At 71.0% G+C, this 57,671-nt stretch carries 44 protein-coding genes (2 of these 44 cut by a window edge); 27 read left to right on the top strand and 17 right to left on the bottom strand.

Annotated features, from left to right (window positions below; translation table 11 throughout):
• The 3 genes in view from ACH442_RS23235 to ACH442_RS23225 are tightly spaced (at most 17 nt apart) and all read left to right on the top strand, a layout consistent with a single transcriptional unit that may run on beyond the window.
• A protein-coding gene (locus ACH442_RS23235; RefSeq protein ID WP_396340181.1) for a putative Ig domain-containing protein crosses the window boundary here: on the top strand, nt 1-385 show its end. The gene continues 1,394 nt to the left of window position 1, outside the view; the window shows 385 of its 1,779 coding nt (coding positions 1,395-1,779); its start codon lies beyond the left edge, outside the window; the stop codon is at nt 383-385.
• Nucleotides 386-402: 17 nt separating this feature from the next.
• On the top strand, nt 403-1,107 hold the full coding sequence (locus tag ACH442_RS23230; RefSeq protein ID WP_396340180.1) for a type II secretion system protein J: 705 nt from the start codon (nt 403-405) through the stop codon (nt 1,105-1,107).
• 2 nt (nt 1,108-1,109) lie between these two features.
• The gene (locus tag ACH442_RS23225; protein ID WP_396340179.1) at nt 1,110-2,648 is read left to right on the top strand and encodes a ricin-type beta-trefoil lectin domain protein; all 1,539 of its coding nucleotides are present in this window, start codon (nt 1,110-1,112) and stop codon (nt 2,646-2,648) included.
• Between the two features lie 39 nt (nt 2,649-2,687).
• Here ACH442_RS23225 and ACH442_RS23220 read toward each other — a convergent pair whose 3' ends face one another.
• The 3 genes from ACH442_RS23220 to ACH442_RS23210 form a co-directional block, all read right to left on the bottom strand.
• On the bottom strand, nt 2,688-5,747 hold the full coding sequence (locus ACH442_RS23220) for an efflux RND transporter permease subunit (protein ID WP_396340178.1): 3,060 nt from the start codon (nt 5,745-5,747) through the stop codon (nt 2,688-2,690).
• An 89-nt stretch (nt 5,748-5,836) separates the two neighbouring features.
• On the bottom strand, nt 5,837-6,508 hold the full coding sequence (locus tag ACH442_RS23215) for a response regulator (RefSeq protein WP_396340177.1): 672 nt from the start codon (nt 6,506-6,508) through the stop codon (nt 5,837-5,839).
• Nucleotides 6,505-7,653 (bottom strand): sensor histidine kinase, encoded by a 1,149-nt coding sequence (locus tag ACH442_RS23210; protein ID WP_396340176.1) that lies wholly within the window; start codon nt 7,651-7,653, stop codon nt 6,505-6,507. Before ACH442_RS23210 ends, ACH442_RS23215 begins: the two co-directional genes overlap by 4 nt.
• A 176-nt stretch (nt 7,654-7,829) precedes the next feature.
• Between ACH442_RS23210 and ACH442_RS23205 the strand changes: the two genes are divergently transcribed.
• A complete protein-coding gene (locus ACH442_RS23205; protein ID WP_396340175.1) occupies nt 7,830-10,193 on the top strand; it encodes an ATP-binding cassette domain-containing protein in 2,364 nt (787 codons plus the stop codon).
• Between the two features lie 414 nt (nt 10,194-10,607).
• Nucleotides 10,608-13,118 carry a glycogen/starch/alpha-glucan phosphorylase gene (locus ACH442_RS23200; protein WP_396340174.1) on the top strand — a complete coding sequence of 837 codons (2,511 nt, stop codon included), beginning with the start codon at nt 10,608-10,610 and terminating at the stop codon, nt 13,116-13,118.
• A 90-nt stretch (nt 13,119-13,208) separates the two neighbouring features.
• On the opposite strand, the gene ACH442_RS23195 is transcribed toward ACH442_RS23200, so the two are convergent.
• Together ACH442_RS23195 and ACH442_RS23190 are read right to left on the bottom strand one after the other, a co-directional pair.
• The gene (locus tag ACH442_RS23195; protein ID WP_396340173.1) at nt 13,209-14,063 is read right to left on the bottom strand and encodes a hypothetical protein; all 855 of its coding nucleotides are present in this window, start codon (nt 14,061-14,063) and stop codon (nt 13,209-13,211) included.
• Nucleotides 14,064-14,213: 150 nt separating this feature from the next.
• Nucleotides 14,214-14,717, bottom strand: a complete 504-nt coding sequence (locus ACH442_RS23190; protein ID WP_396340172.1) for a SigE family RNA polymerase sigma factor — start codon at nt 14,715-14,717, stop codon at nt 14,214-14,216.
• Between the two features lie 246 nt (nt 14,718-14,963).
• Here ACH442_RS23190 and ACH442_RS23185 point away from each other — a divergent pair, with 246 nt between their 5' ends.
• Nucleotides 14,964-16,193, top strand: a complete 1,230-nt coding sequence (locus tag ACH442_RS23185; protein ID WP_396340171.1) for a hypothetical protein — start codon at nt 14,964-14,966, stop codon at nt 16,191-16,193.
• On the opposite strand, the gene ACH442_RS23180 is transcribed toward ACH442_RS23185, so the two are convergent.
• Both ACH442_RS23180 and ACH442_RS23175 read right to left on the bottom strand, forming a co-directional pair.
• Nucleotides 16,080-17,561: a hypothetical protein gene (locus ACH442_RS23180; RefSeq protein ID WP_396340170.1), complete on the bottom strand. Its 1,482-nt coding sequence runs from the start codon at nt 17,559-17,561 to the stop codon at nt 16,080-16,082. The genes ACH442_RS23185 and ACH442_RS23180 overlap by 114 nt on opposite strands.
• Nucleotides 17,562-17,824: 263 nt before the next feature.
• The gene (locus tag ACH442_RS23175; RefSeq protein ID WP_396340169.1) at nt 17,825-18,967 is read right to left on the bottom strand and encodes an acyltransferase family protein; all 1,143 of its coding nucleotides are present in this window, start codon (nt 18,965-18,967) and stop codon (nt 17,825-17,827) included.
• Nucleotides 18,968-19,267: 300 nt separating this feature from the next.
• On the opposite strand from ACH442_RS23175, the gene ACH442_RS23170 reads away from it, so the two are divergent.
• Nucleotides 19,268-19,678 carry a hypothetical protein gene (locus ACH442_RS23170; RefSeq protein ID WP_396340168.1) on the top strand — a complete coding sequence of 137 codons (411 nt, stop codon included), beginning with the start codon at nt 19,268-19,270 and terminating at the stop codon, nt 19,676-19,678.
• Between the two features lie 127 nt (nt 19,679-19,805).
• Here ACH442_RS23170 and ACH442_RS23165 read toward each other — a convergent pair whose 3' ends face one another.
• Complete coding sequence (locus ACH442_RS23165) at nt 19,806-20,459, bottom strand: HAD family hydrolase (protein ID WP_396340167.1); 654 nt, start codon at nt 20,457-20,459, stop codon at nt 19,806-19,808.
• A gap of 19 nt (nt 20,460-20,478) precedes the next feature.
• On the opposite strand from ACH442_RS23165, the gene ACH442_RS23160 reads away from it, so the two are divergent.
• From ACH442_RS23160 to ACH442_RS23145, 4 genes are read left to right on the top strand one after another with little or no spacing between them, the layout of a single operon-like run.
• Nucleotides 20,479-20,712 carry an MOSC N-terminal beta barrel domain-containing protein gene (locus ACH442_RS23160; RefSeq protein ID WP_396340166.1) on the top strand — a complete coding sequence of 78 codons (234 nt, stop codon included), beginning with the start codon at nt 20,479-20,481 and terminating at the stop codon, nt 20,710-20,712.
• Between the two features lie 36 nt (nt 20,713-20,748).
• Nucleotides 20,749-21,000, top strand: coding sequence for an MOSC domain-containing protein (locus ACH442_RS23155; protein ID WP_396340278.1), 252 nt, complete (start codon nt 20,749-20,751; stop codon nt 20,998-21,000).
• Nucleotides 20,969-21,949, top strand: a complete 981-nt coding sequence (locus ACH442_RS23150; RefSeq protein ID WP_396340165.1) for a LacI family DNA-binding transcriptional regulator — start codon at nt 20,969-20,971, stop codon at nt 21,947-21,949. The genes ACH442_RS23155 and ACH442_RS23150 overlap by 32 nt, the downstream gene beginning before the upstream one ends.
• 15 nt (nt 21,950-21,964) lie before the next feature.
• Nucleotides 21,965-22,597, top strand: coding sequence for a 4'-phosphopantetheinyl transferase (locus ACH442_RS23145; RefSeq protein WP_396340164.1), 633 nt, complete (start codon nt 21,965-21,967; stop codon nt 22,595-22,597).
• Between the two features lie 267 nt (nt 22,598-22,864).
• On the opposite strand, the gene ACH442_RS23140 is transcribed toward ACH442_RS23145, so the two are convergent.
• From ACH442_RS23140 to ACH442_RS23130, 3 genes are all read right to left on the bottom strand, one after another.
• Complete coding sequence (locus ACH442_RS23140; protein ID WP_396340163.1) at nt 22,865-23,500, bottom strand: isochorismatase family protein; 636 nt, start codon at nt 23,498-23,500, stop codon at nt 22,865-22,867.
• A 170-nt stretch (nt 23,501-23,670) separates the two neighbouring features.
• Nucleotides 23,671-24,441, bottom strand: coding sequence for a 2,3-dihydro-2,3-dihydroxybenzoate dehydrogenase (locus tag ACH442_RS23135; protein ID WP_396340162.1), 771 nt, complete (start codon nt 24,439-24,441; stop codon nt 23,671-23,673).
• A gap of 75 nt (nt 24,442-24,516) precedes the next feature.
• The gene (locus ACH442_RS23130; RefSeq protein ID WP_396340161.1) at nt 24,517-28,713 is read right to left on the bottom strand and encodes an NACHT and WD repeat domain-containing protein; all 4,197 of its coding nucleotides are present in this window, start codon (nt 28,711-28,713) and stop codon (nt 24,517-24,519) included.
• Nucleotides 28,714-28,866: 153 nt separating this feature from the next.
• Between ACH442_RS23130 and ACH442_RS23125 the strand changes: the two genes are divergently transcribed.
• Entirely contained in the window at nt 28,867-30,366 is a 1,500-nt protein-coding gene (locus tag ACH442_RS23125) for a glycosyltransferase family 39 protein (protein WP_396340160.1), read from the top strand.
• A gap of 188 nt (nt 30,367-30,554) precedes the next feature.
• On the opposite strand, the gene ACH442_RS23120 is transcribed toward ACH442_RS23125, so the two are convergent.
• The 5 genes from ACH442_RS23120 to ACH442_RS23100 form a co-directional block, all read right to left on the bottom strand.
• Complete coding sequence (locus tag ACH442_RS23120) at nt 30,555-31,397, bottom strand: LLM class flavin-dependent oxidoreductase (RefSeq protein WP_396340159.1); 843 nt, start codon at nt 31,395-31,397, stop codon at nt 30,555-30,557.
• 616 nt (nt 31,398-32,013) lie between these two features.
• Nucleotides 32,014-33,213, bottom strand: a complete 1,200-nt coding sequence (locus tag ACH442_RS23115) for a CynX/NimT family MFS transporter (protein ID WP_396340158.1) — start codon at nt 33,211-33,213, stop codon at nt 32,014-32,016.
• Nucleotides 33,214-33,707: 494 nt separating this feature from the next.
• Nucleotides 33,708-34,550, bottom strand: a complete 843-nt coding sequence (locus ACH442_RS23110; RefSeq protein ID WP_396340157.1) for a siderophore-interacting protein — start codon at nt 34,548-34,550, stop codon at nt 33,708-33,710.
• A gap of 520 nt (nt 34,551-35,070) precedes the next feature.
• Nucleotides 35,071-36,690 carry a hypothetical protein gene (locus tag ACH442_RS23105; protein ID WP_396340156.1) on the bottom strand — a complete coding sequence of 540 codons (1,620 nt, stop codon included), beginning with the start codon at nt 36,688-36,690 and terminating at the stop codon, nt 35,071-35,073.
• Nucleotides 36,691-36,904: 214 nt separating this feature from the next.
• On the bottom strand, nt 36,905-37,666 hold the full coding sequence (locus tag ACH442_RS23100; RefSeq protein ID WP_396340155.1) for a glycerophosphodiester phosphodiesterase: 762 nt from the start codon (nt 37,664-37,666) through the stop codon (nt 36,905-36,907).
• 51 nt (nt 37,667-37,717) lie between these two features.
• Here ACH442_RS23100 and ACH442_RS23095 point away from each other — a divergent pair, with 51 nt between their 5' ends.
• The 15 genes from ACH442_RS23095 to ACH442_RS23025 all read left to right on the top strand — a co-directional run bounded on the left by ACH442_RS23095 (nt 37,718) and on the right by ACH442_RS23025 (nt 57,385).
• Nucleotides 37,718-39,286 (top strand): GMC family oxidoreductase, encoded by a 1,569-nt coding sequence (locus ACH442_RS23095; RefSeq protein WP_396340154.1) that lies wholly within the window; start codon nt 37,718-37,720, stop codon nt 39,284-39,286.
• Nucleotides 39,283-40,311 (top strand): glycine betaine/L-proline ABC transporter ATP-binding protein, encoded by a 1,029-nt coding sequence (locus ACH442_RS23090; RefSeq protein ID WP_396340153.1) that lies wholly within the window; start codon nt 39,283-39,285, stop codon nt 40,309-40,311. Before ACH442_RS23095 ends, ACH442_RS23090 begins: the two co-directional genes overlap by 4 nt.
• Before the next feature lie 46 nt (nt 40,312-40,357).
• The gene (locus tag ACH442_RS23085; RefSeq protein ID WP_396340152.1) at nt 40,358-42,385 is read left to right on the top strand and encodes an ABC transporter permease; all 2,028 of its coding nucleotides are present in this window, start codon (nt 40,358-40,360) and stop codon (nt 42,383-42,385) included.
• Complete coding sequence (locus ACH442_RS23080) at nt 42,382-43,335, top strand: glycine betaine ABC transporter substrate-binding protein (RefSeq protein WP_396340151.1); 954 nt, start codon at nt 42,382-42,384, stop codon at nt 43,333-43,335. The genes ACH442_RS23085 and ACH442_RS23080 overlap by 4 nt, the downstream gene beginning before the upstream one ends.
• A gap of 79 nt (nt 43,336-43,414) precedes the next feature.
• A complete protein-coding gene (locus ACH442_RS23075) occupies nt 43,415-45,721 on the top strand; it encodes an FAD-dependent oxidoreductase (RefSeq protein WP_396340150.1) in 2,307 nt (768 codons plus the stop codon).
• 1 nt (nt 45,722) lies between these two features.
• Nucleotides 45,723-46,862: an N-methyl-L-tryptophan oxidase gene (solA, locus tag ACH442_RS23070; RefSeq protein WP_396340149.1), complete on the top strand. Its 1,140-nt coding sequence runs from the start codon at nt 45,723-45,725 to the stop codon at nt 46,860-46,862.
• Nucleotides 46,859-47,971: an aromatic ring-hydroxylating dioxygenase subunit alpha gene (locus ACH442_RS23065; protein WP_396340148.1), complete on the top strand. Its 1,113-nt coding sequence runs from the start codon at nt 46,859-46,861 to the stop codon at nt 47,969-47,971. Before solA ends, ACH442_RS23065 begins: the two co-directional genes overlap by 4 nt.
• Nucleotides 47,972-48,055: 84 nt before the next feature.
• Nucleotides 48,056-48,829, top strand: a complete 774-nt coding sequence (locus ACH442_RS23060; RefSeq protein WP_396340147.1) for an L-type lectin-domain containing protein — start codon at nt 48,056-48,058, stop codon at nt 48,827-48,829.
• Nucleotides 48,830-48,956: 127 nt separating this feature from the next.
• A complete protein-coding gene (locus ACH442_RS23055; RefSeq protein ID WP_396340146.1) occupies nt 48,957-49,802 on the top strand; it encodes a glycosyltransferase family 2 protein in 846 nt (281 codons plus the stop codon).
• A complete protein-coding gene (locus ACH442_RS23050) occupies nt 49,799-50,902 on the top strand; it encodes a glycosyltransferase family 4 protein (RefSeq protein WP_396340145.1) in 1,104 nt (367 codons plus the stop codon). Before ACH442_RS23055 ends, ACH442_RS23050 begins: the two co-directional genes overlap by 4 nt.
• Nucleotides 50,903-50,964: 62 nt before the next feature.
• Nucleotides 50,965-52,848: a hypothetical protein gene (locus tag ACH442_RS23045; protein ID WP_396340144.1), complete on the top strand. Its 1,884-nt coding sequence runs from the start codon at nt 50,965-50,967 to the stop codon at nt 52,846-52,848.
• Nucleotides 52,845-53,717 (top strand): hypothetical protein, encoded by an 873-nt coding sequence (locus ACH442_RS23040; RefSeq protein ID WP_396340143.1) that lies wholly within the window; start codon nt 52,845-52,847, stop codon nt 53,715-53,717. Before ACH442_RS23045 ends, ACH442_RS23040 begins: the two co-directional genes overlap by 4 nt.
• On the top strand, nt 53,711-54,976 hold the full coding sequence (locus tag ACH442_RS23035; protein ID WP_396340142.1) for a lipopolysaccharide biosynthesis protein: 1,266 nt from the start codon (nt 53,711-53,713) through the stop codon (nt 54,974-54,976). The genes ACH442_RS23040 and ACH442_RS23035 overlap by 7 nt, the downstream gene beginning before the upstream one ends.
• Nucleotides 54,973-56,211, top strand: a complete 1,239-nt coding sequence (locus tag ACH442_RS23030; protein ID WP_396340141.1) for a glycosyltransferase family 4 protein — start codon at nt 54,973-54,975, stop codon at nt 56,209-56,211. Before ACH442_RS23035 ends, ACH442_RS23030 begins: the two co-directional genes overlap by 4 nt.
• Nucleotides 56,212-56,215: 4 nt before the next feature.
• Nucleotides 56,216-57,385, top strand: coding sequence for a glycosyltransferase (locus ACH442_RS23025; RefSeq protein WP_396340140.1), 1,170 nt, complete (start codon nt 56,216-56,218; stop codon nt 57,383-57,385).
• Here the strand turns inward: ACH442_RS23025 and ACH442_RS23020 are convergent.
• A protein-coding gene (locus ACH442_RS23020) for a cellulase family glycosylhydrolase (RefSeq protein ID WP_396340139.1) crosses the window boundary here: on the bottom strand, nt 57,325-57,671 show its 3' end. Its footprint extends 1,216 nt past the window's final position; the window shows 347 of its 1,563 coding nt (coding positions 1,217-1,563); the start codon falls outside the window, past its right edge — the gene reads right to left on this strand; the stop codon is at nt 57,325-57,327. The two genes, ACH442_RS23025 and ACH442_RS23020, sit on opposite strands and share 61 nt — an antisense overlap.

The raw sequence follows: 57,671 nt of genomic DNA, 5'->3' as shown, positions 1-57,671 counted from the left end.
CGGCGGCCCGATCCTCATCGGGGGCCGGTACCTGCCGACAGTCACGGTGAAGGACGGGAACGGTGCGACGGTGAAAGTCGGCTTTGTCATGCAGGTGGGTTCGCCCACCACCACGCTGCAGTTCACCTCGCCCGGCACCGTGGTGAACTCGGCGACGCTGCAGTCGGTGACGCTGGCGGTCGCCACCAACGCCGACGCCCTCGGTGTCAACGTCAGGAGCATCAGCGCCACCGGCCTGCCGGTCGGCGTCACCCTGAGCGTGCGGGGCGACACGATCAGCGGCAAACCGACCCTGCCCGGCGTCTACTCCGTCACGCTGCAGGCGACCGTCGCCGGCAAGGACTCGCCGACCGCCCAGTACACCTTCGTGTGGACCGTCCTGTGAGCTGGGGAGGAGCCTTGATGCCACCGGGGAAGCGCCGCGACGACCAGGGTTTCTCGCTGATGGAGCTGCTGGTGACGACCGGGATCATGTCGGTCGTGACGCTGGTGGCGGTGACCGCGATCATCCAGATCTACTCCGGCACCAAGCAGATCGAGCAGAACTCGGTCACCGGTGACCAGCTCGACATCAGCTTCAATCGGCTGGACCGGGAGTTGCGCTACGCGACGTACGTGTCCCCCGTGCGCTCTCCCGCGGGCGTCACGACCCGCTACTACCTGGAGTTCGCGACCCCGCCCCGGGTGAAGACGGCCACGGACCTCACCGACCCGCCCGTGCGGTGCCGGCAGCTGTTGTTCGACACCGACAAAAAGATCCTGACGATGCGCAACTGGAACCTGGGCGGCACGCCGGACGCGGCGTCCACCCTCGCCACCGACGTGGCACTGGACGGCACCGCCAAGCCGTTCGAGGTGTATCTGCCGGGTGACGCCCCGTGGAAGACCGCGAGTGCCGGGACCACCGGGGTCGGCACTCAGTTCACCGCGAAGTACCTGATGGTCCGGGTGCACTTCAAAGTCACGTCCGGTGACGTCACGCAGCGGTTCGACAGCGACTTCACGACGCAGAACATCGGCGAGGCGAACGACCTCGACGGCAAGGACGACGACCCCGACAAGATCGATCCGACGCTCCAGCAATGCAGCAACGTAGGGAGGCCGTAGCCATGAAGTCGCACCGCCGTTCCGGCGACGACAGCGGTTCGTTGCCCATCGCGATGATGATCGTGGCTACCGGGCTGGTTCTCTCCGTCGCGGTCCTGCCCATGATCATCCGCCAGTTCACCACCGCACGCACCCTGGCGGACCGCAGCACCGCCCTCGCCGGCGCCCGGATCGGCCTGGACGTGGTGATGGCCCGGATCGCCGCCGCCTCCTACGGCACCACGGGCCTGCTCGAGGACCTGCCGTCGTGCGCCGCCCCCGTCCAGGGTGACGTCGGGGTGGGTGGGGAGAAGATGGAGTACGTCGTCACGATCACGTACTACGACCGGTCCGGCAATGCGCTGTCCTGCCCGCTCAAGACGCCGCCGAAGACCGCGAAGGTGTCCTCGGAGGGGCTCGGCTCGCTCGACCTCGCGCCGGCCGGCAGCACCACACCCGAATACACCTCGCGCACCCTGGACGGGACCTACACCTTCGCGCTCGACAACGACACCCACAAGGCCACCGGTGGCTCGATCCGGATCGACTCGTCCTCGGTCGGCAACCTCTGCATGGACGCCGTGACGAAGACCCCGGCGGCGGGCGCGCCGGTCAAGATGGAGCTCTGCGACGGCGGCAGCACCCAGCAGTTCCGGTACACCGCCGAGCTCTACATCAAGCTGGTCAACTCGGAGACGGACGCCTATCCGGACGGCATGTGCGTGTTCGGCGCCACGGCGCACGCGAACGGTAAGGCCGTCGTGCTGCAACCCTGCCCGAGCAGCACCGGCACCATCGTGCCCGACTTCCAGTGGAGCCTGGACAACGCCAGTAATCTGCGGACGACTAGCCCCAGCAAGGTGGTGGAGAACTACTGCATCAACCTCACCACCGCCAGCACCGTGAACACGCCGCTGATCCTGGGCGGTTGCAGTGGCAGCTCCACCCTCAACGTCTGGCGGTTCGACGCGGCGGTCGGCGCCGGCATGGCCGGTGAGGACACCAATCAGCTGGTCAACTACTCCCAGTTCAGCCGCTGTCTCGACGTCACCAGCCGGCAGGTCACCTCCACCTACATGATCGCGTGGTTCTGCAAACAGGACCCGAACGGCGTCGTCGACTGGAACCAGACCTGGTACCACCCGATGCCGAACGACTCCGCGAAGGAGACCGAGAAGAAGGGCGTCATCTACATCATCACCGGCGGCAAGCGCTACTGCCTGAAGTCGCCGCTGGTGGCGACGTCCAGCAGTTGGGTGACGGTGACGACGACCGGGTGCCCGCAGACCACCGTGACCAGCATCGCCGGGATCTCCTCCGACCTGATCTGGAACGTCAAGCACAACACCGGCAGCTACACCACCAGCTATCGCATCGAGGACAGCAAGGGTCTCTGCCTGCAGCCGACCGATCTGGCCACCGGGGTGAAGAACGTGGACCTGCACTCGGACGGCACCAGCAAGGTCAAGGTGGCCGTGTGCAGCAGCAACGAGCTGCAGAAGTGGAACGCGCCGCCGGACATCAGCAACTCGAGTCCGCTCAGCGACATCATCGAGAACTGAGGGGTGGCGCGGCCAGGAGAGGCCGCGCCACCCCTGGTCTCAGCCGACCGCGACCGGCTCCCGGACCTCGGTGATCTCCACCGCGGGCGTGCGGCGCTTCTCGATCATCGTGTAGAGCGTCGGGATCAGCACCAGTGTCAGCAGCGTCGACGTGACCAGCCCGCCGATCACCACCACCGCGAGGGGCTGGGAGATGAACCCGCCCGACCCGGTGATCCCCAGTGCCATCGGCAGCAGCGCGAAGATCGTCGCCAGCGCGGTCATCAGGATCGGCCGCAGCCGGCGCAGGCCGCCCTCGACCACCGCCTGCGCGACCGGCATGCCGCGCTGCCGGTACTGGTTGATCAGGTCCATCAGCACGATCGCGTTGGTCACCACGATGCCGATCAGCATCAGCAGGCCGATCAGCGCGGCCACGCCCATCGGGGTGTCGGTGATCAGCAGCAGCGCGATCGCGCCGACGAACGCGAACGGGATCGACACCAGCAGGATCAGCGTCTGCCGGATGCTGCCGAAGACCGCCACCAGGATCAGGAAGACCAGGCCGATCGCGACCAGGATGGCCAGGATGAGTTGACTGAAGGCCTCGTTCTGCTGCGAGGTGACCCCACCCATCTCGTACGTCGCCCCGGCCGGGAGTGCGAGACCGTCGAGTGCCGTCCGCACCGCGGTGCTGGCCGCGCCGGTGTCGTCCCCGGCCGGCGTGGCGGTGACCGTGTCGGTGCGGTCGCCGTCGACGCGTACCCGCTGGACCGGGCCGTCGACCTGGGTGACCGTGGCGACCTCGTCCAGTCGCACGGGCCCGGTCGTGGTCATCACGGTCAGCGCCTTGACCTCGGCGAGCGTGTCGGGCGTGGTCGCGCTGGTCCGCACGACCACGTCGTGGGCGGCGCCGTTCAGGGTGACCTGCGTGGCGGTCGTGCCCTGCACCGCGGTGCGCAGCGCGGAGACGATGGTCTGGTCGCTCAGGCCGTACTTCGCGGCCTGTTCGCCCTCGGCGACGATGCTGATCTGCGGGGCGCTCTCGCTCAGGTCGCTGCTCACGTCGGTGACCTGGGTGACCTGGGTGAGGGCCTGCTGGATCTGCTCGGTCGCGGCGGTCAGCGTGGCGTCGTCACCGGCCCGCACCGACACCTCGATGTCGCTGCTGCCGAACCCGCCGCCACCGCCCTCGCCGACAGTGATCTCTCCGGAATCGGCCAGACGCCCGACTTGCGCTGAGATCGAATCCTCGACGGTCGCCGCGTCGGTCCCGTCGGCCAGGTTGATCGTGTACGACACCGAGTTCCCGCCACCGGAACCCCCGAAGAACCCGCCCGACGAACCGACCGTCACCTGATACGAGTCGATCCCGCCGACCGTCGCCAGCACCTTCTCGACCTGCTGCGCCGCCTTGTCCGTGGTGGCCAGGCCGGTGCCGGCGGGAAGCGTCTGGGTGACCCGGACGCTGTCCGAGCCGGAGTCGCCGATGACGCTGGTCTTCAGCGCGCCGGCCATCGCCACCGTGCCGATCAGCAGCACGACCGCCCCGGCCAGCACCGTCTTGCGGCGGCGGACCGACCAGGTGATCACCGGCAGGTAGAGCCGGGGCAGCAGACCGTTGCGTTCCTCGGCCTCGACCCGCTCCCGGTACGCCTCGGCGTCCTCGGTGACGACGGGGGACTTCAGGAACCAGTACGCGAGGGCCGGCACCACGGTCAGCGACACGAACAGCGACGCGAGCATCGCCACCGTCACCGTGATCGAGAACGATCCGAAGAGTTCGCCGACCAGTCCGCTGACGAACGCGATCGGCAGGAACACCGCGACGGTGGTCAGCGTCGACGAGGTGACGGCGGTGGCGACCTCCCGCACCGCGGTGATGATGGCGTGGCGACGGTCCTCGCCGTACCCCAGATGGCGTTTGATGTTCTCGAGGACGACGATCGAGTCGTCGACGACCCGGCCCACCGCGATCGTCAGGCCGCCCAGGGTGAGGATGTTCAGGGAGTAGTCGCGCCACCAGAGCACGATCAACGCGATCAGCAGCGACAGCGGGATCGACACCGCGGTGACCAGCGTCGACCGGCCCGACCGCAGGAACAGCACGATCACCACGATCGCCATCAGCAGGCCGAGTGCGCCCTCCTCCAGCAGGCCGTCGACGGAGTCCTTGACCTGCGGGCCGCTGTCGGAGACCACGGTCAGCCGCGCGCCGTCGCCGAGTGAGGTCTGCAGGTCGGCCAGCTCGGCGCGCACGTCGTCGGAGATCGAGGACGACGACCCGTTGTGATCCATGGTGATCGAGATTCCCAGCGAGGGCTTCCCGTCCGTACGCGTGATGGACGTGACCGCCGCGTCGGAAAGCGTGACCGACGCGAGGTCCTTGAGCCGGGCGGGCTTCGGGCCGGCGATCCAGAGGTTCTTGATCTGGTCGAGGGAGGTGACCGCCGACCCGACCGCGAGGCTCAGATCCTTGCCACCGGCGGTGATCTGACCGGCCGACGACGTGCCGCCCAGCGAGCCCAGCGCCGTGATGATCGACTGGGTCGAGGAAGGAGAACGCGGTGTGACGGTCACGACCTGGTCGCGCGTGCCGGAGACGGAGACCTCGTTGACGCCGTCGATCGACTGCAGCTCGGGCACGACCGTCGACGTCAGCTTCGCCGCGAAGGCGCGCTGGTCGCCGTCGGAGGTCGCGGCGAGCGTCATCGTCGGCATGTCGCCGGTGCTGCCGGTGAGCACCTGCGGGTCGACGCCCTCGGGCAGCCGGGCCTTGGCCAGCGCCTCCTGGACGTCGCCGGTCGCGCCGTCGATGTCGGTGTCGTAGCCGAACGACATGGTGACGGTGACCGACCCCTGCCGTGAGGTCGAGGTGGTCGTCTCCACCCCGGTCACGCCCTTGAGCGCGTCCTCGATCGGGGCGGTGACCTGCTCCTCGACCACCTCGGGCGCGGCACCCGGATAGGTGGCCAGGACCGTGACGGCCGGGAACGAGAGATCGGGCAGCAGTTGCTGCTTCAGTGATGCCGCCGCGTAGCAGCCGAGGGCGACGACCAGCGCGGCGACCAGGGCCACCAGCTTGCGGTTCGCGATACTGATCCGGGACAGGAGAGACACGCTGGAAGTCTCGGTCGCCGGGTGGTCGCCGCGCGTCGTCCGGCGGCGGTCCGTCGCACTACCACGGTTGCGGTAGTTCCCGGCGCTGTCTACTTCACCTGCGGATTGCCCGGACGGACCAGGCCGCTCTGGTACGCGACCACGACCAGTTGCGCGCGGTCCCGGACCCGCAGTTTCGCCATCGCCCGGTTGACGTGCGTCTTCGCGGTCAGCGGGGAGAGGAAGAGCCGCTCGGCGATCTCGTCGTTGGTGAGCCCGTGCGCGACCAGGACCAGCACCTCCCGCTCGCGCTGGGTGAGCTCGTCCAGGGCGGCCGGCGGCGGGCCGGCCTCGGGCTGGCTGAGCAGGTGACCGAGCAGGCCACGGGTGGCCTTGGGGGAGAGCAGCGCGTCACCGGACGCGACCACCCGGACCGCGGTGATCAACTCGTCCGGCCCGACGCCCTTGCCGAGGAAGCCGCTCGCGCCGGCCCGCAGCGCCAGCATCACGTTGTCGTCCTGCTCGAACGTGGTCAGCACCAGGACCCGGACGCCGGCCAGGTCGTCGTCGGCGGCGATCCGGCGGGTCGCCTCGATGCCGTCCATCACCGGCATCCGGATGTCCATCAGGACGACGTCGGCGCGCTCGGTGCGGGCCAGTTCGACCGCTTGACGGCCGTCGACGGCCTCGGCGACGATCTCCATGTCCGGTTCGGAATCCAGGATCATCCGGTAGCCGGCGCGAATCAGTGCCTGGTCGTCGGCCAGTAGAACTCGGATCACGGCGCCTCGATCGGTGCTGGTAGCTCTGCTTCGATATGGAAAAATCCGGATTTCTGGTACGCGGTGAGCGTGCCGTCCGCGGCCGCCGCGCGTTCGCGCATGCCGACGATCCCGTATCCCGAGCCGACTTTGCCGGGTTTTTTCGGGACATCGTTGGTGACGGCGATCGTGACGCCCTCGCGCGTGTACGTGACCGTCAGGTCCGCCCGGCCCGTGCCGTACTTATGGGCATTTGTCAGTGATTCCTGGACGATACGGTAAGCGGCCATGTCCACCACCGCCGGCAACTCCCGATCCGCGCCCGACTGCCGGAAGGTGACCACCAGCCCGGACGCCGTCACCGCGGCCAGCAACTCGGGCAACCGGGCCAGCCCCCGCGTCGGCTCGGTCCCCGCGTCCGGGTCGTCCGACTGCCGCAGCACCCCGACGATCGACGCCAGCTCCTTGAGCACGGTCTCCCCGGCGTGCCGGATGTGGTCCAGCGCCGGCCGGACCTGCTCGGGCCGCCGGTCCAGCAGGTGACTCGCGGCGCCGGCCTGCACGTTGATCACCGCGATGTGGTGCGCGACCACGTCGTGCAGCTCGCGGGCGATCCGCAGCCGTTCCTGGATGACCCGGCGGCGGGCCTCGTCCTCGCGGGTCTGCTCGGCGTGCCGGGCGCGCTCCTCGACCCCGGCCAGGTAGGCGCGCCGGTTGCGGGTGGCGTCCCCGAACGCGGTGGCCATCCCGAGGAACGTCAGCACCGGGATCGTCGCGGCCGTGAGCAGCGGATATCGCCCGGAGACGACGTCGCCGAGATAGAGCGCGACCCCACAACCGGCGAACGTCAGCCAGGTGTCCCGGCGGCTGCCGCGGGTCGCCGTCGTGTACGCGCACATGCCCGCGGCCAGGATCAGCAGCGGATGCCGTCCCTCGTGCGTCCAGGTGTGCGCGATGATCGCCGCGACGGTGACGACCAGGGCCTGCCGCGGCCAGCGGCGGCGGACCGTCATGGCGGCCAGCGCGATCGCCGCCCCCACCAGGTCGCCCCAGTCCAGCGGGCGCATCCGCTCGTGAATGGCGCCGGCCAGGTACGCGCCCGCGCTCAGGGTGGTCAGCGCCACGGCGACGGCGGCGTCGACGAGGAGCGGACGCCGGCTGAGCATGCCTCGACGGTAGTTACCGGGCTCGGGCTTCCGCGTCGTCTTCCTGCGGTATTTCGGCCGGCGTCCTTCGGCCGGCGTCCTTCGGTCGGCGTCGTTCGGCCGGCATCGTTCGGCCGGCGTCGTTCGGTCAGGAAAGAAGAAGCACGGGATCACGGGCCGGCACTAGCCTTTCCGCCATGGAGAAGACGCACGCGGCCGACAACCACGACCTCATCCGCGTGCACGGCGCACGCGTCAACAACCTCAAGGACGTCAGCGTCGAGATCCCGAAACGCCGGCTGACCGTCTTCACCGGGGTCTCCGGCTCGGGCAAGAGCTCGCTGGTGTTCGGCACCATCGCAGCCGAGTCGCAGCGGATGATCAACGAGACGTACAGCGCGTTCGTCCAGGGCTTCATGCCGACCCAGGCCCGCCCCGACGTCGACGTGCTGGAAGGGCTGACCACGGCGATCCTCGTCGACCAGGAGCGGATGGGCGCCGACCCGCGGTCGACCGTCGGGACCGCGACCGACGCCAACGCCATGCTGCGGATCCTGTTCAGCCGGCTCGGCGATCCGCACATCGGCTCCCCGCAGGCGTACTCCTTCAACGTCGCCTCGATCTCCGGTGCCGGCGCGGTGACCCTTGCGAAGGGCGGCGTCACGACCAAGGAACGGCGCAGCTTCAGCATCACCGGCGGGATGTGCCCGCGGTGCGAGGGGCGCGGCGCGGTGACCGATTTCGACCTCTCCGCGCTGTACGACGAGGAGAAGTCCCTCAACGAGGGCGCGCTCACCATCCCGGGCTACAGCATGGAGGGCTGGTACGGCCGGATCTTCCGTGGTTGCGGGTACTTCGACCCGGACAAGCCGATCAAGAAGTACACCAAGAAGGAGCTGGCCGACCTGCTCCACCGGGAGCCCACGAAGATCAAGGTCGACGGCATCAACCTGACCTACAGCGGCCTGATCCCGTCGATCCAGAAGTCCTTCCTGGCCAAGGACCGGGAGGCGATGCAGCCGCACATCCGCGCGTTCGTGGACCGCGCGATCACGTTCACCACCTGCCCCGAGTGCGACGGGACGCGGCTCAGCGAGGGCGCCCGCTCCTCGAAGATCAACGGTGCGAGCATCGCCGACGTGTGCGCGATGCAGATCAGTGACCTCGCCGGGTGGGTGCGCGGGCTGGACGAGCCGTCGGTCGCCCCGCTGCTGGCCAAGCTGCGGCACACGCTCGACTCGTTCATCGAGATCGGCCTCGGCTACCTGTCCCTGGACCGGCCGGCCGGCACTCTTTCCGGCGGCGAGGCGCAGCGCACCAAGATGATCCGGCACCTCGGGTCCTCGCTGACCGACGTGACGTACGTCTTCGACGAGCCCACGATCGGCCTGCACCCGCACGACATCCAGCGGATGAACGAGCTGCTCCTGCAGTTGCGGGACAAGGGCAACACCGTGCTGGTGGTCGAGCACAAGCCGGAGATGATCGCGATCGCGGACCACGTCGTGGACCTCGGGCCACGAGCCGGCGCGGCCGGTGGGGAGATCGTGTTCCAGGGCACGCTCGACGGGTTGCGCGGCGCCGGCACGCTGACCGGACGGCACCTCGACGACCGGGCGGGGCTGAAGAACGACGTACGGAAGGCCTCCGACTTCCTCGAGGTGCGCGGCGCCGACCGGCACAATCTCCAGAACGTCGACGTCGACGTCCCGCTCGGCGTGCTCGTCGTCGTGACCGGGGTGGCCGGCTCGGGCAAGAGCTCCCTGATCCACGGCTCGATCGCCGGGCGCGACGGCGTGGTCGCGGTCGACCAGGGGGCGATCAAGGGCTCACGGCGGAGCAACCCGGCGACGTACACCGGTCTGCTGGAACCCGTCCGCAAGCAGTTCGCCAAGGTCAACGGCGTGAAGCCGGCCCTGTTCAGCGCGAACTCGGAGGGCGCCTGCCCGAACTGCAACGGCAACGGCGTGATCTACACCGACCTGGCGATGATGGCCGGCGTGGCCACCACCTGCGAGGTGTGCGAGGGGCGGCGCTTCGACGCGTCGGTCCTGGAATATCGGGTGAACGGCAAGGACATCAGCGAGGTGCTGGCGATGCCGGTGGCCGAGGCCGTCGAGTTCTTCGCCGCCGGCGACGCCCGGAACCCGGCCGCTCACAAGATCCTGGTGCGCCTGGCCGACGTCGGCCTCGGCTACCTGACGCTGGGCCAGCCGCTGTCCACTCTGTCCGGTGGCGAGCGGCAGCGCGTCAAGCTGGCCGTCCACATGGGGGAGCCGGGTGGCGTGTTCATCCTCGACGAGCCGACGACCGGCCTGCACCTGGCCGACGTCGAGCAGCTCCTCGGGCTGCTGGACCGGCTGGTGGACGCGGGCCGCTCGGTCATCGTCATCGAGCACCACCAGGCCGTGATGGCGCACGCCGACTGGATCATCGACCTGGGCCCGGGCGCCGGTCACGACGGCGGCCGCGTGGTCTTCGAGGGAACGCCGTCCGACCTGGTCGCGGCCCGGTCCACGCTCACCGGTCAGCACCTCGCCGCGTACGTCGGCCCTCGGTGAGGGTCGTGCTCCGGCCCGGACGTTTTCCCCGGACGCCGGACGCCGGACGCCGGTGAGCACGACAGTGTGTGATCACCGGGTGAGGACTTTCCCGGCGCGGGTCTCCGTGGCGCCGGCGGCGGGTTCCGCGGTCACCGGCCCGTCGTGGCGGCTGTCCTCCGGGGCGGGGGCTGTGGCCGGGTCTGTTGCTCTGAGCGGGACCACCCGCGGACGTCGCCCTGGAGGGCTGAGCGTTCAGGGGCGCCCCGCGCCCCTGCTCGGACCGGAAGGGTCCCCGCGGGAGCGACGGCCGGCGACCACAGCGGACGCAGGACATGAAGATCTTGAATTTGATCTTGGTGTGGGGGTGAGGCTTCTTTCGGCGGAATGGGGAACGTCAGCCGCCGGAAACGTGGTCGCGGCAGAATGGACCGCATGGATCTTCGCCAAGGCAGCCAAGACCCCAGCGGCCCCCCCGGCACCAAGAGCCCCAACGGCGCCAAGGGCACCGACCGCACCAGCGGCATCGGTCTGCGACGGCTGGGCACCAGTGTGGAAGAGTTCCAGCAGGATCTGCTGAGCAGCCTCTACTACCGCCGCGGCACCACGGTGGAGTCGGCCAGCGCGCGCGACGCCTACGAGGCCCTGTCGCTCAGCGTCCGTGACCGGCTCGCCGATCGCCGCGCCCGCACCGCGGCCGCGCACTACGCCAGCAATCCGCGGTGGGTCTACTACCTCTCCGCGGAGTATCTGCTCGGCGCCCAGCTGGAGCAGAACCTGCTCTACTCCGGCACCGGCGAGGTCGCGGCGCAGGCGGTGAAGGCGCTCGGCCGTTCGCTGGAGGAGCTGGAGGATCTGGACGTCGAGCCGGGGCTCGGCAACGGCGGTCTGGGCCGGCTGGCGGCGTGCCTGGTCGACTCGATGGCCACGCGGGACATCCCGGCGGTCGGCTACGGCATCCGCTACGACTTCGGCATCTTCAAGCAGAGTCTGGAGAACGGCGCGCAGGCCGAGCGGCCGGACGACTGGGCGTTCCAGGGTAATCCGTGGGAGTTCCCGGCGCCCGACGATCGGCAGACCGTGCACTTCTACGGTCACACCGAGCCGATTCCGGGGTCGGAGACGCGCAAGCGCTGGGTGCCGGGCGAGATCGTGCTCGGCGAGCCCAGTCACATGCTGGTCCCCGGGTTCGGGACGGAGACTGTCAACATCGTGCGGCTGTGGCGGGCGTGGGGCAGCGAGGCGTCGTTCGACCTGTCGCGGTTCTCCGCCGGGCAGTACGCGGAGGCGGTCCAGGAAGCGGTCCGGGCCGAGAACATCAGCAAGGTCCTCTACCCCGACGACAGCACTGAACTGGGGCGTGAGCTGCGGCTCAAGCAGCAGTACTTCCTCTGCTCGTGCTCGCTGCGCGACATCATCCGCCGGTTCCGGCTGCGCAACGAGAACTGGGACGACTTCGCCGAGAAGACGGTCATCCAGCTCAACGACACGCATCCGACGATCGCGATCCCGGAGCTGATGCGGCTGCTCGTCGACGAGTACGAGCTGGAGTGGGACCGGGCCTGGGCGATCACCCGCAAGACGTTCGCGTACACGTGTCACACGCTGCTGCCGGAGGCCCTGGAGACCTGGCCGGTGCAGCTGTTCGAGCGGCTGCTCCCGCGGCACCTGGAGATCATCTACTTGATCAACATGCTGTTCCTGCGTGAGGTCGAGCAGCACTTCCCGGGCGACGTCGACCGCGTCCGGCGGATGTCGATCATCGGGGAGGGCGACGAGCGCCGGGTCCGGATGGCGCATCTCGCGGTGGTCGGGACCGAAGCCGTGAACGGGGTCGCCGAGCTGCACTCGAAGCTGCTGCGCGAGACGGTCCTGCAGGACTTCGCGGCCCTGTGGCCGGCCAAGTTCCAGAACGTGACGAACGGCGTCTCGCCGCGCCGGTTCGTGAAGCTGGCCAACCCGCGGCTCTCCGATCTGATCACCGAGGGGCTCGGCGACGACGGCTGGCTGACCGACCTGGAACGTCTCGCCGGGCTGGAACGCCTCGCCGAGGACGCCTCGTTCACCGAGCGCTGGCGGGCGGTCAAGCGGGCGAACAAAGTGGACCTGGGCGCCGGTGACCCGGACTCGCTCACCGACGTGATGATCAAGAGGTTCCACGAGTACAAGCGGCAGCAGCTCAAACTGCTGCACGTGGTGACCATGTACCACCGGATCCGGGCGAACCCGACCGGGAACTGGATTCCGCGGACCGTGCTCTTCGCCGGCAAGGCGGCGCCGGCCTACCACGCCGCGAAGAGCATCATCCGGCTGATCAACGCGGTCGGGGCGACGATCGCGGCCGATCCGGTCGTGGCGCCGTACCTGAAGGTGGTCTTCGCCGAGAACTACAACGTGACCCTGGCCGAGCAGATCGTGCCGGCCGCCGACCTGAGCGAGCAGATCTCCCTGGCCGGCAAAGAAGCCAGCGGCACCGGCAACATGAAGCTGGCGCTGAACGGGGCGATCACGGTCGGCACGCTCGACGGGGCGAACATCGAGATCCGGGCCCGGGTCGGCGAGGAGAACTTCTTCCTTTTCGGGCTGGACGCGTTCCAGGCGGCCGAGGTACACATCGCCGGTTACCGCCCGCGTGAGCAATACGACCGGGACGCCGAGCTGAAGACGGCGATCGACTCGATCGCGGCCGGTACGTTCGGCGGGGTCGGGCGGGAGGTGACGGACTCGCTGCTGGGCTGGGACGAGTACCTGACGCTGGCCGACTTCCGGTCGTACCTGGACGCGCAGGAGGAGGTCGAGCGGGCCTGGCGCGACCCGGTCCGCTGGACCCGCATGTCGATTCTGAACACCGCGCACAGCGGGTTCTTCTCCTCGGACCGCACGGTCGCCGACTACGCCGCCCGGATCTGGCGCGTCGCCCCGGTCACGGTCCCCCGGGAGTCCTGATCCACTTGTGCCCCAGCGGCGGCCGGTCCCGTTTCCGGCCGCCGTTCAATCAAGATCGAAGACCGATTTCGCCGTACGGCCGCAGCACCGTCAGTTCGCCGGGAAGAAGTTGCCGTAGACGTCGAGCGACTGCCCCGCAGCCGTCGTCGCGACCGCCTCGTAGGTGTCGCCGCCGGCGTCGCGGCCACCCGCCTCGTGCGAGTACTTCGCCGTGAACGTGTACGTCCCCGGCGCCACCTCGTCCGCCGGCGCCAGCGTGAACGTGTAGAGCAGCGCGCCGGCCGGCTCGGTCACCCCGGTCGTCACGCTCGCCCCCGGGACCGATTTCGTCGCGCCCCGCGAGGTCAGCCCCGGCGTCTTCGCCACCCGCACGGTGACCTTCAGCTCGGTCAGCTTCTCGGTCGTCTTCAGGGTGATCACGCTCGCGCCCTGGGTGTCGCCGCTGCCGGGATCGATCGAGCCGTCCGACCAGAGCGGGCCCTGCTGGACGCGGGTGTTGCCGGGGGCGCCCTGGACCGGGGCCGGCGGCGTGCTCGTGGCCGGGGCGGTGGTCGGCGCCGTTGCCTCGCCCGTTCTGGACGGCTTGACCGTTGAGGGCTTGGCGGATACGGCGGGACTTGTGGGATGTGTCGGTGTTGCGGTTGCCGTGGGCTCGGTCGTCGCGGGCGTGGTCGTCACCACCGGCGGAATCGCATCCTGCTTACCGGAGTCGCCGGCCAGCGCCCACTGCGCGGCGAACCCGCCACCGCCGAAGAGCGCGACCAGCCCGGCCACGAGCGCGAGCCGCAACTTGGCGGAGCGCCGCCGGGCCGGGGCCGGAGCTGTCATCGCCGACGACGTGATCCGGGCCAGCATCGCCTCACGGTCCGGCTGGTGCAGCGACGCCTCGGCGCGCAGCGCCGACCGCAACTGATCGTCCGACAACCCGCCGCCGTTGCTGCTCATCGCGTCACCTGCGCTGCGCTCCGGTGCCGCGACGAGCTGACGACTGTGCTCATGGATTCGCTCGCGAGCTCGCTCATCGCGTCACCTGCGCTGCGCTCCGGTGCCGCGACGAGCTGACGACTGTGCTCATGGATTCGCTCGCAAGCTCGCTCATCGCGTCACCTCCCAGCCGTCGATCCGGTCGGCCGACCCGCCCAGCAGGTCGGCCAGCTGCTTCGCGCCGCGCGAGGTGGCGCTCTTCACCGCCCCGACCGAGATGCCCAGGGTCGCGGCGACCTCGCGCTCGGACAGGTCGAACGCGTATCGCAAGACTACGCAGGCCCGTCTTCTATGCGGTAATTTGCGCAGCGCGCCCCGGACGTCGACGATCGCCGGAACGTCCCGGGCCTCGGTGCGGTCCGCCGACCCGAACGAGAAGAGCCGGTCCCGGGCCCGGCGCCGCACCCACTGCCGGGCCAGGTTCATCAGGATGCCGTGTCCGTAAGCGATCGGATCGTCGGCCGCCTGTACACGTTCCCAGTGCCGCCAGACCTCGGTCAACGCGTCGGCGGCGAGGTCGTCGGCGGCCGCGGACTCCCCGGTCATCAGGTAGGCCAGCCGCGACAGCGACGCATGATGACGCTCGAAGTACGCGCGGAACGCGTCGTCGCGCATCAGCATTCTCCCCGCATCTACCGGCCGGTTTGTTTCCCGAACTTTTCCTGGACCGGACGACGTTAGAGATCAAGAAGTTGTGTTGGCAAGGTCCGTCCGGTCGATGAGATCAGCCGCAACGTCTTTGCCGGCGGCGCCCTGATCGACAGAATCCTGTCCCTCAACTGAGACGAGTCCGTGCTCGCGCGGGGTGGCGGGGGTCAGTAAACTTCGGCGCCGCCGCAACAATCACGGGGAGCCAGGACAGTGCCGCCATCGCAAACGGGCTCGAACCCCGCGGAGACCGTCCGGCTCTCCGACGCACCGCAGGAGCCCGCACCGCAGGAGCCCGCACCGGTGGCGCCCGCCCCGGAGGACGCCCCGGTGCGGCCGGGTCTGCGGGCGGCCTGGCCGGCCGTCGCTCTCTACGCCGCGCTGCGGTTCGTCGGCATCGCCGTGGCCTGGGCCTTCGCCGCCGACCAGCACCGTAGCCTGCTGAAACTGCTCGGCGCCTACGACGCGATCTGGTACGCGGGCATCGTGCAACACGGCTACGACACCGCCATCCCGTTGAAGGCGAACGGTTCGCCGGCGACGACGAACCTCGCGTTCTTCCCGTTCTTCCCGGGGCTGGTCGCGATCGTCGACCCGGTGCTGCCGGGCGGCGCCGACGTGGCCGGCATCGTGGTTTCGTGGCTGGCCGGGCTGGCCGCGGCGTGGGGGCTCTTCGCCGTCGGCGCGTTCCTGCGCGATCGCCGTACCGGAATAATTCTTGCCGGGGTCTGGGCGGTCCTGCCGCACGGCTTCGTCGAGTCGATGGGCTACACCGAGACGCTGTTCACGGCGCTCGCCGCCTGGACGCTGTACGCGCTGCTGCGGCGGAACTGGCTCACCGCCGGGCTGCTCTGCATGCTCGCCGGGCTGACCCGGCCGACCGGGTCGGCGTTGATCGCAGTGGTCGGGCTGACCGCGCTGATCGCCGTCGTGCAGCGTCGCGACGGATGGCGGCCGTGGGTGGCCGGTGTCCTTTCCCCGCTCGGCTTCGTGGGCTTCTTCGCTTTCGTCGGGCACCGGCTGGGTCGCGCCGACGGGTACTTCCACGTGCAGAACGACGCGTGGAAGATGTCGTACGACTTCGGGCAGAACACCATCAAGACCACGCACACGCTGCTGACCAAGCCGTCGGCCCTCGCGTTGTACGTGGTGGCGCTGGTCGTCCTGATCGCCGCCGCGCTGCTGATCATCCTGGCCACCGATCGGGTGCCGTGGCAGCTGACGGCGTACTCGGCGATCATCCTGGCGCTGTCGTTTTTCGGGGACAGCTACTACAACTCGAAGGCGCGTCTGCTGATCCCGGCGTTCCCGCTGCTGCTGCCGGTCGCATCAGGCCTGGCCCGGGCCCGCCGCCCGATCGCCGTGGTGGTCCTCGGGCTGTTGACGGTGATCTCCGCCCTCTACGGCGTCTACCTCAGCATGGTCTGGACCGCCTCGCCGTAAGGGGCGGCGCAGTGCCAGCGCGCCCGCGTAACCCAGCACCGCGGCGAGCGGGATCCAGAGCGGCATCATCAGCCGCTCGTACTGCGAGGGCACCGGGTGGGCGACGACCATCGCCACCCCGGTCAGCCCGGTGAGGATCCACAGCGCCGCCACCGGTCGCATCCGCAGCACGAAGACGCTCAGCACGGCGAGCAGGACGACGGGCTTGACCAAGGCGGTCAGGTCGGCTGACAGCCGGGACGGCCAGAACGCGAGGTTCTTGCCGATCAGCCAGTGGATCGGATCGGCCACGTCCGGGGCCCGGAAGTGGACGGTGGCGTAGTCCTGCACGGTCTCGTCGAAGCCGGGCAGGCCGAGCACCTGGCTGACCAGCGCCCACCCGGCCACCCCGAGCCCGCCGAGCCCCATGATCAGCGCTGGGCCACGCCGACTCCCGCCGTGCACCAGACCCGCGCCGGGCCTGCTCACGTGGTCCACCAGCGGCTCGGCCCGCCTGCTCGCGGGGCCCACCAGCGGCTTCGCTTGCCGTGGGCTCGCGGGGTCCACCAGCGGCTTCGCTTGCCGTGGGCTCGCGGGGTCCACCAGCGGCTTCGCTTGCCGTGGGCTCGCGGGGTCCACCAGCGGCTTTGCTCGCCGCCTGCTCGCGCGGTGGGCCAGGGTCAGCGCGCCGGTGGCGAGCAGGACCAGGCTCATCGCCATCCCGCTGGCCGATCGGACGGCGAACAGCCAGGTCAGCGCGGCGACGATCAACGGGATGCCGCCGGCCAACCGTCCGCGTCGGACCAGCATGGCGCCGAGCAGCACGGCCAGCATGCCGGCGACGACCCCGGCCTCGGCCAGCATCCGGCTCATCCAGAAGCCGGTGGGCAGCACGAACAGCAGGACCGATGCCAGTATCCCGGCCAGGCGCAGGCCGCTGGCCAGCCACACCGCGAGGTAGGCCAGCACCGCCGCGACCAGCGCCAGCACCAGGGTGGCGGCGATCATGCCGGTCCACGGGCCGAGCACCGCCACGAACGGCGCGGCGAACAGCGGGTAGCCGGGGCGGCTGTCGAAGATCGCCCGGTACCGCGGCTTGGCCGTGGACGTGTCATAGGTCGTACGGTCGCCACCGGCCCGGTTGTAGTCCTCGAGGATCAGGGCTTCCGCCCGCTTCCGGGCCGTCTCGGCGTCGACACCGGTGAAGATCAGCGCCTGGCGCATGTACCAGAAGCTGTCGCCGCTGGTCCGCTTCTCCGGCCCGTAGTAGCGGACCGTGAAAAGCAACGCCGCCATCGCCACGACCAGCAGGATGCTCGCGCCCTCGACCAGCCGTCGCCGGGCCGGCCCACCGGACGACCGCGCAAAGGACCACCTGACATCACGCATTTCTGCGCCCCCGTAAGTATCACGCCGTGTGAGAACGCCGCCCGGGCGTTCCGGGGCTCCTTTCGTCGATGTCCGGTCCGGCGCCGACAATCTACTTCGGATGATCAAGAGGGTGGGGGCGCGGTCAGGTTCAGCCGGACGGGAAATCCGCCGGCCGGCATCGGGGGAAAGCGCGTGAGCGTGGAGCCGGACGGTTTACGTCCGGCTCCACGCTCACGAGAAATGCTGGTACCGGCCGCGCCGGTGGTGGGTCGGTGCCGCCGTTATCCCCGCTGCCGGGGAACGACGTGCGAAAGCCGAGTCCCCGCGGCCGCGGCCGCGTCGGCAGCGGACTTCGCCCGCATATCGGAGAATGCGGTGCGCAGCGTCGTCCGGATCCAGCGGGCCATCGGCTTTTCCACCAGCCGGTAGACCAGCCAGGCGAGCCCGAGGAGCAGCACGATGGTGCCGATCTCCAGGAACCACACGGGCAGCGCGGTTCCGTCGTAGGCCCGGCGGATGACGGTGTACCCGATGCGCTGGTGCAGCAGGTAGAACGGGTAGGTGAGAGCACCGGCCGTGGTGAGCCAGCGCCAGCGGATCCGGTCGGTCCAGCCCAGCGCGACCACCAGGATCGCGGCGAACATGGCGGTCACCACCGCGACTCCCGGCCGGACGGCGACGTCGAAGCCGGGGTTGAGGTCGGCCACCCGGTCGAACGAGCGTTTCACGCTGAGCAGCCAGGCGAAGCCGATGATCGCGAACAGCAACGGTGACCGGCCGAACCGGTGGATCAGGAACGCCGCGATGCCGGCGATGAAGTACGGCGCGTAGTCGGGAACGATGATCACCGACAACGTCTGGTTGCCGAGCGCGGGTGCGAACACCGCCGCGGTCATCCACACCATGCAGAACGCCACCACGCGGGTGTACGTCAATCCGAATGCGGCGAGCGCGGCGAAAAGAATGTAGAACCGCAGCTCGATGAAGAGCGTCCAGTAAACACTGTCCACAGAGTTGACGCCGAGCGGTTCCTGCAACATGGTCAGATTGACCGCGATCTCCCTCAATTCCGGAATTCCCTTGACGGGAATTCCTCCGGAGATCGGGAAATAGGTGACCACCGCCGCGGTGATCAGAACGCACGCCCAGTAGGCCGGGTAGAGCCGGCTCACCCGGGAGGTGAAGAAATCGCCCAGGCTCCGGTTCCAGCTGCTCATTCCGATGACGAATCCGCTGATCAGGAAGAACAGCTCGACGCCGAGGAAGCCGTAGATGGTGAAGTGGGACACCGTCGGCAGGAAGTGCTGCGGGGGGCTGTAGCCGTCGATCCGCCAGGAAACCGTGAGGTGATACGACGCGACGGCCAGTGCGGCGACCAGTCGGAGCCCATCGAGCACGGCCAGCCGGGGGGCGCGTCGCGCCACCGGGGGCGAGGGCTTTTCGCCGGGCTCGGGAAGGCTGCCTACGCCAGCAGCGCCCGGGACCGCCGGATAGAGATGAGTGCTCCCCACCTGTCCCGATTGTCCCGTCTGAATCGTCCGCTCGGTGTTCATCGGCGGCCATGCTAGCTGGCCACTTTTGCGGCGTCAAAATCGCCTTGAGGCCGAACTCGACACGTTTATTACGACTGCTGACGCAATTAACGAGGGCCGTGACGGGGCGGCCGTGCCGCCGACCGGCCCCGTCACCGTGTGACGTCTGTCTATAGCTCGGTGTACATATTCGTGGCGTCGGGCTTTGCCGGGCGCGGCCTGATCGACGACCCCGGCGCGGTGCTGGCCGTCTGGCACGACGCGCTCGACGCCCGGCCGTGGGCCGGCCCGGCGCTGTGGCTGCACGGCGACCTGCACCCGGCCGGCGTCCTCACCCGCGACGGCACGCTCTGCGGGGTGGCCGACCTCGGTGACCTCTGCGCCGGGATCTCGCGTACGACCTGTCCGCCGCCTGGCTGCTGCCGGACGCCGGGCCGTTCTGGGCGGCGTACCGGCCGTCGGCCGACGACGCCACGCTGCGCCGCGCCCGCGGCTGGGCGATGGCGCGTGCTCAGCGGCCTGCTCGTCGCGGCCGGCGACGGGCCGGGCGGCAAACCGTCGTGGGGTCCGCCGGCGCTCGCCGCCCTGCGCCGGCTGCTCTGACCGGGACCACCCACGGAGGCCGCCCTTCCGGGTCTCGCGTTCTGGGCCGGCCACGGCCCTGCGAGGCCCGGAAGGGTCCCCGCGGGAGCGGCGGAGAAGGACCACAGCGGAGAGGGGACATGAAGCTCTAAAGGTTTTCGATCTTCGGGATGATCTCCGGGAACGTGTCGACCGCCGCCGTGACGTAGCGCGGGTCGAAGTCGGTGAGGCGCCGGACGCCGCTCTGCAGGCAGGCGATGAAGTGGAGTCCGGCGCCGCCGGCGGCGAGGGCGTCGCCAGGGGAGTCGCCGACGTAGACGCAGTCGCGGGGGTGGAGCCCGGTTTCGGCGAGGAGTTCGTCGAAGGCGCGCGGATCCGGTTTGCGGAAGCGGGTGTTGCCCTGGTGGTAGGCGCCGGTGACGCGGCCGGCCAGCACGTGGCCGGGTTGCAGCAGGTGGCTGACCTCGCGTTCGGCGCGGGAGGTCAGCAGCATGACCGTGCGGCCGTCGCGGACGACCTGATCAAGAGCGGTCAGGTTCTCCGGCGGGATGACGTCGAGGCGGCCTTCCTCGAGGTAGCGGTCGTGCCACTCCGGGAACAGGGCGGCGAAGCGGTCCAGGTCGACGCCGGGGGAGCGGTGCGGCATCGCCTCCAGCAGGGTCTCGCCCCAGGTGGCCAGGTGCACGTCGCGGGGCATGGGCGGGCGGCCCATCGCGGCGAGCACGTCGTTCTCCAGGTCGAACGAGGCGGCCTCGGTCAGGCAGAGGGTGTCGTCGACGTCGACGACCACGGCACGGATCACGGATACCAAAATAGAGACCGTGGACAGTGTCGCGGGCATCCGGCGCTATCCGGTGAAGAGCGTGTGCGGCGAGCGCCTCGACCAGGCTGTCGCCGAGCCCGGTGGCCTGGCCGGTGATCGGGCGTGGGCCTGCGTCGACGACGACGGCATGATCGGCAGTGCCAGGCATCCGCGTCGATGGGGTGGGCTGCTGGGAGTCAGCGCGTCCGGTGCGCGCGGCGGCACCGGGCCCGGTTGCGGCCGAATCTGCTGATCGAGGCGGACGCCGACCCGGAGCCCGGGGACCGAGCTGACGATCGGCGACGTGGTGCTGCGCGTCCAGTTCCCGGCGCCGCGGTGCATCGTGCCGAGCCTCGCACAGGGTGACCTGCCGGCCGATCCGGGGCTGCTGCGGGCCGGGCACCATCGCCGGCCGGTGTCCGGGGAGGGGAAGGCGGCCTGCTTCGGGGTCTACGCGGATGTCGTGCGGCCGGGCACCCTGCGGGCGGGCGGCGTAGTACGTTCCTCTGATGTCCCGCCCGAGGCCCGCCACCATCCGTGACGTCGCGGCGCTGGCCGGGGTGTCGGTCGGGACCGCCTCCAAGGCGCTGAACGGGCGGGGCTCGCTGCGCGCCCAGACCGTGGCGCGGGTGCGGCAGGCCGCCGAGCAGCTCGACTTCCGGCCGAATCAGGCGGCCCGTGACCTGCACGGCGATCGGACGTACACGGTCGGCATGATCACCACGGACACCATCGGCCGGTTCAGCATCCCGCTGCTCATCGGCGCCGAGGACATTCTCGGCGCGGGCCAGGTGTCGGTGCTGCTCTGCGATGCGCGCGACGATCCGATCCGGGAGCGGCACCACCTGCGGGTGCTGCTCGGGCGCCGGGTCGACGGGATCATCGTGACCGGTCGCCGGGCCGGGACGCGCGCGCCGATCGGCACGAATCTGCCGGTGCCGGTCGTCTACGCGTTCATCAGCTCGACCGATTCTGCCGACTGCTCGGTCGTGCCCGACGAGACCGGCGGCATCCGGCTCGCGGCCGACCATCTGCGTCACGCCGGCCGGAGCCGGCTGGTCCACGTCACCGGCCCGGAGCATCATCATTCCGCGCGGGTCCGGGCGTCCGCGCTCGCCGGTGACCTGGTCGCCGAGCCGCTCTTCGGCGAGTGGAGCGAGGCGTGGGGCCGGCGCGCGGCCGGTCTCCTGCTGGCCCGGGGCGTGGACTTCGACGGCGTCATCGGCGGCAACGACCAGATCGCGCGGGGCGTGGCGGAGACGCTGCGGGAGGCCGGCCGGGACGTGCCGGGCGACGTCGCGGTCACCGGCTTCGACAACTGGGACGTGATCGCCGAGGCCAGCCGTCCGTCGTTGACCAGCATCGACATGGATCTGGACGGGCTGGGCCGGGCGGCCGCGGGGCTGTTGCTGGCGGCGATCGACGGTGATCCGCGACCGGGGCAGCACCGGCATCCGGCCCGCCTGGTCATCCGGGACTCCACGCTCTGATGGGAGACTCCGGACGTGCTTGATCAGTTGCTGCCGCCCCCGGTGCGTTCGGCCGTCGCGTTCACCGACGACCCGGACGAGGCCGGCTACCCCGGTGAGGAATCGCTGATCGCGACCGCCGCCCCGAACCGTCGCCGCGAGATCCTCACCGCGCGCCGCTGCGCCCGCGAAGCCCTGCTCGCCCTCGGCCACGCCCCGACCGCCATCCTCCGCGGCGCCACCCGCGAACCCCTCTGGCCGGCCGGGGTGTCCGGGAGCATCACCCACTGTGCCGGCTTCCGCGCCGCCGCCGTCGCCCACACCAGCGAGATCGCCAGCCTCGGCATCGACGCCGAACCGCACGCGCCGCTCCCGCCCCGCGTTCTGGCAACCATCACCACCCCGGCTGACCTGGCCCTTCTCGACCGACTGGCGGTCTCCCACCCGGACGTCTGCTGGGATCGGCTGCTGTTCAGCGCCAAGGAGTCGATCTACAAGGCGTGGTTCCCGGTGACGGGCCGCTGGCTCGGCTTCGAGGACGCGTCACTCTCCGTCGATCCGGACGCGGGCACGTTCACCGGCCACATCCTGATCGACGGGCCGCTGGCCGAGATGCACGGCCGCTTCCTCGTCGACCGCGGCCTGATCGTCACCGCTGTCTGTCTCTGAGAACTTCAAAGGATCAACTTCAAGATCTTCATGTCCTGGGTCCGCTGTGGTCCTTCTCCACCGCTCCCGCGGGGACCCTTCCGGGCCGAGCAGGGCGCGGGGCGCCCAGAACGCTCAGCCCTCCAGGGCGGCCTCCGTGGGTGGTCACGGTCAGCCCCCAACCCCGCACCGTTCCAGGGCCGGGTGCCGGACCGGGCTGCTCAGGCGGGAGCGGGCAAGTCGGCCGTGAGTTCGCCGGTCGGCGTGACCACCCCTGGACCGGGCTGCTCAGGCGGGGGTGAGCAGGTCGGCCGTGAGTTCGCCGGTCGGCGCGACCACCCCGCACCGGGTCTGCACATGACGCAGCGCCTCCGCATGATGTGCCGGGCTGAAATCGGCCACGGCGTCACTGACGACGAACGGCTGGACCCCGCGCATGAACGCGTCCAGCGCCGTCGCCATCACCCCGATGTGCCCGTAGACCCCGGTGACGATCAACTGATCCCGGTGGCCGAGCCGGTCGGCGAGATCGGTGCCGACGAAAGCGCTGTACCGCCGCTTCGTCAGCACCACGTCATCGGCGCCCGGAGCGAGCTCGTCGGTGATCGCCAGCGCCCGCGGATCCGCCGGCGGCCCGTCACCCCAGAAGTCCTGCAGCAGCCCACGCTCCTCCGAGCTCTGCCCACCCGGCTGGGCGGAGAAGAACACCGGGATCCCGGCGCGGGCGGCGTGCCGGCGCAACTCGGCGATGTTGGCGATCACCTTGCGGAGCAGCGCATTGTCCGTCCCGAACGGTGCCAGGAAGTAGTTCTGCATGTCGTGCACGAGCAGCGTGGCCCGGGTCGGCTCGACGCGCCACTGGACCTTGCCGCTCGCACGGGTGAACCCGGACGGCACCAGGTACGGATTGATGCGGGGGAGCATGTCAGCCTCTCGGATCGGCCAGTTCTGGCAAGACGGGTGCGTGGTCGCGGGGGACCTCGGGCGCGCAGGTAGCGTCGCCGTCGACGTACAGGTGGTGCGTGGTCGCGGGGCCCTCAGGCGCGCAGGTCGCGTCGCCGTCGACGTACAGGTGGTGCATGGTCTCGGGGGCCTCAGGCGCGCAAGGTGGCGCCACCGTCGACGTACAGGTCGTGCATGGTGATGTGCCGGGCGCGATCGGAGGCGAGGAACAGGACCGCGTCGGCGATGTCCTCCGGCCTGGCGATCCGGCCCAGCGGGATGCCGACCCGGAAGGCGGCCGGGTTGCCGGCCAGCACCGCGGACGCGTCGTCGCCGGTCCACAGCTCGCGCTGCATCGGGGTGTCGGTCGAGCCGGGGGCGACCACGTTGCAGCGGATGCCGTGCGGGGCCAGTTCCAGGCCGAGGCACTTGGTGAACATGGTGCTCGCGGCTTTCGACGCGGCGTAGGCGGCCATGCCGGCCCGGGGCACCCCGGCAGCGTTCGACGAGACGGTGACGATGGCGCCGGCGTTACGTGGTTTCATCCGGCGGGCGACCGCGCGGCTGACGTGGAAGACGCCGGTCGTGTTGACCGCGAACGTGTGTGCCCAGTCCGCGTCGGTCAGGTCCACGACGTCACCGAGGTGCAGAACTCCGGCGACATTGACCAGCAGGTCGATCGGCCCGTCGATGCTGTCGATGACGGCCTGGACCTGATCCGCGTCGGTCACGTCCGCGGCGTGGCTCTCGATCAGGTCGCCCGCCGATTCGGGTTGCCTGACGTCGACGGCGTGAACGCGGGTGCCCTCGGCGGCCAGCGCGACGGCGACCGCGCGACCGATGCCGCGGGCCGCACCGGTCACAATCGCTGTCCGGCCGGCCAGGCCGTAACCCGGCCGGTCCCTGTCCAGGGGCGTGGTCATGCCATCGGCTCCGCTCGTTAGGTTAGCCTAACCTAGCATCTTGGCCCGGCGGTGCAGAAGCGTGGATCACCTCACTCATCGGCACAATGTGGAAAGTGGCCGGCCGTCGGTCCGGCTCGCGGTCGCAGCGATCCAGCACAGGTCGGTGATGACGTCCGCTTCGTCCAGCCGCCACAAACCGAACGTCCAGTCGGACCCGGAACTCGCCAGCAGCTTGCCGTCCGGCGAGAAGGAGAGCGAGCCCGACCGATCCCGGTGCCCGGTCAGGACGGCGTCCGGACGGCGCGCTCCGGCATCCCACAGGTGGACGCGCCCGTTGAACTCGGTCGTGGCGAGCGTCCGCCCGTCCGGCGCGAACGCGATCCCGTCGATCTGCTGGATCTGCGGATCGGTGCGCCAGCGCACGTTCGCGCCGTCGGGGCTCCGGATCTCCACGAATCCGCTGGTCCCGGCGACGGCGATCGAACCGTCAGCCGGCGACACCGCGAGGTCGAGCGGCATGGTGTTGCCGAGCGCGGCGCCGGGCTGCTCACTGAAATCGCTGACCCGCCAGCGCCGCAGGTCCGACGCCCACGCGTAGCTGCCGGTGCCGCTGCCATTGGCCGTCACGGTGGCGAGCAATGTCGCCCCGTCGGCACTGAACGCGACCGTGTAGGGGTTTCTCCCCGGCCAGAACGAGGCACGCGCCTCGCGCTGGACGACGTCGTACACCAAGATCTTCGAGGCCTTTTGCTCGGCCTCGGCGAGGTGCGACCCGGCGGCGAAGATCTCGTCCGCCGTGAGGCCGGTCGAGACCGCGAGCAGGGAACCGTCCGGTGAGACGGCGAGGTCCGTCTCGATCCCGGCGAGCGGCACCGTCTCCCGAAGGTTCCCGGTCGCCGCGTCGCGCACCTCGAGTTGGCGATCCGCGGTGACGTCGACCAGCGTGCCACCCGCGGCGTAGGCCACCACGGCCGGTGCCCCGCTCGTCCGGATCGACGTGACCAGGTTGCGGGTGGCGGTGTCCCAGACCCGGACCAGGCCGTCGTCGGCAGCGGTGGCCAACTGCCGGCCGTCCGGGGAGAACGCGCTTGCGGTCACCCGTCCGACGTGCGGCAACCAGGTGGTCGCCCGCCGCAGCATCGCGGTCGGCGCGTCCGCGCCGGTCACCGCGACGAGGCGACCGTCCGGCGAGACCGCCACGGCGGGGGCCGTCCCCACCCCGGTGTCATGGATCGTCTTCGAGCCGTCGGCCAGCGAGAACAGTCCGACGGTGCGGTTGCCGTTGTTGGCGACCACCACGCCGTCGGAGGTGATCGCGATCCGGCCGGCGCCGGCCGGGACCACGTCCGGGACCATCGTGCGCACCTTCTTGCCGGACGGGATCGCCCATTGGGTGAGCTGGCCGAGCGCGTTCGAACCGACCAGGCTGCCGTCCGGCGCGAAGGCGACGAACGCGGTGTCCGCAACGGTCGTCACCAGCCGCCAGCCGTCCACCTGCCAGACCCGGCCGGGCGACTTCCGATCCTTGGTGGCCGCCACGAACCTGCCGTCGCGGCTGACCGAGAGATCGAGCGCGAAATAGTCGCCGATCGGAACGGAGCGGGCCAGCCGGCCGGTCGTCGCGTCCCAGAAGCCCAGCTGGAACTCGTTCCCGGTGGTGTCGGTGCGCGTGGCGATCACCGTGGAGGTGCCGGGCAGCCAGGCCGCCGCCGCCCCACCGGGCAGCACCCGGACGAGCTGACCGGTCGCGGCGTCCCAGATGTGCACGCCGTTGTACGCGACGGTGCTGGAGAGAAGGAACCGGCCGTCCGGGGAGAAGGCGACGGCGGCGGTGTTCTCCCGGGCCTTCTCGTCGGGCGGGACCAACGGCTTGCCGACCGGTTGGTAGGTGGCCGCGTCCCACAGCCGGACCGTTCCGTCCTCGTGGGCGACCGCGATCCGGGTGGCATCCGGACTGATCCCCACACTCGTGCCGCCCGGCTCGGTGCCGAGCGTGCCCAGCGCATTGACCATCTGCGCGGAGAGCAGCGCGCCGCGCGCCTCCACCGTCGGCTTCTCCTGCCAGCCGGCCAGCGCCTGCCGGACCGCCGTGATCTCGTCCCGGTCCAGCGCGTTGATCGCCTCGGCGGCATGCTGCCGGGAGGCCGCGTCACGTCGGCTCTCCTGCGCCTCCTGCTCCTTCTCCGCGGCGACCCGCTGCTTGTCGACAGCGACCAGACCACCCGCCACGGCCAGCAGCAGGGCGACACCCAATCCGGCAGCCAGTCGGCGCAATCGCCCGGTCGTCCGGCGCCGGGCCAGCTCGTCGCGCTCGGCTGCCTCGGTGCCGGCGGCCAGGAAATCCGGTGCCGGTGCGGGAAGGGCGCTCGCGTCGGTGAGCCGTTCCCGCGCCGCCAGCAGCCGCGAACCCCGCAGCAGCAGATCCGGGTCGTGACCGGAACGGTCCCAGTCCTCCGCGGCCTCGACGACCCGCTGCCGCAGGTCCAGGTCGGCGCGGGCCTCCTCCACCCAGCCGGCCAGCCGCGGCCACCCGGTGAGCAGCGCCTCGTGGCTGATCTCGACGGTTTCCGCCCCGGCGGTCACCAGCCGCTCGGCGACGAGCCGGTCCAGCACCGCGGTGTTCCCGGCGCTGCGTTCCCCGCGGCGGCGGACGACCGTGCCGGTGCTGGTCACCGTCACCAGCGAGAGCAGGGCGGCACGCAGGGCCTCGCGGTCCTCCGGGGTCAGACCGAGGTAGATGCGCTCGGCGGTCTCGGCCACCGCGTACCGGATCCCGCCGGTCTTCCGATAGGCCTCGACCGTGAGCCGGTCGTCGTCACGCCGCTCCCAGGTCGCCCGCAACGCGTGTGCCAGCAGGGGCAACGCGCCTGGCTGGTAGCCACCACCGGTGGCCGCCGCGTCGTCGAGCGGATCCTGGCCGAGATCCCGGAGCAGCAGCTCGGGCAGGCCCGGGTCGACCTTGAGCCCGGCCTGCTCGGCGGGCTCGATCACGACCCGGCGCAGCGCCTCGGCGTCCAGCGGACCGAGCACCACGTGCCCAGCGGCGAGGAGCCCGGCCAGCGGCGGCAGCTCGATGCAGGCGGGATAGAAATCCGACCGCACGGCGATCACGACCAGCGCCGGCGAGGCCGCGGTCAGGGCCGAGGCGAACGCCAGCCGCTCGGCCGGATCCGCACACTGGGTGAAAAGCTCCTCGAACTGGTCCACCACGATGATCGGCCGGCGGCCGGCGGCCTCGGCTTGCCCGGTCAGCGTCCCCAGCCGCTCCGGCTGCCGCCGCACGTCGTCGACCAGCTCAGGCATCGCCGCGGAACCGTCCGGGACCAGGGCGGCGACCTCCTGAACCAGGTCACGCAGGGGAGTCGGGCCGGGTGTGAGCAACACCCACGGCCAGGTCGCCGCCTCCGGCCCGGACCGGCCGGCACCGATCGCGGGAAGCAGGCCGGCGCGCAGCAGCGAGGACTTCCCGACACCGGAGACCCCGGTGACGACCAGGGCCGGCCCGCCCACGACCTGCTCGCTCAGCCGGCCCAGGAGCTCGGCGACCTGCGCCTCGCGGCCCCGGAACAGCGGCGCGTCGGCCGGCTCGAAGGCGGCCAGCCCTGGATAGGGCGACACCGTGGAACGAGGCCCGGGTGAGGGCGGCAGCGGCTCTCGGGTCACCGCGACAAGCTGCCGCCGGACCTGCTCGAGCTGCTGATGCAGCAGGAAGGTCTGCCCGGCGAACTGCTGCCGCAGGCCGTCGACGGCCCGGTGCACGTCGCCGACCATCCACCGCAACTCCCCGACGTCGCTGCCCAACTCCTCGAAGACCTGCTCCAGCTGGCGGCGCAGGTCCTCGTCGGCCTCGGCCGCCTCGGTCAGGGCGGTGGCGACCGCGTCCACCTCGTGCAGGACCGCGGAGACCTCGGCCTGCAACTGGCGGCTCCGCTCGTCACCCGCGTCGAGCAGGGGCAGCAGGTCGGCGGCGACGGCGTCGCGCCACTGCTGCTCGGTGACCGGGGCTGTCCCGCGCAGCCGCTGGGCGGTGCCGGCCAGGGAATCGGCCAGGAAGTTGCTCCCCAGGCCGCCGAGCTGAGCCAAGGCCACCGCGAACTCGGCCGAGACGCCGAGCCCGGCACCGGCCACCGGCGCCACCGCCGAAGCGGTCAGAAAGGCGAGAATCGCATACGGACTGGCACCGCGGGCCCGTGCCCGGGCGCGCCGTCCGGTCTCCCGGACCCACGCCCGCACACCGGCCCGAGCACGGTCGGCGGGCTCGGAAGTGTCAGGGAGATCAGGGTCGTGCACGGCTGCCGTCCTTCGTGGACATCGACGTCGCGGAGGCCCCATGATGGCACCGCGAGGCGACTCGCCACACCAGACCGAAAGTACTGATTCCCGTCGCGGAAACCGTCCTTTGGACCGGTGCGGCGGCTGGCCCACGCTGCGTACTTTGGCGGCGTGACCGAATCGCTGACGCACAGCGGGAGAGTCGGCCGCCAGCCGATGGCCTGGCTGCCGGTCTCCCTGATCGCCCTCGTGGCGAGCCTGTCCTTGCTGGTTGCCGCCGCCCGCTACGACTACCACCGCGACGAGCTCTACTTCCGGATGCTCGGCAACCACCCCGCATGGGGTTATGTCGACCAGCCCCCGTTCACCCCGCTCCTCGACCGCCTGGCGATCGAGGTCCTCGGCGACTCGGTCCAGGCCATCCGGATTCCCTATGCCCTGCTGTTCGCACTGGCCGCGCTACTGGCCGCCGCGATCGCCCGCGAGGTCGGCGGCGGCGCGGGCGCGCAGTCCCTCGCCGCCTCGGTGGTTTTCGGCACTTTCCCGCTCACCGCCTTCCACGTCGGATCCACGGCCGCGACCGATCTGTTGGTCTGGCTCGGCGTCCTCCTCTTCGTGATCCGCGCGCTGCTGCACGACCGGCCACGCGCCTGGCTGTGGGCGGGCCTGATCACCGGTCTCGGCCTCTACAACAAGCACCTGGTCGTGCTGCTCCTGCTCTGCTTGGCCGGCGCGCTGCTGATCACCGGGCCGAGGCGGGTGCTGCTGTCGCCGTGGCTCTGGGCCGGTGTCGTGATCGCGCTGGTCGTCGGCCTGCCGAATCTGATCTACCAGGTGGCCCACGGACTTCCGCAGGCCGAGATGGCCCGCGCGCTCGCCGAGGACAAGGGCGAGGAGTCCCGAGTGCTGCTGGTGCCGATGCAGTTGGTGCTTCTCGGGCTGCCTCCGGTGTGGACAGCCGGCGTGGTCACCCTGTGGCGCGCTCCGCGCTGGCGGCCGATTCGGGCACTCGCCGTTGCGTACCCGTTGATGGTGGTCCTGGTGTTCGTGATCGCCGGGCAACCGCACTATCCGCTGGGCCTGCTCACCGGTCTGTTCGCGATCGGCGCCGTGCCGACCGTGAATTGGCTCGGCGGTCGTGCGTCCCGGCGGGTCTGGCTGGTGGCCGGCGTGCTGGTCTTCGGCGCGATCGGCGTCGCCACCTCCCTGCCGGTGATTCCGGACAGCAGGCTGGCCGGTTCGGTCGCCGCCGAGGTCAACCAGACGATCGCCGACCAGATCGGCTGGCCCGAATATGTCGAGCAGGTCGCCGCGGTCTATCAGGCCCTGCCCGCCGAGGACAGGTCTCGTGCGGTGCTGTTCACCTCGAATTACGGGGAGGCCGGTGCGCTGGATCGTTATGGCCGTCCGCGAGGCTTGCCGCAGGTCTACAGCGGTCACAACGAGCTTTACGACTTCGGCCCGCCGCCGGACGACAAGACCGTGGTGATCGGAGTCCTACAGGGCGGCCCGGAACGCGTCGCCCAGCTGTTCGGCTCCTGCACCGACCAGGGCCGGTTGCACAACGCCGCCGGCGTCGAGAACGAGGAGTCCGAGGCGGCCCACATCTACGTCTGTCGTCCGGCCACACCATGGCATGCGCTCTGGCCGGCGCTCCAGCACTACTCATGAGCGCGCGGCGCCCGGTCGCCGCGCCGGGCCGACATTCAACCCCGGACCCCTTTTCCGGTACGGCGTGAGCCGCCCGTGACGGCCGCGTGCGAGGTCCGCTGTGACCCGCGGGCTCACCTCGTTCGGGTCGGCGCCGCGGCTCCCAGCTCGTGGCCGTTGTGCCCGTGGGATGGACCACGAGCGGCGAATCAGGACGTGGCCAGCGGACTTGCTTCGCGCAGGCGCTGGACGACCGGAGCGAAGGCTTCCATGAACAGGCCGTTCACCGCGTAGTACGAGAAGCCGGCCTCGGCTCGCCGGTGCAGCAACTCCTCAGCGGCGTGGTCGGCGTCGCCGATCAGGAAAGCGGCTGCCCCCGAGGCGGCCATCTCCCGGGGATCGCCGCCGACCTGCCGGGACAGCCAGTCCGGCAGAGCGAAGATGCTCGGGGCGAAAGCGGTCACCCCCAGCAGCAGCTCCACCCGATCCGCCCGGTTCGACAGATTCCGGAAGGCCTCCGCGGTGCGGAACAACTCGTGCGGCCCGGTCGTCGGCGGCAGCCCGAACGTCACCACGTCCGCCTGTTCCGCGGCGAGCCGCATCATGCCCGGCTTCGAAGCCGCGACCAGCGCTTTCGGCGGTACGGGCAGGTCCCGCGCGGCGGCGATGGTGTCCGCGGTCCGGCGCAGGCGCTCGGCCGGCGTGCCCCACGTCCCGCCGAGCGCCGCGGTGTCCGCGTGTCCGTCGGGCCGCCCGCCACCGACACCGAGCTCGAACCGCCCGTCACTGATCGTCTGCAGACTCCGGGTCTCCCAGGCGACGTGTGCGGGCGTGCGGTTGGGCGCGTTCAGCACGTAGGTGCCGACCCGCAGAGTGCTGGTCGCCGCGGCGGCCGCGGCCAGCGCCGCGAACGGCGACAGCGTGAACAGCGTGTCCGGGATGAGCAGGATGTCGTATCCGAGCTCGTCGGCTCGCCGTGCGGTCGCCGCCCACTCGGCGCCGTTGCGCGCCTGCCCGGCGACGACTCCGAATCGAAACGCATGCTCAGTCATCTGCCCACTGTCCCGGACCCGCTGCCGGGCCGCGTCCTCTCCAGGACGACTTCCCGCGTACGCCCGTGGAGGTACGCGGCGACATCTCGTGCGCCCCGGTCGAACGTCCGGATACGCCGCGAGCGGTCAGCTTGACTCTGCCCCTGGGGCAGGGTGGAGGCTTTTCTCACCGACGCGAGGCGCGGGAAGGAGCTGGTCGGCGTGTCAGGAGTGGGGAGAGTCAGGGCCTCGGCCGCGGACGGCCCACGCCGCCGCGGTGAGATGGATCGACCCGTCCGCCCACGTCGGAAGCCGTTCCCGGAGCAGACCTCGCAGCCTGTCCCACCGGGCGCGATCGAGCGAGGCGACATGGCCGGGCGCCGGGCCCTGGCCACCCAGGAACCGGAGCGCGGAGGCACCTCGGGATGCGCGGGGTGGCGAGAGCTGAGGACGCGCACTGCGACGGGAGGCGAGGGTGCGGCGTGCGGTGCAGGTCGACGTGCGGCGGGCGACGTGCGGCGGGCGACTTGCGGCGTGCAGCGGGCGACGTGCAGCGGGCAACGGGCAACGGGCAACGGGCAACGGGCAACGGGCAACGGGCAACGGGCGTTAGGGGTGGCGCGGGGCGGTGGGGACGTCAGATCTGGCGGTCGCGGCCGGCGAAGAAGCCCGCCACGATCTGCGGGACCATCAGGCACACCATCACGGCCAGCGGCGCCGTCCACCCACCGGTGGCGTCGTGCAGTGCGCCGATCAGGATCGGCCCGGGGATGGCGATCAGGTAGCCGACGCCCTGGGCGAAGGCGGAGAGCCGGACGACTGTCGCCGGCGTCCGTCCGCGCAGCGCGATCATGGTCAGGACCAGCGGGAAAGCGGTGTTCACGATCCCCAAAAGGATGGCCCACAACCACGGCGCGGCGGCCGGGTTCGCCCACAGGCCGGAATAACCGGCAATACCGAAAAGGCCCAGACCGACCGCAATGCCACTCTGCGAGCGAACCCGGCCGGCCAGCGCGGACAGTCCGAGTCCCAGCGGCACCCCGAGCAGGGAGGTGGTGGCGAAGAGCACGCCGGCCAGTTCGGCGGAGAGCCCGGCGTCGCGGTAGATCTGCGGCAGCCAGCCGATGATCACGTACGCGGAGGTGGACTGCATCCCGAAGTAGACGGCGAGCGCCCAGGCGATCGGCTGCCGGATCACCCGCACCGGCGGCGCGTCGGTGACCTGTGCGGCCGTGGCGCTACGGTCGCGTGCCATCAGCAGCCACGGCGGCAGGGCGATCACCGCGGCCAGCGCCCAGCAGGCGAGGCCGAGCCGCCAGTCGCCGAACCCGTCGCTCAGCGGCACGGTCGCGGCGGCGGCGGTGGTGGCTCCGAGGTTCAGCGCGACCGTGTAGATGCCGGTGACCGTGCCGACCTGGGTCGGGAAACGGTCCTTGACGATCGAGGGCAGCAGCACGTTGACCAGCGCGATGCCGGCCAGTGCGACCGCGCTGAGCAACACGAACAGCGCCGAGTCGGGCGCGAAGGCCCGGGTCGCCAGGCCGGCGGTGAGCAGCAACAGGCCGCCCGCGATCACGGGCGCGGTGCCGACTCGCCGGGCGATGCGTGGTGCGAGCAGGCCGACAGTGGCGAAGCAGAACACCGGCACGGAGGTGAGCAGGCCGGCCACGGTCGCGCTCATGTGCAACCCGTCGCGGATCTCGGTGAGCACCGGGCCGACGCTGGTCACCGCGAGCCGCAGGTTCACCGCGGCCAGGACGAGCGCGACGAGCGTGAAGATCCGCCCGTGACGCGACTTGTTCAGTTGTTCTTCGAGCACGGCCACGTCCACCATCATCGTCGCGCACCGACGCGAACGCGAACCGGGGTACACCTTCCGCGACCTGCTAAGAAGCCGGAGGGGGCATATGCCCCATCCGGCTTCCGGTCGTTACATGTGTGACGCCCGCGAACGGGAGCGGAGCGCCTGGGGTGCCGTGGCGGGAAGGGTCGCACCGGCACCGGAAGGGCCCGGCTGCGGTGCCCGGGCGAGGCGGTTCTGCCAGCCTGAGGTCCGGCCCCGGTCCGCGAGGCGGAGAGGCCGGGCGCTGCCGTCCTGCGAGCCCGAGGTCCGGCCCCGGTCCGCGAGGCGGAGAGGCCGGGCCCTGCCGTCCTGCGAGCCCGAGGTCCGGCCGCGGTCCGCGAGGCGGAGAGGCCGGGCGCTGCCGTCCTGCGAGCCCGAGGTCCGGCCGCGGTCTCGCGAGGCGGAGAGGCCGGGCGCTGCCGTCCTGCGAGCCCGAGGTCCGGCCCCGGTCCGCGAGGCGGAGAGGCCGGACGCTGCGGCGGGGAGGGTCAGGCCGGGGTGCTGGCCGGCTCCTGCTCCCGCTCGACCTGCTCGTTCCACTCCCGCTTGCTGGACTGCCAGCCGTCCTCGTTCAGCCCGCTGCGCCAATATCCCGAGATCGACAACTGGTCCATGCCGAGTTGCCGCTCCACCCGCAGGTAGGCGCGGAGTGCCTTGACGAACCCGGCCTCACCGTGCACGAAAGCCTGGACCCGCCCGGCCGGGAACTCCAGCGCCCGGACCGCTTCGACCAGCGCCTTGCCGACCGGCTGGGAGCCGCGGTGCAGCCAGGTGATCTCGGCGTCGGCCGGCGTCTCCAGCTTCTGCTCCTCGTCCGGCCCGTCGACCTCGATGAACGCCCGCACGGATGCGCCCTCCGGCATCGCGGCGAGGGCGGCGCCGATGGCCGGCAGCGCGCTCTCGTCACCGGCGAGCAGGTGCCAATCCGACTCGGAGCTGGGCGAATAACCTCCGCCGGGGCCCATGAACCGGAACGGGTCCCCGGGCTTGGCGCGGGCCGCCCACGGGCCCGCGATGCCTTCGTCGCCGTGGACGACGAAGTCGACCCACAGCTCGGGGAGCTCGGGCAGCCACTTGCGCACCGTGTACGTCCGCACGACGGGCCACGTCTCGCGCGGCATGGATTCCCGGATCTTGCCCATGTCGAAGGGCTCCGGGTATTCGACTCCGGCCTGCGGGAAGAGCACTTTGATGTAGTGATCGGTGAAGCGCGCCGCGTCGATCCGGGCGATGGCCTCGCCGCCGATGACCACCCGCACCATGTGCGGCGTGAGCTGCTCCACCCGGGTGACCACGCCTTCGTGGGCAGGTCGCGCCGGTCGATTCGCCATGTCTGCACCTCACTGCTGCGGGAGGATCTTCGGCGGTAAGGCTACCCTTATTCCTGCCGTTCAACCGGACCCGCCTCGCATGTTAAGAATGCGCGGTCCGCACGCCGAGTGCCCTGCCGCGATCTTATCTCCGCTGGTCAGAGCGCCTTTCGCGAGAGTCGCGCCAGCGGGCGGAATTGACCGTCAGGACGATGCGCAACCATCCAAAAGATGAGAAAAACCAAAGCCGAAGATCACATTCTTCCCGTACGCCGTGAGCACTCCTACCGGCACCCGGCACGAGGCCGGGCGCCGGCCGGGACGAGAGCCGCGCGGGCAACATGAGAGCGGGTGCCGGGCACGACGGCAGAGCCGCGCGGGCAGGACGAGAGCGGGTACCGGGCACGACGGCAGAGCCGCGCGGGCAGGACGAGAGCGGGTGCCGGGTACGACGGCAGAGCCGCGCGGGCAGGACGAGAACGGCGCCCCGGGCGTACGCGGAAGAAGTTCCACGCATCCCGGGGCGCCGCCCGTCAGCAGATCAGTAGCGTCGCGGCCGCGACCGGGTGAAGGCGAATCCGATGATCGCCAGCAGTACCAGCACAGCCCCGCCGCCGAAGATCGCCGGGTGCTCGCTCACCAGTGTGAACGGTCCGCTGGAGCTGTTGGCCGGCGGCTCGGCGACGGTGTCCCCGGTGTTGCTCGTGGGAGTGGCGTTGTCGGGTGCGCCGACGTCGACGCCGTAGTCCGCGGCCGCCCCGGTGTCGGGCGTCCCGGTCGTCGCCGGCTCCGGTGCCGTCGTCTCGGTCGTGGCGGGCGAGTTGTCCGAGGTGGACGAGTCGCCGCCGGAGGAGTCGCTACCGGAGGAGTCGCTACCGGAGGAGTCGCTACCGGAGGAGTCGCTACCGGAGGTGCCGGTGCCGGTGCCGGAGTCCGTGGTGGTCGACTTGGTCGACTTCGTGGTCGCCGGCTTGGTCGTGGCGGCGGTGGTCGGCTTGGTCGTGCTCTTGGTGGTCGCCGGCGTCTCGGTCTGCGTCTGGCCGCCGCTCGCGTCGCGGGTGGTCTCCGGCTTGACGGTCGACTTGACGGTGGCCTTGGGCGTCGCGGTCACGGTCCCGGCGTTGGTGTTGCCGGTGTTCGTGCCGCCGCCGTTGTTGTTGCCGGTGTTGTTCCCGCCGTTGTTGTTGCCCGTGTTCCCGCCGGTGTTGTTACCACCGTTGTTCTGGTTGTTGCCGCCCTGGTTGGCACCACCGTTGTTGTTACCAGTGTTCCCGCCGTTGCCGCCCTGGTTCCCGTTGCCGCCCTGGTTCCCGTTGCCGCCCTGGTTCCCGTTGCCGCCCTGGTTCCCGTTGCCGCCCTGGTTCCCGTTGTTGCCCTGGTTCCCGTTGTTGTTGCCGCCCTGGTTCCCGCCGTTGTCGTTGCCGCCACCGGCGCCCCGGACGGTGATCCGCACGGCGTCGATCGCCGGCGTCTGGTTGGCGCGCTCCATCATCGGCGTGCGGTGTGACCCGTCGCCGGCCCACGACGCGCACTGCGCGGTGCCCTCGGTCGGCAGTCCGGGCACCTGGATGGTCACCGTGTCCGGTGTCCGCCCGCCCTTCTTGTCCTCGGTGGCCACGAAGAACGCGGGCACGGGCGCGGGGTCCGGCGCCGAGTTGGTGCTGGTCAGCATGCGGCAGGCGGTGTGGAAGTGACCGCGGACGATGCCGTTCTGCAGGACGCTGGACTCCACGTAGTACCCGCCCTGACCGGCGGCCAGGAATCGGTCGCGGATCAGGTTGCGGGTGCTCACCTGGAGGGTGAACGGCGTGTTCGGCGCGACGTTGGCCGGCGCCTGGGTGATCAGCAGGGACGCGTCGTTGGCGGCCGAGGCGACCTCACCGAACTCGGTGGAGACGCACCGGTCGCCCTTCTGGAAGCCGTCGTGCGCCGGCAGCTTGCTGTCGATGCAGGTGTCGGTGAGGATCTTCTGCCCGTTGACGACCTTGCCGGCCCCGCTCTGGCCGGCGGCTTTCGTCTGCGGGGTCTCGTCGGCGTGTGACAGCTGTGCGAACCCGATCGCGCCGCCGGCGGCGACCACCACGGCCCCGACGGCCAGCAGCCGGCCGCGCTTCGATCCGGCGGCTGCGAGGCCGGAACGACGGTAGCCCGTGCTTCCCATGACGTGCCTTTCGCGTGTGGCGTTCGCCATTGTGTGGCGCCGACGCCCAGACGTTAGGAGCACCTCTCACGGAAATCAATTCCGGAACCACATTTAAGGTTTCCGCGATCAAAACTTAAAGAAAAAATATGCGAGGAGGCGTGACCCCCTGACATCAGCCGAACGGCTGATGTCCCCGGTTCAACGATCTTCGTCGAAATTTCGCTGACCTGCTCTAACTCAACCACAGCCCACGCGCAGAGTAAACGTCTCGCAACACGTCGACACGGTCGGTCATGATCCCGTCCACGCCCAGGTCGAGCAACCTGCGCATTTCCGCGGGATCGTCGATCGTCCACGCGTGGACTTCCCGGCCGATTTTGTGCACGTATTCCAAAAAGCGCTTCGTGAGCACCGGAATGGGCCCCTGCCGGACCGGGATCTGCACGGCGGCCACCGATTCCGGCAGGCGCACGGGCAGGCCGGCGATCGAGGCGAGTCGTAGCCGGGCCACGCCGCGCATGCCCAGCGAGGTCGCGACTCGCGGGCCGGCCAGCGCGCGGGCCCGGGACAGCCGCGTGTCGCTGAACGAGGCGAGCAGCACCCGGTCCCCGGCGCCGGCCCGCCGGACGGCCGCGACGGCCGGCTCGACGACCGGGCCGGCCTTCAGGTCGATGTTGAAGCGGATTCGTGGCCAGGCGTCCAGCACCTCGTCCAGCCGGGGCACCGCGGATTCGCCGCCGACCCGGATCGTGGCGAGATCGGCCCAGGTCAGGTCGGCGACCATGCCGGGGCGGCCGGCGAGCCGGTCGAGCCGGGCGTCGTGGATGACGACCGGGACGCCGTCCGCGGTGGCGTGCACGTCCGTCTCGACGTACCGGTAGCCCAGCGCGACCGCCCGCCCGAAGGCGGCGGCGGTGTTCTCGTCGCCCTCGGCTGCCCCGCCGCGGTGGGCGAAGGCCCGTGGCCGCGGGCCGTCCAGAAAATCAAGATCCACGGAGGCAGTATGCCGGGGTTGTTGCACAGACGTAAAAGAAACCGCGCGGCATTGACCCTCGCCATTGTCCTGATCATTCTTGATCGACGGCCCGACGGAGGGTGGCCCGAACTGGAAACGATCGAGTACGACGTGGTGATCGTCGGCGGCGGCACCGCCGGTTCGGTGGTGGCGTCCCGGCTGTCGGCCGACCCGCAGCTCAGCGTGTGCGTGGTCGAGGGCGGACCGTCCGACGTGGGTGACGAGCGGGTCCTCGCGCTCCGGAACTGGATCAATCTTCTCGAGACTGAATTCGATTACGACTATCCGACCGTTCCGCAGCCGCGCGGCAACTCACATATCCGGCACTCGCGGGCCCGGGTGCTCGGTGGGTGCTCCTCGCACAACACCATGATCAGTTTCCGGCCGCCGGACGAGGACCTCGACGACTGGGTGGCCGCGGGCGCCGCCGGATGGTCGGCCGCGGAGCTACGGCCGTACTGGGAAAGGTTGGAAATCTCCATCACGCGGGTCGCCGACAAGGATCGCAATCCGCTCGCCATTGATTTCGTCGCGGCCTGCCGGACCGCCCTCGGCGTGCCGGTGATCGACGATTTCAACGCGGCGCCGTTCGCCGACGGGGCCGGTTTCCTGCCGGTCGGCTACGACCCGGAGACCGGGCACCGTTCGTCGGCGTCGGTCGCCTACCTGCACCCGCACCTGGCCCGGCCGAACCTCACGATCATGACCGAGACCTGGGCGTACCACCTTGATCCGGAGCGCGGCGTGACGGTCCGGACGGCCGGCGGGGATCGGCTGATCCGGGCGCGGCAGGAGTACGTCCTCTGCGCCGGCGCCGTGGACACCCCGCGTCTGCTGCTGCTCTCCGGCATCGGACCGGCCGACGACCTCAAGCGGCTCGGCCTGCCGGTGCGCCTGGACCTGCCCGGAGTCGGCGAGAACCTGCTCGACCACCCGGAGTCGCTGATCCTGTGGGAGGCGAGCCGCCCGCTGCCGCCGATGTCGGTGATGGACGCCGACGCCGGGCTCTTCGTCCGCCGCGACCCGGGCGCCACACGACCCGACCTGATGTTCCACCTCTACCAGATCCCGTTCACCGTCAACACCGCGCGCCTCGGCTACGACGTGCCCGAACACGGCTTCGGGATGACGCCGAACGTGCCGCGCCCGCTCAGTGCCGGGCGGCTCACGCTGGCCGATTCCGATCCGTCGACGAAGCCGCTGCTGGACTTCCGCTACTTCACCGACCCGGCCGGCCACGACGAGCGGACCATCGTCGACGGCCTGCGCCTGGCCCGGGAGGTCGCCGCGACCGAGCCCTTCGCGTCGTGGATCCGCCGCGAGATCGCGCCCGGGCCGTCGCTTCGCACCGATCAGGAGCTTTCCGCGTACGGGCGAGCAGCGCACCACACCGTCTACCACCCCGCCGGGACGTGCCGGATGGGCGCTCCCGGCGACCCGGGTGCCGTGGTCGGGCCGGACCTGCGGCTGCACGGGTTCGGCAACGTGCGCGTCGCCGACGCCTCGATCTTCCCGACCATGCCCACGGTCAACCCGATGGTGCTGGTGCTGATGATCGGCGAGCGCGCCGCCGGCCTGATCCGGGAGTCGACGCGATGATCGCCGTTCGTGACCTGTGGAAGGTCTTCGGCCCACGCCCCGAGCGGGTGCCGGGGACGCCGCTGGCCGGCCTGTCCCGGGCCGAGCTGCGGGAGCGGACCGGGTGCGTGGCGGCGGTCCGGGACGTGAGCTTCGACGTGCGCCGCAACGAGATCTTCGTGGTGATGGGCCTTTCCGGCAGCGGCAAGTCCACCCTGGTCCGCTGCCTGACCCGGCTGATCGAGCCGACCAGCGGGGAGATCGAGATCGACGGGGAGGCGGTCCGGCAGATGACCGCCAAGCGGCTGCGCGAGCTGCGACGCCACCGGGTCGCCATGGTGTTCCAGCACTTCGGGTTGCTGCCGCACCGGTCGGTGCTGGACAACGTTGCGTACGGCCTGGAGGTCCAGGGCCTGGCCCGGGCCGCGCGGCATCGGCGGGCGGCCGAGATGCTGGAGCTGGTCGGGCTGGCCGGACACGAGCGGCAACTGCCCGAGCAGCTCTCCGGTGGCATGCAGCAGCGGGTCGGGCTGGCCCGGGCGCTCGCCACCGACCCCGGGGTGCTGCTCTTCGACGAGCCGTTCAGCGCGCTGGACCCGCTGATCCGCCGGGACATGCGGGCCGAGGTGCGCCGGCTGCACGCCGAGGTCGGCAAGACGCTCCTCTTCATCACCCACGACCTGGCCGAGGCGCTGACCCTGGGCGATCGGATCGCGGTGCTGCGCGACGGCGAACTCGTCCAGGTCGGCACCCCGGAGGACCTGGTCGGAGCGCCGGCCGACACCTACGTGGCCGACTTCGTCCGGGACGTCCCGCGCGCCGACGTCCTCACCCTCCGCTGGATCATGCGCCCGCCTGCCGACGACGAGGAGTGCGAGGACCAGCCGTTGCCCCAGGACACGGTGATCCGCGACGCGGTCACCCGGATCCTGCGGGCGACGCGCCCGATCCCGGTCACCGACGGCGACCGCCGGGTCGGGGTCGTCGACGCCGAGAGGCTGCTCCCCGCCCTGCTCGGCCACCATCGCCCGGGCCAGGCCGGATGACCGTGAACGCTCACCCCGGGCTGACGGCGCACCCGCGGGCGCGGCGATGACCACGCTCGCGGCGCGGCCCACCGCCACCGACGGGGGCCCGGTGACCGACCGGCCCGGGGACACGGGCGGCCGGCGGCGGACGGGACCGCTTCTGGTCCGTACCGCCGGAGCGGTTCTGATCGTCGCGACCGTCGTCGCGTACCTCGTCTTCCGCACCGCGCCGGTCGCGGACGACCCCGATGCGGCGGCGTTCCGCTTCTTCGGCGACGTCCGCGACTGGGCCGACGCCAACCGGGACACGCATCCGCTCTTCCTTTACGGCGTGAACTACGTCCGGCTCGACGTCCGCCTGCTGGTCGACGGCATCCGGGCCGCGGTGACCGGCCTCGGGCTCGCCGGCCTGGTCGCGGTGGCAGGCGCGGTCGCGTTCGTGCTCGGCGGGTGGCGCCCGGCGCTACTGGCGGTCGCCGGTTTTCTCTCCTTCGGCGTGCTGGGGCTCTGGGACGAGAGCGTCGACACGCTCGCGCTGACGCTGACCGCGGTGCTGATCTCGGTGCTGATCGGGGTGCCGCTCGGCATCCTGGCCGCGCGGGTGCGCTGGGCCGGCGCGGCGTTGCGCCCGGTGCTCGACGTCATGCAGATCCTGCCGACCTTCGCCTACCTCGCCCCGATGACCCTGCTCTTCCTGATCGGCTCGCCGGCTGCGGTGGTGGCCACGCTGATCTACGCCGTGCCGGTCACCATCCGGATCACCGAGCTGGGTATCGCCGGGGTGGCCCCGAGCGCGGTGGAGGCGGCGACCGCCCAGGGCTCGACCGGGCGGCAGCTGCTCACCAAGGTCAGGTTGCCGATGGCGCGGCCGGCCCTGGTCCTCGCGGTCAACCAGACGATCATGATGGCGCTCTCGATGGTCGTGGTGACCGCACTGATCGATGCGCCCGGCCTGGGGGTGAACATCTTGCGGGCGCTGGAACGGGTGAACGTGGGCGCCGCCTTCGACGCCGGCCTGGCCATCGTGATCATGGCAATCGTCCTCGATCGTGTCACCACGGCCGCGGCCCACCGACGCCCCGCCACGACAGCACGAACCCGGTGGTCCGCGGCCACGAGTCGGCGGTCGAGAGCCACGAGCCGGCTCACCAGGGCCGCGAGCCGCTTCCCCGGCGGCACGGGTCGCTTCTTCAGAACCGCCGCGGTGCCGGCCACCGCCGCCGTGATCGCCGCCCTGCCGATCGCCGTCACCCTGCCGCATCTCTCCTTCGCGAAACCGGTCAACGACCTCACCGCCTGGACCGAACTGCATGGGTACGACGCGACCGAGTGGCTGAAGAACACGGTCAGCACGCTGCTGCTCAACCCGCTGGAGACCTTGCTGGTCACCACCCCGTGGTGGCTCTTCACGCTGGTCGTGCTCACTTTCGGTCTGCTGCTGGCCGGGTGGCGCGCCGCCCTGATCGCCGGGGTCGCCGCGGCCGGCCTGACCGGGCTCGGCCTTTACCAGCACTCGATGCAGACGCTGGCCACCGTGCTGGTGGCGACCGTGCTGACCATGCTGCTCGGGATCACCGCGGGCGTGCTCTGCGCCCGGCACGACCGGCTGGCCGCCGCCACCCGCCCGGTGCTGGACGCCGCGCAGACCATGCCGTCCTTCGTCTACCTCCTGCCGGCTGTGGCTCTGTTCGGCGCGAGCCGGTTCACCGCGATCGTGGCCGCCGTCATCTACGCCGTCCCGCCGGTCGTCCGGCTGGTCGAGCGCGGCATCCGCGACGTGCCGGCCACGGTCGTCGAGGCCGCGCTCTCCGCCGGGTCGACCCCGCGTCAGCTGCTGTGGAAGGTGCAGCTCCCGATGGCCCGGGGCGGCCTGCTGCTGGCCGCGAACCAGGGCATCGTGATGGTCCTCGCGATGGTCGTGGTGGGTGGCCTGGTCGGGGCCGGTGCGCTCGGTTACGACGTGGTCGCCGGTTTCTCCCAGCGCGAGGACTTCGGCCGGGGCCTGGCCGCCGGTTTCGCCATCGTGCTGCTCGGTGTCCTGCTGGACCGCCTCACTCAAGGGTTCCATCGCGCGAAGGGTCCTTCCAGATGAGAAACAAGCCGCTTTCCTTCTCTCTTGTCGTCGTGCTCCTGCTCGCGGGTTGCGCCGGCGCGAAATCTGATGCGGGCGACACACCCGCGGCCGGAAGCAAGGGCACCGTCAACATCGCGATCAACCCGTGGGTGGGTTACGAGGCGGACGCCGCGGTCGTCGCCTACCTGCTGGAACACAAGCTCGGTTACACCGTGGAGAAGAAGAACCTGAAGGAGGAGATCTCCTGGCAGGGCTTCGAGACCGGCGAGGTGGACGTGGTTCTGGAGAACTGGGGCCACAACGACCTGCGCAAGACCTACATCGACGAGAAGAAGGTGGCGGTGAACGCCGGGCCGACCGGCAACAAGGGCGTGATCGGCTGGTACGTCCCGCAGTGGATGGCCGACCAGTACCCCGACATCACCGACTGGAAGAACCTCGGCAAGTACGCCGACCTGTTCAAGACGTCCGAGTCCGGTGGCAAGGGACAACTGCTCGACGGCGACCCGTCCTACGTCACCAACGACGAGGCCCTGGTCGCGAACCTGAAGCTGAACTACAAGGTCGTCTACTCCGGGAGCGAGGCGGCGCTGATCAAGGCGGCGCAGCAGGCCACCGCGCAGAAGAAGCCGCTGCTCTTCTACTTCTACGAGCCGCAGTGGCTCTTCGCCAAGGAGAAGTACGTCCGGGTGAAGCTGCCCGCCTACACCGAAGGGTGCGACGCGGACCCGAAGAAGGTCGCCTGTGATTACCCCGCCTACGAGCTCGACAAGATCGTCAGCAAGAAGTTCGCCGGCACCGGCGGCCCCGCCTACCAGCTGGTCAAGAACTTCAGCTGGACCAACGAGGACCAGAACCTGGTCTCCGACTACCTCACCAACCAGGGCCTGGACGCCGAGCACGCGGCCGAGAAGTGGGTCGCCGAGCACGAGTCCACCTGGAAGCCCTGGATCCCGGCGGGGAGCTGACCCATGAGCGAGCTTGCGAGCGAATCAGGGGCACAGTTCTCCCCTCGTCGCGGCCCCGGAGCGGAGCGGAGGTGACGCGATGAGCGGACCGAAGGTGGTGATCATCGGGGCCGGGATCGTCGGCTGCGCGCTCGCCGACGAGCTGACCGCGCGCGGCTGGACCGACGTGACCGTGCTGGAGCGCGGGCCGCTCTTCGTCACCGGCGGGTCCAGCTCGCACGCCCCGGGGCTGGTCTTCCAGACCAACCCGTCGCGGACCATGGCGCGGATGGCCCGTCACACCGTGGCGAAGTATCTCGAAATGGACTGTTTCCGGCAGGTCGGGAGCCTGGAGGTGGCGACCACCCCGGAGCGGCTGGCCGAGCTGCACCGGCGCTTCGGTTTCGGCCAGTCGTGGGGGATCCCCTCGGCTGTCCTGGACCCGGCCGAGACCGCGGCGCTCTTCCCGATGCTGGACAAGGATCGGGTGCTCGGCGGGCTGCACGTGCCGGGGGACGGGCTGGCGTCGGCGGTCGACGCGGCAAGAAGACAGGCCGAGCGGGCACGAGAGCGGGGCGCCCGTTTTGTCCCGGGAGAAGAGGTCATGGCGATCTCGGACGCGGGCACGATAAGAACTGCTGAGAACACCTATGCATCCGACATCGTCGTCAGCTGCGCAGGCTTCTGGGGGCCGAAGGTCGGCGCCATGGCAGGCGTCACCATTCCTCTGCTGCCCATGGCCCACCAATACGTCCGGACCGATGGGACCGGCGCTCACGACAACCTCCCCATCCTCCGCCACCAGGACCGCGACCTTTACTTCCGGGCGCACGGCGAAGCCCTCGGCATCGGCTCCTACCTGCACGAACCCATGCCGGTGGACCTCGCCGACCTGCCCGGCGGCGACCACCCGTCGATGATGCCGTTCACCCCCGGCACTTTTGCCGAGTCGTGGTCGGCCGCCGCCGAGCTGCTGCCCGTGTTGGCGGACACGCGGATCGCCGACGGCTTCAACGGCGTCTTCTCGTTCACCGCGGACGGCTTTCCACTGCTCGGCGAGTCCCGGGAACGACCCGGCTTCTGGGCCGCCGAGGCGATCTGGGTGACGCACTCGGCCGGCGCCGCCCGGGCCGTCGCCGAGTGGATGGTCACCGGGCGCCCTTCCCTCGACCTGCACGAATGCGACCTCAACCGGTTTGACGCGGCGCAGCTGGCGCCATCGTACGTACGGGAGAGATCGGTCCGGAATTTTGTCGAGGTATATGACGTCGTCCACCCACTGGACCCGCCGTCGGTGCGAAATGTGCGGGTCAGCCCTTTCCACTCCCGGCAGGTGGAACTCGGCGCGGTTTTCGGCGACGCGGCGGCGACGGGCTGGGAAAGGCCCCTCTGGTACGCGTCCAACCCGCCCCCACCGGCACCCCGCCCGCGCGACGGCTGGTCCGCCCGGCACTGGTCCCCGATCGCCGAGACCGAGGCCCGGATCACCCGCGAGCGCGTCGCGATGTACGACATGACCCCGCTCACCCGGCTCGAAGTGACCGGCCCGGTCTCCTTCCTTCAGGATCTGACCAGCGGAAACGTCGATCGCAAGGTGGGCAGTGTGGTCTACACGCTGCTGCTCGACCAGGCGGGCGGCATCCGCAGCGACATCACCGTCGCCCGGCTCGCCGAGGATCGCCGGCAGGTCGGCGTCAACGGCCCGCTCGATCTGGACTGGCTGCTCCGGAAGGCTCCGGAAGGCGTGCGGATCCGCGATGTCACCGGCGGGACCTGCGGGATCGGGTTGTGGGGACCGCGGGCGCGTGATGTCGTCGCCCCGCTCACCGACATCGACGTCGCACCCGATGCGTTCCGCTATTTCCAGTGCCGGCAGGGGTACATCGGCACCGTCCCGGTGACCATGCTGCGGCTCTCCTACGTCGGTGAGCTGGGCTGGGAGATCTATGCCCGCGCCGATCACGGCCTCGCCCTGTGGGACACGCTGTGGGCGGCGGGCCGCCGGCACGGGATGATCGCCGCCGGTCGCGCCGCCTTCCAGAGCCTGCGGCTGGAGAAGGGCTATCGGGCCTGGGGCGTCGACATGACCACCGAGGACGACCCTTGTCAGGCCGGGCTCGCCGCCGGGCCGGAACCGGACCGGCGGCTGACCTGCCTGCTGCTGACCGATGCCGGTGCGGTGCCGATGGGCCGTGAGCCGGTCTACGCCGAGGGGGCCCCGGTCGGGCACGTGACCAGCGCGGCGTTCGGGCACACCGTGGGCGCGCCGATCGCGTACGCCTGGATGCCGGCCGGTCTTTCGGTGCCGGGCACCCGGGTGGAGATCGGATACTTCGATCGGCGGCTGGCCGCCACGGTGGCCGCCGAGCCGCTGTTCGATCCGAAGCACGAGCGTTTGAGGAGCTGACATGCCCGCCTTCGATGTGATCGTCGCCGGACTCGGGGGCATGGGCAGTGCCGCCGCGCATCACCTGGCCGCGCGGGGTCTGCGGGTGCTGGGCCTGGAGAAGTACGGGCCGGGTCACGACCGAGGCGCCAGCCACGGCGGCTCGCGGATCACCCGTCAGTCGTACTTCGAGGGCCCCGAGTACGTGCCGTTGCTGCTGCGCGCCTACGAGCTGTACGACCGCCTCGCCGCCGACTCCGAGCGCGACGTGATCACCCTGACCGGCGGCATCATGGCCGGGCTCCCGGGCAGTCGCACGGTCGCCGGGGCCCGCGCCAGCGCCGAGCAGTGGGGCCTGGAACACGAGGTGCTGGACGCGACCGACCTGCGTAAACGATTCCCGACGACCAACCCGCGGCCGGACGAGATCGCGCTCTACGAGGCCAGGGCCGGTTTCGTCCGTCCCGAGCGGACCGTGCTCGCGCAGCTCGAACTGGCCGACCGGCGCGGCGCCGACCTGCGGTTCCACGAGCCGATGCGGGCCTGGGAGCCGGCCGGCGACGGCGTCCGGGTGGTCACCGGGAGCAGTGTCTACTCGGCCGGGCAGCTGATCGTCACGCCCGGCCCGTGGGCGCCGGAGCTGCTCGCCGACCTGGGCGTGCCGTTCTCGATCGAGCGGCAGGTGCAGCACTGGTTCCAGCCGCGCGGCGGCGTGGACGCGTGGCTGCCGGAACGCCACCCGATCTACATCTGGGAGGACGTGTCCGGGACCCAGGTCTACGGATTCCCGGCGATCGACGGGCCGGACGGCGGCGCCAAGATCGCGTTCTTCCGCAAGGGCACCCCGACCACACCGGACACCCTCGACACCGGCGTGCACGCGGGCGAGGTCGCGGAGATGGCCGCGGCCGCCGCCCGGGTGCTGCCCGACCTGCCCGGCGAGCACCTGCGCGGGGAGCCGTGCATGTACAGCACCACCCCGGACGAGCACTTCGTGATCAGCCGGCACCCGGCGCACGACGCGGTCACGGTGGGCTGCGGGTTCTCCGGGCACGGGTTCAAGTTCGTACCGGTGGTGGGGGAGATCCTCGCCGACCTGGCGACGACCGGCTCGACCCGGCACGACATCGGCCTCTTCGACCCCCGGAGGTTCACCCCATGACGTCGTCGCTGCTCCCGACCCTGCCCGGCCGCTACTACACCGACCCGGCGATCTTCGCGGCCGAGCAGGAGCTGATCCTCGAACGGATGTGGTTCTGCGCGGTCCACGGCTCCGACGTCGCCGAGCCCGGCCGGTTCCGCACGGTCACCGTCGGGCGCGAGAGTGTGCTGGTCACGCGACACCGGGACGGGACGGCGCGGGCGTTCCTGAACGTGTGCCGGCATCGCGGCGCGCAGTTGTGCGCGGAGGAGACCGGCACGGTGAAGCGCACCTTCCGATGCGTTTACCACGCTTGGGCGTACGACCTGGACGGCACGCTCGTCGCCGCGCCCAACCTGGTGCGGATGCCGGACGTGGACCGCGTCGAGCACGGCCTGCGCCGGGTCCACGTCCGGGAGTGGCTGGGCTACGTCTGGGTGTGTCTCGCCGACGAGCCGCCGTCGTTCGAGGACGACGTGATGGGCGCTTGTGCCGAGCGGCTCGGCAGCCTCGAAAAGCTCGAAAACTATCACCTATCCGCTTTGCGGACGGCGAAGCGCATCCGGTACGACGTCCGGGCCAACTGGAAACTGATCGTCGAGAACTTCATGGAGTGCTACCACTGCTCGACGATCCACCCCGAGCTGGTGCACGTCCTCCCGGAGTTCGCCGGCGGTTACGCCGCGCAGTACTACGTCGGTCACGGCGCCGAGTTCGGCCCGGACGTCGCCGGTTTCACCGTGGACGGAAGCGCCGGTCAGGCGACGATCGAGACGCTCGCCCCGGAGCAGGACCGCCGGTACTACGCGATCACGATCCGCCCGCAGGTCTTCGTGAACCTGGTGCCCGACCACACGATCCTGCACCGGATGTTTCCGCTGGCCGCGGACCGTACGGTCGTCGAGTGCGACTGGTTGTTCCGCCCGGACGTGGTCGCGGGAGGCGCCGACCTGGACCCGTCGGTCGAACTTTTCGATAGGGTGAATCGTCAGGATTTCGCCGCATGTGAGCGGTGCCAGCCGGGAATGTCGTCGCGGGCTTACGCGGGCGGCGGGGTGCTGGTGCCGAGCGAGCACCATATCGCGGGGTTCCATGGGTGGATCCGGGATCGGCTCAAAGGGAAGAAATAACCACAAACCGGTCACGCGGCTCCGCAGACTGTCCTAGCTTTGGCCAGGTCTAAGTCGGTCAAATCGACTGAAATGGAGCATGTCGTGCGTCTCTCGCGTTCCTCGAGACTGGCGCGGGGTGGCCTGCTGGCCTCCGCCGTGCTGTCCATACTCGTCTCGATCCCGTCCTCCGGCGCGACCGCCGCGCCCCGCGTCCCGCACGAGACCCACCCGATCACCGATCGTCACGGTGACGACCTGGAGCTCAACGGGACCGCCTCGATGATCACCCGGAACACCGGGAAGCGCGTCATCCAGGTCACCACTGGCGGTTACAAGCAGATCGGGTCGGCCTGGTCCACCGACAAGGTCGACCTCGACCGGTCGTTCTCGACGTCGTTCAAGGCGTTCCTGCACCACAACCGACCGGCCGGGGACGGCATCGCGTTCCTGGCCCAGGGCCACGGGCCGCGCGCGCTGGGCGGCTGGGGCGGTGGCCTCGGGTACCGCGGCATCCGCAAGAGCGTCGCGATCGAGTTCGACACGTTCCAGAACTCGTCCGACCCGGACAGCAACCACCTGGCCGTGGTCCTGGGCGGCAACCCGGACCGGCACCACAAGGCCGTGACCGCGCCGATCCCGCTCTACGGCAAGCCGTTCCGGGCGCGGATCACCTACGACGCCGGCGCCCACCGGCTGCGCGTCTACGTCCAGGGGCTGTACCGCACCGCCAAGGAGCGGCTGATGCTCGACGAGAAGGTCGACGTCGCCCGCTGGGCCGGTGTCCGCGAAGGCTGGCTCGGATTCACCGGCGCGACCGGCGACCGGGTCTCCCACCAGGACGTCTACGACTGGACGGTCGACGCGCCGAAGGCGTGACGGCACTGCCGGCGCCGTTCCCGCGGCGCCGGCCGCCCCCTCCCCGGGTGACCGCCCGGACCCTTGCGACCCGCACCCATGCGCCCGGCCCGCCGAGGCCGCCTCCACCCTGTTCGAGGAGACTTCCATGCCCACGGTCGACCGTGTGCTCCCTGCCGGGACCGGCACCGAACAGACCACCGTCGAGCCACCGGTTCGACCCGAGCCCCCATCCGAACCCGAGCCGATCGTGAGCGTCGTCGTCCCGGCGCTCAACGAGGCCCGCAACCTGCCGCACGTCCTCGACCGGCTGCCCCAGGTCGACGAGGTGATCCTGGTCGACGGCGGCTCCACCGACGACACCGTGGCGGTCGCGCGGCGGCTGCGCCCGGACATCCGCGTCGTCACCCAGAACCGCAAGGGCAAGGGCAACGCCCTGGCCTGCGGTTTCGCCGCCTGCACGGGCGACATCATCGTGATGATCGACGCCGACGGTTCGACCGACCCGGGGGAGATCCCCAGCTTCATCGCGGCGCTGCGCTCCGGTGCCGACTTCGCCAAGGGCTCGCGGTTCCGCGCCGGCGGCGGCAGCGCCGACATCACCCGGCTGCGCCGGGCCGGCAACCGCATGCTCAGCGTCCTGGTCAACGTGCTTTTCGGTACGCGCTACAGCGACCTCTGCTACGGCTACAACGCCTTCTGGTCGTGCCACCTGGACGTCTTCGACCTGGACAGCACCACGCCCGCCCCGATCAGCGGCGACGGGCGCCTGTGGGGTGACGGGTTCGAGATCGAGACGCTGCTGAACCTGCGCGCCGCCCGGGCCCGGCTGGCCATCGAGGAGGTGTCCAGCTTCGAGCACAACCGCATCCACGGGGTCAGCAACCTGAACGCGTTCACCGACGGCATCCGGGTGCTGCGGACCATCGCCCGGGAGTGGCCGCGTGGTCTGCGGCGCGGCTCGCGGCAGGTCGCCGGGCGGTCGGCACGATGAGGATCGGCGTCGTCTGCAACGCCTTCCATCCCGACGTCGGCGGGGTGGAGACGCACGTCCGGCGCCTGTGCGACGGGCTGGTCGCGGCCGGCGACGACGTCGAGGTGCTCACCCAGCACGCCACCCGATCGACCTCGATCGTGGACGGCGTGCTGGTCCGGCGCTTCCCGCTGACCGTGCCGGCCAGCAACTACCGGGTCTCGCTGCCGCTGTGGCGCTGGGTGCGCGACCACGCCGTCGAGTACGACGTCCTGCACACGCACAGCTATCACGCGCTGGTGTCACTGGGCGCCGCGCTGGTCCGGCACCCGACCCCGCTGGTCTTCACGCCGCATTACCACGGTACCGGGCACACCCGGCTGCGTGCGGCGCTGCACCCGGTCTACCGCCCGGTCGGGCGGCGGATCATCGGCCGGGCCGGCCGGATTGTCTGCGTCACCGGCGCCGAACGTGATCTGCTGCTGCGCGACTTCCCGGAAGCGCACGGCCGGGTCACGGTGATCCCGAACGGGACCGATCCGCGCCCGGTCGTCCCCGGCCGGCGGCCCGGGGTGCGCGGCATCCTCTGCGTCGGCCGGCTCGAGCACTACAAGCGGGTCGACCGGGTGATCCGGGCGATGGCGCCGCTCGGCCCGGCGTACCGGCTGGACGTGGTCGGCGACGGGCCGGCCGCCTCCTCGCTCAAGCAGCTCGCCGGGCGCCTCGGGGTGGCCGGCCGGGTCGTCTTCCACGGGCGGCTCGACGACGCCGCGTTCGCCGGTTGCCTGGCCCGGGCGTCGGCCGCGGTCTCGGCCTCGGCGCACGAGGCGTTCGGGATGACCGTGGCCGACGCGCTCGCCGCCGGCATCCCGACGGTCGCCTCACCGATCCCGGCGCATGAGGAGCTGGCCGCGATGGCCGGCACCGCGGCGTGGGTGCGGCTGACCGACCCGGAGGACGCGACGGTGCTGGCCGGGGCGCTGCGCGACGCCGCCGCGGCCGGCCGTTCGTCCACCCCGGCGCCGCTTCCCACCTGGGACGACGTGGTCACGGCGACTCGGGAGGTGTACTCGGCGATGACCGGGATGCCGACGATCCCCGCGGAAGCGGGAGGCTTGTGAGCGCGGTCACCGCCCGGCCCACGCCGGGACTCATCGGATCACGGCACGATCCCCGGGTACGCGTGGCCGAAGCCGCCTGGTGCGCGGTCACGCTGACCGTCGCCGGGGCGGCCGGGGCGGCGGCGATCGTGATCGCGTACCGGCGGGCCGAGTTCGGTCACAGCGGTCAGTTCGGCTGGTTCTGGGCCGGGATACTGCTGTTCACGCTGCCGGCCGGGTACTGGGTGCTGCGCCGCGGCACCTCGGCGCGCCTGCGGCTGGCCGTCCTGATCGGCTACGGCGCCTTCACCTACCTGCCGAAGCTGCTGCGGCACCCGAGCGGCCCGCTCTACCACGACGAGTACGCGCACTGGGGTCAGAGCCACGAGATCCTCGTCGACGGCCGGCTGTTCGAGATGAACCCGATCGTCCGGGTCATCGGCGACTACCCCGGCCTGCACGCCTGCGTCGCGTCGCTGGCCGCGCTCACCGGGCTGAGCATCTGGCAGTCCGCGCTGTTCGTGCTGACCACCGCGCACGTGCTGCTCACACTCGGCGTCGCGGTGCTGGCCGGGCAACTGCGGCCGGACCCGCGGATCGCCGCGGCGGCCGCCGTCGGGTACAGCCTGAACAGCTCGTTCCTCTTCTTCGACACCCAGTTCGGCTACGAGTCGCTGTCCCTGCCGATCATGGTCTGGGCCTTGGTCGCGGCCCTGCGCACACTGCGCGCGACGACCGTACCGGCGCGGCTCGGCTGGTCCGCCTGCACGCTGCTGCTGGCCGCCGCGACCACCGCCACCCACCACCTCACCGCGCTCTGGCTGACCGGCATCGTCGGCCTGCTCGCGCTGGTCTGCACGATCCACTCGATCGCCGCGCGGGAACTGATCACCCCGGCCCGGGCCGCCTGGGCGCTGACCTCCGGCACGGCCCTGATCGTGGCCGGCTGGCTCGGCATCGTCGCCCCGCGCACCGGGGACTACCTCGACCCGTACCTGGGCCGGGCGTTGACCCAGTTCAGCGGGCTGGCCGGCGGCGAGGAGGGCGGCCGCGAGCTGTTCAGCAAGTCGGTGCTGCCCTGGTGGGAGCAGACCGCGGCGTACATCGCCCCGGCCGTCGCGCTGCTGGCCATGGTCGCCGCGATCGTCGTCTGGTGGCGGCATCGCTACACCGACGAGCCGGTGACCCACGCCGGGACGACGGCGATGCTGCTGGTCGGCGCGCTCTACTTCCCGGCGACGCTGCTGATCCTCACCCCGGCCGGGGCCGAGGGCGCGCGCCGCTCGTGGGCGTTCAGCTACCTGGGTCTGGCCATCGCCGCCGCGCCGGTGGCGGTGGCGTTGCTGGACCGGGTCCGGCGGCTGCAACCGAGGTTCTCGGTGGCCGGGCGGACCGCGGCCGGCGCCGGGCTGGCCGGTACCTGCGCGTTGCTGCTGGTCGGCAACAACGCGGCCGGCATGAACCCGTCCTACCGGTTCCCCGGCCCGCCGGTCTACGGCTCCGACACTCGCGCGGCCACGCCGGAGGTGCTGGCCGCCGCGCACTGGCTGCTCGACACCCAGGGACACGGGATCCGTCTCGTGGCCGACCGCTACTCGGGGCTGATCCTGGGTTCCTACGGTGAGCAGCAGCCGACGACAGGATCCGAGAGCTTTCCCGCGTACGACCTCTACCGCGCCCGCCCCGGGCAGCCGATCTCCCCGGCCCTGCTGGCCCAGCTGCGCGACTGGCACTTCGAGTTCCTCGTCGTGGACCGCCGGATGGCCGAACAGGTGCCGGACATCAACATCTACTTCGAGACGAACGAACCGCTGCGACACGACGGGGTGCCCGCGTTCGACCGGGCGCAACTGACCAAGTTCGACACGATGCCGTGGCTGATCAAGGTCTACGACGGCCCGCACCTGGCGATCTACCGGTTCGACTTCGGTCGCCTGGGCACCGGAGTCCACGAGGGAACCCGATGATGACGACGATCTTCCGGCCGCTCGTGACCGCGTACGCGAGCCTTGCCGTTCTGCTCCCCGCGGCCGGCCTGCCCTGGCCGGTGCGGCTGGCTGCCTGCCTGCTCGCCCTGCTCGCCGTCGGCGAGCTCTGGGTCCGCGCGGTCACCGGCCGTCCCGCCGAGTCCGGCATCCCGGCCGTCGGGGCGGGCCTGACCGTGCTCACCGGCCTGCTCACACTCCCGGCGGTGGCGCTGCTGCTGCACCCGCTCGGCGCGAGCGTCGGGCCGATCCCGCTGATCGCCGGGAGCGGGCTGCTGGCCACCGTGCTCGCGGTGGCCGGGCTGCTCCGGCTCTACTTCAGCCGCCGCGCCCGGTTCGGCGAGCCCGACGACGAACCGGGCGTCCCGGTGCAGCGCGTCGCCGGGCAGACGGCCGATCCCACCGGTTCCCGGCGCCGGGCCGGTGCCCGCACCGCCGCGGCGATCCTGCTGCCGATCGGGCTCTCCGCGCTGGTCGGGGTGACCGCCATCCGCACGGTCGAGGTCAGTTCGCACCCGGCTCTGCCCGGTTACCTGACGGTGGCCCTGAACGGCTGGGCGGCCGGCATCACGCACCCGGTCGCCGTCCCGGCCCGCGGCCTGGCCGTGCCGGTCCGGATCACCAACTCGGGGCTGCCGGCCCGGACCGACTGGCTGCGCCTGCGGGTCGGCGACGTGGTGGTGGCGACCCGGCGGGTGACGACGATGACCGGAAAGGTCTACGCGCTCAGCGTCCGGGTCCCGGCGCTGCCACCGGACGGATGCCTGCGACCGATCGGGATCAGCGTGGGCGGCGCCGGCACGGTCTTCTGGGCCAGGTCCGACAAGAACCCGGGGCGGGCCGCGTGCTGATCACCGCCTCGCGCCGGGTCATGAACGACTCGCTGGCCCGCAACAGTCTGCTGATCATGGCGACCACGGTCGTCACCGGCGGCCTCGGCTACGTCTACTGGATGCTCGCCGCCCGCGCGATCCCGCAGCCGCTCGTCGGCAACGCCACCGCGCTGATCTCGGCCGCCACCGCGCTCAGCATGATCGCGAACCTGGGCGCCGGGCACATGTTCATCCAGCGGCTGCCCGGCAGCGCCCCCGACCTCTGGGGCCGCATCGTCGGTGGTGGCCTGCTGGCCGGCTGCTCGGCCACCGCCGCCGCGGCCGCCGCGGGGACGGTGCTGGTCCCGATGGCGGCCGAGAACTTCGGCTTCCTGCAGCGCCCGGCCGGTGCGGCCGCGCTGGTCTGCGCGGCGACAGCGATCACGGCCACGACACTGCTCGACAACGTGTACGTGGCCCACCGGGCCGGGCACGGCATGTTCGTCCGCAATCTGGCCCTGGCCCTGGGGAAGATCGGCGCTCTCGCCGCGATGCTCAGCCTGGGGGCGCACGCGGCCGGCGCCGTGGTCCTCTCCTGGACCGTGCCGACGCTGCTGGTCAGCGTCGTGACGGTGCTGGCCGGGCTGGGCCGGCTGCGGCCCGGCGCGCGGCTGCGGCTGACCGGGCTGAGCACCGAGCTGCCGCACCTGCGAGCCGCTCTGACCGGCCACCACCTGATCAACCTGACCCAGGCCGGCCCGGCCGCGCTGCTGCCGGTGCTGGTCACCGCGCGGCTCGGACCGGGCGCCAACGCGCACTTCTACCTGGCCTGGATGACCGCGTCGATGCTGTTCATGGTCTCGCCGGCGGTCGCCTCGGCGCTCTACGCCGAGCGCACCAACGCGGCCCGGGTCGGTCTGCGCCGCGCCGCGATCGTCGTGCTGTCCATGGTCGGCGCTCCGGCCGCGCTGCTGCTGACCGAAGGTGATCAGATCTTGGCCCTGTTCAGCGCGGCCTACGCCGCCGAGGGCGGGCTGCTCCTGAAAATTCTGGTGCTGGCCGCGATCCCGGACGCGATCACCAACCTGGCCGTCGCGCACTGGCGTTCGCACGGCCAGTTCCGTCTCTGCCGCCGGCTCAACGTGGCCCGCGCCGTCACCTGCCTCGCCCTGTCCTGGTTGCTGCTGCCGGGCGCCGGGGTGACCGGCGCGGGCGTGGCGTGGCTGGCCGGGCAGGCGGTCTCGGCGGTCCTCGTCGTCGCGGTCGCCCTGAGTCTCCGGAAGGCCTCGCGCCCGTGAAGATCCTGCACCTGTCCAACCTCTACACCCCGGTCATCGGTGGCCTGGAACGCAGCATCGCGACCAGCAGCGCGGAACTGGTCCGCCGCGGCCACGACGTCACGGTGCTCACCCTGGCGATCCCGGAAACCCAAGATCAAGAGACGATTGACGGCGTACGTGTTCAGCGCGTCCGCAGCGTCGCGAACACGCTGGTGCCGGGGCTGAACGAGGACCCGCGCAAGCCGTTCCACCCGACGACACCCGACCCGCTGACCACCGCCGCCATCGCGCGGTTGCTGCGAGCCGAGCACTTCGACGTGGTGCACAGCCACGACTGGCTGATGTACAGCTACCTTCCGCTGCGACGGACCCGGTTCGGCCGCCCGCACGTGCACACCGCCCACGACTTCGGGCTCGCCTGTGTCCGCAAGACGTTCGCCCGCAACGGCCGCCCGTGCTCCGGCCCGAGCCTGATCCGCTGCGTGAGCTGCGCCTCCGTCCAGTACGGCGGCCCTCGCTCACTGGCCCTGACCGCCGGCCTGCACGCGCACCGGCACCGCGGCATCGACGCGCTCACCGCGATCTCCACCTCGGTGGCGCGGGCCTTGGACCAGGCGAAACTGCCCGGTGAACTGCCCGTCCAGGTGGTCTCCAGCCTGGTGCCGGACGGGCTGGACGCGCTGGCCCGGGACACCCCCCGGCCGGACTGGCTGCCGGACGGCGACTACCTGCTCTTCGTCGGCGCGCTCGGGCCGCACAAGGGGATCGGGGTGCTCTTCGACGCGTACCGGAAGCTGGTCGCCGGCTGGACCGCCGCGCGGCCCGCCCCGGTGCTGGTCTGCCTCGGCACCCGCCGCGACGACACCCCCGAGCCCCCACCCGGCACGATCATCCGCCACGACGTCCCGCACGCGCAGGTCATGGCGGCCTGGCACGGCGCGGCGGCCGGCGCGGTCCCGTCGCTGAACGAGGGGATGGGCCAGGTCGCGGTCGAGGCCATGCTGGGCGGCGCGCCGCTGGTCGCCTCGGCCGCGGGTGGGCTCACCGACGTCGTCGAGGACGAGGTGAGCGGCCTGCTGGTGCCGCCCGGCGACGTGGACGCCCTGCACGCCGCGCTGCTGCGGGTGCTCACCGACACCGCACTCGCCGACCGGCTGCGCACCGCCGGCCGGCGCCGCGGGCTGAACTTCACCGCGGCCCGCGTCGTCCCCCGGATCGAGGAGGTCTACCGTGCCTGCATCGCGTCGTCCTAGGGTGGTGATCGCCGGCTCGGGCTGGCACTTCCTCTCCGGGATCAGCTACTACACCTGCCGGCTCAGCAACGCGCTGCACGAGCGCTTCGACGTCAGCACGATTCTGATGCGGCGACTGCTGCCGGCCCGGCTCTACCCCGGCCGCGAGCGCGTCGGGCAGCAGCTCAGCGACCTGCGGTACGACGCCGGCGTCCCGGTCTTCGACGGCGTCGACTGGTGGGGTGTGCCGAGCCTGGCCCGGGCGGTCGCGTTCCTGCGCGCCCAGCAGCCGGACGTACTGGTGCTGCAGTGGTGGACCGGGGCGGTGCTGCACTCGTACCTGGTGCTGGCCCTCGCGGCGCGGCGCCTCGGGATCCGGGTGGTGATCGAGTTCCACGAGGTGCAGGACACCGGGGAACTGCGCCACCGGTGGGCCGCCCGGTACGTGCGGGGCGCCATCCGGCCGCTGCTCAACCGCACCTCCGGGGTGGTGGTGCACTCGGCGTTCGACCGGGACGCCCTCGCCTCCGCGTACGACCTGGGCGGGGTGCCGGCCGAGATCGCGCTGCACGGCCCGTTCGACCACCACGTCGTCCCGGCCGCGCCGGCATCGCCCGGCGACGGGGTGCGGCGGCTGTTGTACTTCGGGACGATCCGGCCGTACAAGGGTCTCGAAGACCTGATCGAGGCCTTCGAGACGCTCGGACCGGAACACCACCTGACCGTGGTGGGGGAGACCTGGGAGGGCTGGACGCTGCCCGGGCGCCTCATCGAGGAGTCACCGGCCCGCGACCGGATCACCTTCGTCAACCGGTACGTGCCCGACGCCGAGGTCAACGAGTACTTCGCGGCCGCCGACGCGGTGGTGCTGCCCTACCGGCGCAGCTCGGCGAGCGGCCCCCTGCACATCGCGATGAGCCACGGTCTGCCCGTCGTGGTGACCTCCGTCGGCGGACTGGTCGAGGCGGCCGGGCCGTACGCGGGAACGGTTTTCGTCCCTCCCGCGGACCCGGCCGCGCTCGCCGCCGGGATCACCGGTGCCGCCGGCCTGATCGGCCGGCGGCACGCGGACCCGTCGTCCTGGGATCGCACGACGGACGCCTACGCCCGCCTGTTCGAACGGATCGGCATCGGTCAGGACATCGCCACGTCGTCGAACCATACGATGCCCTTGTTCTCGCCCGACTTGAGGTGAAGCTGGACGCTGGCCGCCCCGGCCGGGGCGGTCGTGTCCACCGTCAGCTTCGTCCAGCCGGTGGTGCCGGTCGGCAGCGCCTTCGACTGCATCTGACCCAGCCACTTGTCGTTCGCGTCGAACCAGCTCAGCGCGATCGCGGTGGTGCCGGTCACGTTCTGACCCCTGGCCCACACCTCGGCGTGCCACTTCTGACCGGCCTGCACCGGCGGGACCGGGGCGGTCCGGACCGACGGCAGACCGGCGTCGCTGCGGCTGGTGTCGGTGAACCGCACCGAGCCGGTCC

The organism is Actinoplanes sp. NPDC020271 (genome assembly GCF_044388125.1).
GTDB lineage: Bacteria > Actinomycetota > Actinomycetes > Mycobacteriales > Micromonosporaceae > Actinoplanes.
The sequence above is the reverse complement of the archived record's forward strand: the minus strand, read 5'-3'. Positions and strand labels throughout refer to the sequence as shown.

Coding starts and splice junctions, on each gene's coding strand:
- ACH442_RS23190 (WP_396340172.1), bottom strand. CDS start 14,717: ATGCGCGACGACGCGTTCCGCGCGTACTTCGAGCGTCATCATGCGTCG.
- ACH442_RS23055 (WP_396340146.1), top strand. CDS start 48,957: ATGCCCACGGTCGACCGTGTGCTCCCTGCCGGGACCGGCACCGAACAG.
- ACH442_RS23140 (WP_396340163.1), bottom strand. CDS start 23,500: ATGCTCCCCCGCATCAATCCGTACCTGGTGCCGTCCGGGTTCACCCGT.
- ACH442_RS23135 (WP_396340162.1), bottom strand. CDS start 24,441: ATGACCACGCCCCTGGACAGGGACCGGCCGGGTTACGGCCTGGCCGGC.
- ACH442_RS23115 (WP_396340158.1), bottom strand. CDS start 33,213: ATGATGGTGGACGTGGCCGTGCTCGAAGAACAACTGAACAAGTCGCGT.
- ACH442_RS23180 (WP_396340170.1), bottom strand. CDS start 17,561: ATGCGTGATGTCAGGTGGTCCTTTGCGCGGTCGTCCGGTGGGCCGGCC.
- ACH442_RS23050 (WP_396340145.1), top strand. CDS start 49,799: ATGAGGATCGGCGTCGTCTGCAACGCCTTCCATCCCGACGTCGGCGGG.
- ACH442_RS23120 (WP_396340159.1), bottom strand. CDS start 31,397: ATGACTGAGCATGCGTTTCGATTCGGAGTCGTCGCCGGGCAGGCGCGC.
- ACH442_RS23210 (WP_396340176.1), bottom strand. CDS start 7,653: ATGCTCAGCCGGCGTCCGCTCCTCGTCGACGCCGCCGTCGCCGTGGCG.
- ACH442_RS23205 (WP_396340175.1), top strand. CDS start 7,830: ATGGAGAAGACGCACGCGGCCGACAACCACGACCTCATCCGCGTGCAC.
- ACH442_RS23080 (WP_396340151.1), top strand. CDS start 42,382: ATGAGAAACAAGCCGCTTTCCTTCTCTCTTGTCGTCGTGCTCCTGCTC.
- ACH442_RS23075 (WP_396340150.1), top strand. CDS start 43,415: ATGAGCGGACCGAAGGTGGTGATCATCGGGGCCGGGATCGTCGGCTGC.
- ACH442_RS23200 (WP_396340174.1), top strand. CDS start 10,608: ATGGATCTTCGCCAAGGCAGCCAAGACCCCAGCGGCCCCCCCGGCACC.
- ACH442_RS23105 (WP_396340156.1), bottom strand. CDS start 36,690: ATGGGAAGCACGGGCTACCGTCGTTCCGGCCTCGCAGCCGCCGGATCG.
- ACH442_RS23230 (WP_396340180.1), top strand. CDS start 403: ATGCCACCGGGGAAGCGCCGCGACGACCAGGGTTTCTCGCTGATGGAG.
- ACH442_RS23195 (WP_396340173.1), bottom strand. CDS start 14,063: ATGAGCAGCAACGGCGGCGGGTTGTCGGACGATCAGTTGCGGTCGGCG.
- ACH442_RS23225 (WP_396340179.1), top strand. CDS start 1,110: ATGAAGTCGCACCGCCGTTCCGGCGACGACAGCGGTTCGTTGCCCATC.
- ACH442_RS23110 (WP_396340157.1), bottom strand. CDS start 34,550: ATGGCGAATCGACCGGCGCGACCTGCCCACGAAGGCGTGGTCACCCGG.
- ACH442_RS23150 (WP_396340165.1), top strand. CDS start 20,969: ATGTCCCGCCCGAGGCCCGCCACCATCCGTGACGTCGCGGCGCTGGCC.
- ACH442_RS23090 (WP_396340153.1), top strand. CDS start 39,283: ATGATCGCCGTTCGTGACCTGTGGAAGGTCTTCGGCCCACGCCCCGAG.
- ACH442_RS23085 (WP_396340152.1), top strand. CDS start 40,358: ATGACCACGCTCGCGGCGCGGCCCACCGCCACCGACGGGGGCCCGGTG.
- ACH442_RS23065 (WP_396340148.1), top strand. CDS start 46,859: ATGACGTCGTCGCTGCTCCCGACCCTGCCCGGCCGCTACTACACCGAC.
- solA (WP_396340149.1), top strand. CDS start 45,723: ATGCCCGCCTTCGATGTGATCGTCGCCGGACTCGGGGGCATGGGCAGT.
- ACH442_RS23040 (WP_396340143.1), top strand. CDS start 52,845: ATGATGACGACGATCTTCCGGCCGCTCGTGACCGCGTACGCGAGCCTT.